Origin of the sequence: Bacillus cereus group sp. BfR-BA-01381 (genome assembly GCF_022663555.1) — a bacterium.
Taxonomy (GTDB): domain Bacteria; phylum Bacillota; class Bacilli; order Bacillales; family Bacillaceae_G; genus Bacillus_A; species Bacillus_A pacificus.
The window spans coordinates 1-57,671 of record NZ_JAKUFR010000015.1; the positions used below are offsets into that span (position 1 = coordinate 1).

A 57,671-nucleotide genomic window follows, 5' to 3' on the forward strand; every position below is an offset into this window, starting at 1 on the left:
CAGCAGGGCGTCCTAGAAAACCCGATGAGAATGTAAAGCGTGCTATTATTATGTATCAAAGTGGTAAGTACAGTCTGGCTCAAATAAAAGATGAAACGGGAATTAGTAAATCTACCTTATACAGATATCTAGAGAATTAAATAGTAAGTATACTTACTACAGAACTTAACTAAATTCACAAGAAGTTTGCAGGAATATAAATACTTATTCATAAAAAAACGATTCTTTAGATGAAAAATCGTTTTTTTATGTTATATAAATTCTTTTAAGAATTTCATTGTATATCTATAAAATAATATACGATAGTATTGAAGGGATTAAATGTATTATTTCACTTTTTTACACGTATTTTAGAGTGAAATTAGAACAAGAGTATATCCTTAACGTACAAAAAAATTTGATATTCTGAAAAATATCTTAACGTAGGTTTTATTTCATTTGGTTGGCGGGATCTAAAAAAAAGAATGTACATATATAATGTACATTCCATATTAATAGATAAATAGTGCTAATATACGTTTTTTATTTATGTACAAAGTAATTTTTTGTAGTCTCATAGCTACCTTACTCAATAATAAATTTGGACCAATACCAATCGTACTTTCAATCCGTGTACGTTCATATATTTCTCTTTTAAACTTTAATGCAAACTCACGCGGATTACTCGCAAACAAATGAATACTCGCGGTCATATCCATGAAAAACTCATCGATACTATATTGATGAAAATCTTCCGGCGCAACATACTGTAAAGCTAAACTGGTTATGTAAGTCGAACATTTCATATACGTATGCATAATTGGATTCACAATAATAATATCTGGCCGCTTCGGTATTTCGTACAACCTTGCCATTTTCTTAACTCCTAACACTTTAAGTGGCGGTGTTGCCGCTAATACAATGGACCCACTCCTGTTTACATCTCCTACAACAGCCAATTTTGTATATCGTGGATCAAGTCCTTTTTTAATACATGACACGCTTGCATAAAAGCTACGAAGATCTACACAAAGAATAATACGATTCGGTAAAAGAGAATAATCATACAAGGTTATCACTCCTAACAAAGAACGTTTGTTCTTATTATATACGAACCTACGTTCTTTTTAAAGGTATTTCTATGAAAATTTTGGTTAAAATAACCGTTATTACATTCAAGAAAAATTATAAAAATCTTCCCTCTATTCTTGAGAACTTTTTCAGTACTTAAAAATGTAAATAGATAAAAGGAGAAACAACTTCATTCTTCGTGAATAAGCACGGTATTTTAGGGACCATTCTTTGGTATTCAAAAAGGCTTGTATGTAAATAGATATTTTCATAGTAGCAAGATACCTATATAAGAAAGACTTATTTCGAAAAATAGTACTATTTAGCAGTGCTTTTTTATAACAATATCTCGAACAGACTATCATGAATCATAAATTGAATACATCGGATACATTAAAATTATAGCCTTTTTTTGAATTTTAAAAAAAGACAACAATTTTCTCTAATCGAATCTCTAATTACATAATTTTGTACGAGAAAGGAATTGAATTTATGCACAACTTTAATTTCATTTGCGAACAATTTGCTACAATACTTAAAGGGAAAAGTAAAATAAGTCAAGGTGGTTGTTCGGTGTCTTTTCACCGCGATTTTAGAGTACTTGTACAAGGAAAACAAAGTACCTATGTAGTACCCGTCGGAGTAAGTTTTGAATCGTTGGATCAAAATGGTAATGCATTAAATTTAGGCGAAATTGCTATTCTACAAGAAGAGATTCCTGCATTTATGAAATCAATTGTACAACAAGGAATTATTGTAAGTGCTTTACATAATCACTGGCTGTACATGAATCCCTTAATTATGTATATTCATATCCAGTCGATAGAGCCCCCATTACATTTTGCACAAAAGTTAGCCAATTCTTTTTTGTCCTTAAGCAGCTATCCTATCGCTAATAATGAGGGGCAATGATTGGTGTTTAGGGTAATTACATTTTCTATATGTGTGAACATAATAAAATGATTTCACTTTGTGCCCAAAAGTAAAAAAACTACCTATCAAATTTTTAGATAGGTAGTTTTTGAATCTATTAAAGTAAAGTACTCTACTATTTTATAAAATACTATTCTCTAAACAAAAATACAGATTCTCAATTCACTGTGGCTTGCTTATCCCATATATTCCTCTAAAGTTAGTTTTTCCTTATATATTTTTTCAGCAACCTCTCCTATATAGCGTGAATATGCCAAGGCTCATACACATAACCAGTTATATTTCCCTTTGAATAACGAATGATGTACCCTGCCCAATGCGCATTTTCTTTCATCCATTGTTAAGCCTGTTTTATGTTTGCTATGTCCCGTTTTTTCAAACAAAGACTCCCTGTACGTTCAGGATATCAACTTTTGTTTACTTCACTTTTTTTCTACACTCTGCATCTAGACGGTATATCCATTGACCACGGTAAGATTTATTTCAAACCCACAAAAAATAGATTACCTGCACACGAAAAAGTATAGCGTACAGGTAATCTATTTGTTTTTGAGATTAATAAAAAACTAATTTATTTTTTGAATTCTTCCATCAATAACAGACTGAATTGGTTCTTTTGATTTTTTTATATAATCTACTAATGCTTCAAAATCAGTTGGTCCTGTTTCAGCATCTTTCCCGTTTTTAAAGGATACAAATCCATCTCCACCTGAAGCTAGAAATGCGTTCGCAACGACGCTGTAAGTTTTAGAAGGAATAATTTCTTCTCCATTTGTTAGGCGCACACTTGTTACTTTTTCTCCATTAGGTTTGTTTGCATCCCAAGTGTATTGGATCCCTGAAATTTGAAGCATTCTTGTTATGTCTTTTTGCCATTGTTGATTTAAAATATCACGAATATCTTGACCCGTTAAATTTACTTTTATTAATTGATTTCCGAATGGTTGAATACCATATATCTCTCCCCATGTAATATCACCAGCATCTAAGTCATTACGAATACCACCAGGATTCATAAGTGCAATTTGAGATTGCATTGTTGCACGCTGGGCATCAGCAACTAAATTTCCAAGAGTAGATTCACCAGCCGTATTTAGTTTGCGATCTAGCGGAGCAATAGACTTACCTACAACTTCATTAACAAGAGGTGCGATTTTTGCTTGATATTTCTCCATCTTCTTCTTTATTTTTTTATCAGGCTCTATGCCTTCATGGTAAGTTGTAACAATTTCTGCTTTTTTCTCAACAATATCTTGTGTTTTACGATCAATCTTTACATCAACATCAGCAAAAGCCATACCGTAAGAATTTGCTTGTACGACAAGTTTATTATTAACAGTTCCATTTACATACGTGTGGCTATGCCCACCAAAAATAACATCGACTTCTGGATCAGTCTGATTTGCTAATCGGACGATATCACCATTTGTTACGCCGTTCCCATCTGTTGTACCTCCGTTATGCGCAAGAACAACGATAGATTTAACGCCTAGTTTTTTTAATTGCTTTACGGATTTGTTAATAGCTTCAACTTCATCTGTAATTTCTACATTCTTTAGCATAGTAGGCATAACAAGGTTAGGCACATCCGTTGTTACGACTCCGATAAATCCAACAGGAACTCCTTGTACCTTTTTTATAGTGAATGGTGGTAAAAATAAACGACCAGTGGATTTATTATAGAAATTTGCGGCAACATATGGGAATTTTGCACCTTTAAATTTTCCTGTTTTCTCATGGTATCCACCATAAATAAGGCGGTTCATTTCCTCAACACCTTCATCAAATTCATGATTTCCTATCGTTCCAACATCGAATTTCAAATCATTTAGAAATTCAATGGTAGGTTCGTCTTGTAATAATGCTGAAACAGGAGTACTTGCTCCAACAACATCGCCAGCATGTACTTTTAATGTATTCGGATTTTGTTTTTCACGATCACGTAAATAAGCCCCTAAGTACTCGATTCCCCCTGCATCTTTATTGTTAATTTTTTTTACTGTGTCTAGTTGCCCATGAAAATCGTTAATACCGAGCATTTGTACATCTATGTAGCGGTTTGGTTCTGTACTTGCTTGGGCTGAAGGCACAGCGAATACACTAGTAAAAGTAACTGTACTTATTGCTAAAGCAACTGGAATGATTTTTTTCAACATAAAATTTCTCTCCCCTAATTAAAATCTTACATAATACAATGTTATTTTAATATATTAAGAGGATTATTTCTATAAAAATTCTACTAATTATAAAAATTAATAAGATTTTATCATTTTCCAACAAAACACTTCTTCTTCAAAAATTTGAAGATGTAAAACAACAATTTTAAGAGGAGATGATTATTCGTAGGTGGTAGTCTACACTTTTGGATTAGGATATAAAGGCCCCACTCAACTTAAGAAAATTCACTACCCAAAATAAGAAAATGTGCATTTCTTTGTTTTGAGAATTATTCAAAATATTATCTTGATAGTAATATAACAATACTTCTAAGAGACTAAAAAACTCTAATCCATACATGTTAGCTGTTAAGAAGCATATTCAATCCAAAACTAATGGATATTTATAAACCTAACTCAATATCACCATTTAAAAATGAATCAAAATTTCGTTATGGAAGATTTCAATTCTTTAAATTGGTTACAGTGGTGCACTACGCCGCATTCAAAAAGATGCTCCTGGATTTATCCAAGAGCATCTTTTATAAAGCTTTATTTTTACTTGTTTATAATTTATCAATTAACAATTATATAGTTGTAATCAGTCCTTTAAAAATAATAGGAGTGCTTCATTAAATTCTTTAGCATGCGTTGCATTTAGCCCATGTGGACCACCCTTTATTAACGATACTTTAGAATTAGGAATTGCTTCATGTGTTAATTTCCCACTATATTCAAATGGTACAGTTGCATCAGAGTCTCCGTGAATAATAAGAGTAGGTATATTAAACTTCTCCAAGTCTTTTCTAAAATCTGTCTTACTAAAGGCGGTAATACAATCAAGCGTTCCTTTAGGTGATGCACCGGCTGCAATATCCCAATTATATAAACGGAATGGCTCACTAACTAAATCTGTTCGATTACCAGCCGCGAAAAATCCCTTAGTAAATTCATCAAGAAATGCAAGGCGGTCATTTATCACACCACTTTTGAATGCTTCAATTGTTGCATCATCTAACGCCCCTTCAGGATGATCCTCTGATTTGTATAAATATGGAGGAACTGCCCCAGCAAAAACAGCCTTTTCAATACGATCTGTTCCATACGTACTAATATACCGGGCTACTTCGCCTCCACCCATAGAAAAACCAACAAGTGTGACATTTTGAAGCTCTAAATGTTCTAATAATTGATGTAAATCAGAAGTAAAGGTATCATATTCATACCCTTCCCACGGCTGAGATGATTGTCCAAAACCTCGACGATCATATGTTATCACTCTGTATCCAGCCTCAACAAGAGCGGGAACTTGGTATTCCCAAGATCGACCACTTAACGGCCAACCATGAATAAGTACAACTGGTTTTCCTATACCATAATCCTCATAATATATCTCAATTGGTGCTTGGTTTTCGGTTCCTACAGTAATTTTTGCCATTGTCCTACCTCCTTTAATATGTACCCTTCTCTTCAATAATCCGGATAAATCTCATAACCTATTTATGCTTATTTATAGTGTGAACTCTATTGTTCCGATGAATTCATTTTCTGTTTATGGACGATTCCCCATCTCCTACCTTTTTCATCACGAAGTATTTGCTGAACACTCCTCCTGTTCAATTCTAATAACAAAAATAGGTGACTATCAATATCATTCTATCTATAGAATGTATAGATAAAATCAATCTATTTTACAGTAAAAACAACTATAGTTACGACCTATACAAATTATAGATAATTCGGAATTGATTAATGAATCAGTTTTCAAATACTATAAATTTGTATAGTGCTTCATGTTCCGTGAATGCTGCTATAACCAATATTATTGGTGAGCTTAGTTATAAACGAAGAAATTTATGATAGTATTCGACTATTTAAACTTTCTTCGATTACTTAATTTTTAGGAGGAATACATAATGACTGATCTCTATTCTCGTATTAACAAAGATGATGCTATCGTGCTTTTAGTAGATCATCAAACTGGTCTTATGTCCGGACTAGTACGTGACTATGGTGTTGATGAATTCAAGAACAATGTTTTAGCTCTTGCTCATACTGCTAAGTTTTTTGATTTACCAGTTATTTTAACAACAAGTTTTGAAAACGGGCCTAATGGACCTTTAATGCAAGAATTGGTTGATCTCTTTCCTCATGCACCAAAAATAGCTCGACCTGGACAAATTAACGCATGGGATAATGATGATTTTGTAAAAGCAATCGAAGAAACTGGAAAAAAACAACTTATCATCGCAGGCGTAGTTACGGACGTTTGTGTTGCTTTCCCGGCACTTTCCGCTATAAAAGCTGGATATGAAGTATTTGCGGTTACTGATGCTTCAGGAACTTTCAGTAAACAAGTTGCAGATGCTGCCAATACACGTATGGCACATAGTGGTGTGCAACTTATGAACTGGTTTAGCGTAGCTTGCGAATTACAACGCGATTGGCGCAACGATGTCGAAGGTTTTGGCAATTTGCTTGCTAGCAATCTTCCAGGCTATCAAAATATAATTGGAAGCTATAGAGGAGCTCAGCGAGATCTTAGTAAACAAAATGCATAAATGTATCTCAAGGAAATAGCTTTAAATCACCTTTTTTAAAGTAGATAGTATAAATTTAGTGCTGATTAAATCAGCACTAAATTTAAATTAAAAAGTATAGTAGAGCTTCAATTGACAGAAGATACATTACTTTCAATAAACAATTGAAAAAGGAGCGTTTTATTATGAGTAATTTAGAATTGTTAAATCCGGAGAACAGTGCCTTAATTTTGATTGATTTTCAACCTCAAATGACTTTTGGAGTTGCAAGTATTGATAGACAAACATTGATTAATAACGTTATGCTACTTGCTAAATCAGCAAAAACTTTTAACGTACCTACTATTCTTACTACAGTTGAAACACGTAGCTTTTCTGGTTATTTTTGGCCACAAATTCTTGATATATTCCCAAACCATGAAATTATAGAACGTAGTTCAATGAACTCTTGGGAAGATCCGAAATTTGTTGAGGCAGTTAAAGCAACCGGTAGAAAGAAATTAATATTTGCAGCACTTTGGACTGAAGTTTGCCTTGCATTCCCTGTGCTTGAAGCAATTAAAGCTGGCTATGAGGTATATGCAGTTGATGATGCTTCAGGTGGTACTAGTTTGACAGCACATAACGCTGCTATGCGTCGTGTAGAACAAGCTGGTGCAATTCCAGTGACAGCCATTCAAGTTTTACTTGAATACCAACGTGACTGGGCACACAAAGACACTTATGATGCTGTAATGGAGATTGTAAAGGAACACACTGGTGCTTATGGTCAAGGTGTAGAATACGCATATACTATGGTGCATGGCGCGCTTCCAAGCAGAAAAATATGAAACAAGAAGGCGTAACTGTCGAAGAGACTCATACAGAGAACACAATGGATGCTACTGATCCAGTAACAACGATTGTTACATGGGAAATTCAACAAGGGAAAGAAAAACAGTTTGAAACATGGAGACATGAAATCGAAGCTGCCGCTACTAAATTCCCAGGGCATTTAGGCGTAAACCTAATAGTCCCAAGTAACGAATCCAGAGAGTATACTGTTATTTTTCGCTTTGATACGTATGAGCATCTACGTGCTTGGCAACAATCAGATGTTCGCCGAGATTTGTTAAAAACGGCAGAACAATTTCAAGTTACTAATCCAACTTACAAAACTGAAAGCAGTTTGGCTTATTGGTTTGTTACTCCGAAAACACCAGTTCCACCGCCAAAATGGAAAATGTCTATCGTTACCCTTCTGGGTGTATGGCCTCTTAGCATGTTAGTTCCTAAATTGATAGGACCTATTATAAAACATATGAATCCTATTATGTCGGCTTTTTTTGTTTCTGTATGTATAGTGTCCTTGCTATCATGGGTAGTTATGCCGATTTTCGGTAAATTATTTCATCCATGGTTACAAAATAATAGGAAGTAGACGAGGTGTGAATATGAATGTACCGGATATGATCTTATATAACGGAAAAATTACTACCCTTGATCCCTCTCAACCTGAGGTATCTGCTATCGCCATAACTGATGGTTTAATAAATGCAGTAGGTGGAGATGAGCTTCTTAATAGTGCCACGGAAAAAACAAAAAAAATAGACCTTAAAAGAAAGAGAGCTATTCCAGGCCTGAATGACTCTCATATACACGTTATTCGTGGCGGTCTTCATTATAATATGGAATTACGGTGGGAAGGTGTGCCTTCAATTGCCATTGCTCTTGAAATGCTCAAAGAACAGGCAAGGCGTACACCTGCTCCTCAGTGGGTAAGAGTAGTTGGAGGTTGGTCTGAATTTCAATTTAAAGAGAGACGGATGCCAACTTTGGAAGAGATTAATGCTGTTTCTGAAGACACACCTGTCTTTGTGCTACATCTTTACGATAGAGCACTTGTAAATCGTGCAGGGCTACGTGCACTGGGATACACGAAAGATACCCCAGACCCTCCAGGTTGTTTAATTGAGCGAGATAAACGAGGTAATCCAACGGGCCTTTTAATTGCGAATCCTAACGCTTCTATTCTTTATTCAAGTTTGGGTAAAGCTCCCATACTTAATTTTGACGATCAGATTAACTCAACTCGCCATTTTATGCGCGAATTAAATAGATTAGGTATTACAAGTGCCATTGACGCAGGTGGCGGTTTCCAAAATTACCCTGACGACTACAGAGTTGTTGAACATTTAGCCGAGAAGGAACAATTAACTTTACGTATTGCTTATAATCTATTTACACAAAATCCTAATCATGAATATGAAGACTTTGCTTCATGGGCAAAAATTGTTTCTCCAGGTCAAGGAAATGATAAGTATAAAATGAATGGTGCCGGAGAAATGTTAGTATTCTCTGCAGCTGATTTTGAAAAATTTCAAATGCCACGGCCCGAACTAGCTACGATGATGGAAGCTGACTTAAAGAAAGTAATTTCTCTATTGGTGGAAAACCGTTGGCCATTCCGTTTACATGCAACTTATGACGAATCAATAACACGTTTCTTAAATGTATTTGAGGAAGTCAACAAAGAAATTCCTTTTAATGGTCTACGATGGTGGTTTGACCATGCAGAAACAATCTCAGATCGTAGTATGGAACGTGTTAAGGCTTTAAATGGCGGTATTGCCATCCAAGACCGCATGGCTTTTCAAGGTGAATACTTTGTTGATTTATACGGAAAGGAAGCTGCAAAGCGTACTCCTCCGATTTATCGGATGTTAGACCTAGGTATACCTGTTGGCGCCGGTAGTGATGCAACTAGGGTTTCCAGCTATAACCCTTGGGTTGCTCTTTACTGGATGGTTGCCGGAAAAACCATTGGTGGGCTTTCCATATACGATGAAAAAAATAAACTTGATAGAAAAGTAGCCCTGGAATTATATTCAAAAGGAAGTGCGTGGTTCTCTGGTGATGAAGGTAAAAAGGGTACCCTTGCAGTAGGTCAGTTTGCTGATATCGCTGTATTGTCTGCTGACTACTTTACTGTGCCAGAAGAAGAAATTAAAAACCTTGAATCATTACTCACAATTATGGGCGGGCAGGTTGTTTATGGAAATGATGAATTTAAAAATTTATCACCTGAATTGCCGCCAGCATCACCTGATTGGTCACCGACGGGAGTTTATGGTTATGGTGGCGCTAACCTAGCCCACACTATACTTTCTCACAATTCTCATGATAACAAGTTACATAGTTGCAGTAACCCTCTCCATCAACACACTCATACCGTAATAGGAAAAGATGGAACTAAATGGGGTATTGGTTGTACTTGCTTTGCTTTCTAAGTCAAAACCACCGGTATAATGCCGGTGGTTTTCTTTCTACAATAAGGATATGTAGATTCAAAATAGCAATGTATATCCATAATGGGACTATACGATAAGAGCGAAGAGTTGATTGATTAACTTGACTTGTTTTTGACAGCCTTCTCTTCTTGTAAAGTCCGTCCTTTTTTCCTTAATTAAAAGTCAGTGGTATCCCCTTTTGATCGACTACACCATACATATAAATCCACTACCCTTTGACTTTAATATAGGTCTCATCTCAAGACGTATAGATTTTTTCAATTGTTACACTAAAATCATTATTATACTAATACCTTTTGAGGGTTATTTAACTTCTGCATAAAGATACGTGCTGCAAAACTTAAAAATTTATCGTCAAAGTGAATAAGATTAATATCTTGCCTTGGTGTTGGATCAATAATACGAACTATGCTCAAAGTATCATTATTAACAAAATCAACCAGTGAAAGAGGTATTATGGCAACCCCATGACCATTGTATACAAGGCTCAATAGAGAAATAGAAGATTTTGTTACTATATTTGCTTCAGATAAAGATAACCCTAAACTCTCACAATATATTTTAATAGATTCACGACAACTACATGAAACCATTATTCCACTCAGTCCTACTAATTCTCTAAAAGAAACAAATGATGTTTCATTCAAAGGATGATTTTTTGGAATGACAAGGACAAGCTCTTCGCTATACAAAAGGGTACTTGTTAATGTGTCTGGAATTTGAGCACTACGCGTGATGCCTATATCAATATTTTTATCAACGATTTGATTTACAGCAACTTCGGATTCTATAATTTTTACAACGATGTTGGGATAATGTTGTTGAAACTTCATAATATAAGGTGTTAAATAAGTAAGGTCCTCTAATAAACCTCCTATAGTAATTACACCTCTTTTTACACCCTTTAATTCAAAAATTTCATTATAAACGTCATCAAATTGTTGCATGATAAATTTTCCTTTATCAAATAGCAGCTTACCCGCTTCTGTCATTTTGATACCTCTTCCAACTCGATGAAACAAAGGTGTATCAAGTTCACCTTCTAACACACGGATTTGTTGACTTAAAGTCGGCTGTGAAATACCTAGAACTTCCGCAGCTTTAGTAAAACTATTATTATTACAAACTTGAATAAAGTACTCTAAATGACGTAATTCCATTCTTGATACCCACTCCCACTCTCCGCTTTATGAAAGATTTATAATGAAAAGGACAATATGTATGCGTTATGCATAACAACTATCTTTCCTACTATATCAATTGCAATTACATAATTTCTTTATTTTGTACTACAATACATTTACTACTATTTATTAATTTTCCCTCCTATTTATTTAATTTATATTTAATTAGGATATTACTAAACAGAAATAACATCTAAAAACTTACACTTTCTGTGCGTAATATCCTAACTTTTTCAACTGTTTACTTATCATTTTTTCTCAATATAGTCCAAACTACCAAATATTTGCCGAATCCCCTCTTTATGCTGAGGAAAAATTAGTGTCACCAATTCAATACTTTCTGAAATAATTGATGCATACGTGATACAAAAACTTGCAAGTAATATTTTGTCCCCAATTTTTTTATAGGCTGATCAGCTTTACTGTATAGTAGCTCAAGCACTGCAAATTCAGTTACATTAAGTCCATAAATTTTTAGATCCTTTTCAATACATTTAGTGATTGGCTGTAATTCCCTTGATAATATAACAAATAACTTTAAAGATAAGCTCTCATCGTTAATCACGCTCGCAATTACCAATCCTTTACAAATTATCTTGAATCCGAGATTTATTATATTATCGTCAAAATATTATGTCAATCATTCATTTTAGCTTGATCAAGCCACTTATAATTTATTTCTCAACATAAGACATATGGAATTAGAAGAAAACAATTGCTAATATATAAGTATCTCAATTACGTTATTTCTTTTAAAGAGAGCTTGTTTTTAATCGCAAGTTCTCTTTTTCCATATTCTAAATTGGATTCGAACAAATTTCAGATGATGAGTCTGTCCCCATGTATATGCTATAGTTTTTAAACAAAGATTACTAACCATATATCTATCATATTTTTTATAAACAGGATTAATTAGATTTAAAAAAAGACTTCTTTTTCTTTACTCGTAATAAATCACCTGTCCATCCTTTGACTCGCATATACAAATACATACCCCCTGTTGTAAAAATAATAAATAAGAGAGCGATTAAATAGCTATATTTCCATTCCAGTTCAGGCATATATTTAAAATTCATCCCCCACAATGCTCCTAAAGCCGTCAAAGGCGTACTTACAGCAGTTAATACAGTAAGAGCTTTCATAATTTCATTCCCACGATGAGAAGAAACAACTTCTTGTAAATGAATCATCGTGTCTAATTCTTCTTGGTATTCTTTAACGAGTTGTAATCCACGCTCTAATTTTACGTGTGTTTGTTTATAGCAAAGGGTGTTTGTTAAGTTTTCTAACCAAGCTTCCTCCAAGCCTTGTAATACTTCTTGTATTAAGCGAAACACATGTGTGTTCATAAATAATTCATGACGAATATGGTAAATTCTTTCTAAAACTGCTATGTTATTATGATGATAAAAATCCCATAACACATTTCTGAAATTGTTTTCAAAGTAGTCAACCTTTCGTAAATAGTGAGATATAAATATTGATAAGATCGCACATACTCCTTCAGCGGAACTATTACAATTTTTTATACTCATAGGGAAATTATGTATTAATTTTTGGAAATCCTCTTCCTCTTTTTCCTGGACCGTTATCAGTATTCCATGAGCTACGAAATAATGAAGAAAGTTTTGGATTTTGGCGTCCTTTTTATCTTGATCATATAAAAACGAACCATATACACAAGTTTGACTTGGTGATAACGTATAAACATATAATCCATTTTCACAAGGAGAACTTATTTTTTTTACAAATTGAGAGAAATAAGATGTTACATCACGAGGGATTATAGAAGAAAGTTTTTCAAGTTCACTAGTTTTCACATGATACCAATCCCATTTCGGCATTTTTATGCATTCCATATTATTCTTCCTTTCTGAATAGTTTTATGTTTGATCAAATAATATCCGTAATATGAAATTTATATGTAGGTATTCATGTCTTGGAGGAAAAGTTTTTAGATCCTCTAAATTACAAACTAATATATAGGAGGTCTTCTTCTGTTACAAGGAAGACCCCCTATATATTAGTTATTTGTATTCTCAATTTTAAACATTTCCTCTATACAAGTACTTTTTATCTTTTCTTATTGATATGTGGAAAAGAAGCCACATACTTTGGCGCGTCTATTCAACGAACTACATTCCGGTCGTTATTATAATTTAGATTCATATGCAGATTGATTGGTGATGTCGTCAAATACTTGACTTCCAATCATGTAGTATCCATGAAGTGCAGCCTCTTTCGAAGCGTCTACTATACGGAAAGAAGAAATTTCATCTTGCATTTTTTCAATTCGTTTTTTGTGGAGATCTACTATTCCTCCTGTCCAAATAATAGTGTCATACTGGTCTAACTTAAATTGTTCTTGTAATACACGTATTACGTCTTGGAAGTGTGTATCCAACTCTTTTTGAATCAAAGTATGAACCTGACTTGTCTGAGGATTTTCTTCTCGATCCCCATATCCTTTTTCTAATATGTTTGGCATGTCGTTAATATGCAAGTGATCACTTTCCCCTGCATGATTCTGCACGATATTCTTAATATTTTTCAAAGGCTTGCTACATCCTAGTTCCGTCTCATAATGATTTAAAATGACATTCTGTTTCATATCTGTCATTTCTAATGTACGAAATCCACCATCAATAATTAAGATACGATCTCGTTCCCGAATAATTCCCTCTTTTAAGAAATAGGCATGTAAAGCGACTGGTTGCTGAAGAATCAAAGCATTTTCAACCGTAATATTTATAAATTTCCCATCAATTTGTACGGAAGTTTCTTTTTTTAGTGCACGTTGTAATTGCTCATGTTGACTACCAAAATAAGTAACGGGAAGCCCGGTAACAACTAAAGGTAACACGACATTTTCTTTATAATCCTTTGCAATGCAACCAAATATTTGTTGTTTAAACTGTTCGCTTTCATAATAATTTTCTATTTCTTCGTCAAATGGAGGAAGAAATGAAGCGTCAGATTGATGCGCTTCATTTCCCATGTAGTATGCAAAGTCTAAGTCTATAAAACTTACCTTTGTTAAATCTTCACTTTCAGCATGATTAGGTACAGGGGCTAGTGTGGAAGCTTCACTCTTAATCGTCACCTCAGAATCTACATCCTGTCGATATGCCCGCTTAGTAAAGCCAATTCCTACATCAATTGCATACAGAGATTTCATACTTTTTTCCTCACTTTCTCTTTTTAGAATTAAATCTAAGCACTCTCTTCTTTCCCTTCTTTCATATATTTCTTTTCATTTTTCGTTTTCTCCCCGTCTAAGTCCTTACTATTTTCATTTATTTCGTAATCCTTTTCATCTTTTTTCTTTTTGTTATTTTCGTTTTCTGTTAAATCTTTAATGGTAGAAATGACAACTGGTGTGGCTGTAAGCAGTTGTGGTAATGTTTGTTTTGCAACATTAGCTGCCGTTACAGAGAATTGTTTACTTGTCTCAGTTACCTTCTCTAATGTTTCCTTTATGTTCCCTTCTTGTAGTTTTTCTTTTACGTTTTTTCCTTTCGTTTGTATAGCTTTCCGATTTTCTTTTTTTAATAAGGAGACCATGATTCCGGTCGTAATCCCAATCACAGCATATTTAAATATTGTATGTTTCATTTTTCTCACCCTTCTCTACTTTTATTTTCTTCCATGCTACGACCTAAAATAATTACCTGAACTATTTATCAGATGTTGCAATCTATTAGAGAGAATGATAGTTTTGTGGCTGCCTATCACTCGCCGTTGGTGTTTCAGCTGTTACTAGAAGTAAAATTCTCCCTTGATCTAATTTTTCTTCATATAAATTAGCTTCCTCCTTCGACAACCCCATTTCCTCCATTTGATTTCGGAGTTCGTCCCCTTTTTTGGAGAAAAAGTTGATAATACTTGTGCCCAATCCTTGTTCTTTTACTCCGATCGTATTTGTGTTTGTATCATCCGCAATCTTTTTTGTTAGATGTTTTTCATGTGTTAAGACATAAATGTCATCTTGGTGAATCCCTTGCAATTCTAGCTCTTTTACTTTCATAACTACTTCCTGTTCATTTTGATATTCATGAACAACCGGTTTTCTTTCATTCTTATGCATGGTATTTTTCCTCCTTTAGATTTTTTATTTTTTTATTTAGTTGTTATGTAATATGTAATACACCTATTTTAAAGATATTAAACCTAAATTTTCAAAAAATTAACGCGATAGGTTATTACTGTTTTTCAATATTAACGAGATGTCACGAGCACTTTCCTTTGATAGCAGTGTTACAAATAACGATTTGTTTGGAAAGCAAGCCCATTGTTTTATAGAAAATTTCTATTAAAAAAAGTTATAAAAGGAGTACAAGATATTTTTTTCGTTAATTAAATCAAAGGAAATTAAAAAAAAGCACTCTTTTTAAAAGAGTGCTAAAAAACATATAACCTAATAAAAATGAAAATATACAAACTTTGCATAAAAAAATGATTTTATAGCCTCGTTTTAATATCCATGCCCGCTTTGCCAACCACCGTGTCCACCTTGCCAACCACTATGTCCGCCCGGCCAACCACCGTGTCCACCTTGCCAACCACCGTGTCCCCCTTGCCTACCACCGTGTCCGCCTTGCCAACCACCGTGTCCGCCCTGCCAACCACCGTGTCCACCCGGCCAACCACCGTGTCCGCCTTGCCACCAGCCTGCATAGCCTTGTCTCTGTGAGTTCATTCCTTCGCATCCCTTCTTATTAAAAATTCAAATACTGTAACTGGGTATTCTCTAAATATAATTATGTATCCCAAAAATAAATGTATCCGCAAACATCTCGATTATCGGTAAAGTAATTATCTAATAAAAAAACATTTATTATTGCAAATCTAAGCTCTTTTTTTACTTTTTTAAAAAATTTTTACTATTTTATTAGCATACTTTTTAGATTCAATTTCATCATAGTTACTTAGTATTACAACAGACAAATCATTACTTGGGATCATTTTTCAACATTACATCAGATTCCATAGCTGTGCTTTAGTTATACAAGAAAAAACGATACTTCACTATTGAAGTATCGCAAAAAAACATTTACTTACATTATTGTAACTATAACCCTATCCGATATTAGTTACTCACCTAAAATTGCAACGGGGCTAAACGATTCATAATGAATCAATTCCTTTTCTATACTGTGTTCTTTTAATACTGGAGCCGTTGACTGCACAATTTGTATTGTTTTCTCGTCAATCATAAATGGTACATCCCTTCGTATACAATGTTTTTATAAAACATTGGCATTATTTGAAATTCACCTTTCGCAATTTCATTTTTTACTTTCCACTCCAGGATATCTTTTTTTAATTCTTATGGATCTAAACTGATCCAATAGTGATTCTGGTGCAATTGCTCTGAAGTTTTTACACTAGAACCTTCTTATTTACGCATTAAAAAATGTTACTTTTCCTATACTTAAAAATAAGTAATTTAACAAGAGGAGAAACGATTATGAAAAAATTTGTAATTTACATAATAGGAATAGCTCTTCCTATATACTTACTACCTTTCATATTACGCGGGGATTTGGACAGATTTAATCCAATTGCTGAAGAAAAAAATGTATACGCCGTTGCGAAGGGATATGGCATTCCAGATTATCATCATAAAGGCAGAGCTATGTACTCACTAAAAGGTGTTGATAAATTAAGCAATGAAACAGAATATAAAGTTGGAACGAACACACCTAATGATTTTATAAGAAAAACTTACTTAAAAATTCATGTAAAAGGAAAGTATGTGTATTCTTACGATATTATCGCTGAAGAGGATATTCCGGACAAAATAAAGGGGCAATTGTAATATAATATATAGAACTTCAATCTTTCACAAAAAAGTTTGATTATTTCCTAGCTATGCTATTCCAAAATCGCACCGTTTTCCCACATAATGATTTACATTAATTGGCACCATTTTAAATCCTGAAAATCCACTGTTTATTGAGTGCTCAAAATCTCTTATTGCGTTATATATTCTTCTTTAAAGATAGTGTCCTTGTTTTTTCGTGATTATTCTCATTTATAGTGATAATAAAATCTGTACTTATAAGTATAAATGGTATTACTTCTACTATCTGTTGAACATTTAATCTTCTTTTCGCAATATCCATTGCTACTTCTAAATCAAGTAGTAGCTAGTGCTCTCGAATATCGATAACCTGCTTAATTTCTCTACTAAATCTATTTGATTTACTGAATTTTTCAGGTATTTGGTTGTACCTAAAGACATTTTCAATATAAATTCCCTCCTTTTCCCTATACTTTCAAAGCCGAGTTGGCCTTGTGAATATAGAACAGATAAACGGCAGTAATTAAAAAAGCAAGACATTGAATCGCCATGCTTTTTTCAAATTAAGAAATCAATTCTTGTTCAACCATTGTCTGAGAGAAATCAAAAATCTAATTCTTATTATTTTTTTCTCTGCCTAAAACAATTTCTGCTATTTCATAAGCATAATTATCAGGCTCAAAATCCTCATAGTTACTTAATACTACAATAGATAATCCATCTTGTGGGAAACGTATAAATTGTGAACTATAACCAGCCCATCTCCCTGAATGTTCCAAGTATCGGCAATTATAGCCAGCTGCAATCTCCAGTCCAAAAGCATAATCCTCATTATCAATGATTGTCTCTCCAGTTGAGGAAACTTTCGGACCAATTTCACTCATCCTTTTCATTAAATCTTTTCCACCAACAGTACCCGAGGTTAAATTCTTCCCCCATATTACTAAATCTTCAACAGTTGTATGGCCTGCCCCATCCCCTGTATGTTCCCAAGGGCTTTCATATATTTCATATGCGCCTTGTTCATTCTTCAAGTATCCCCTAGCGATTGATATAGAAGTTGGATAGTGATCCACAATTGTTGTATCTTTCATATTTAAAGGATTAAAAATACGCTCCTTCATAAATTCACGTAGAGACTTACCACTCACCTTTTCTATTACTTGCGATAATAGAAAATATCCTGTATTGCTATACTCAAATTTAGTTCCTACTGAAAACCTTGCACTCTGGTGCTTATTAAGGTGTTCTAGTGATTCTTCTGGGGTCAATTTATCAGTATCTTTAATATTCGCGACTTCAGCTAATTCCTGATAATCAACTAGTCCACCAGTGTGGTGAATTAGATGTCGCAACGTTACAGGTTCAGCATATGTCCCTATGGAAGGAACAAACTTTATAATTGAATCATCTAAACTCAATTTCCCCTCTTGTTCTAAGAGTAAAATAGAAAATGCTGTGAATTGTTTCGTAATTGAAGCAATATTAAAAATTGTTTTTGTCGTTATAGCTAGACTTTCTTCTATCGAAGCTAAGCCAACTGATCCTTTATACGTTACTCCATTATCAAAACTCGCAATATATGCACATCCAGGCTCTTCGGCTGAAACTTTGTTAAACAATTGTTCAATCGTTGTGTGTGTCTTCTCGTTATAAATTTTATTCATCTCATTCGCCTTCCTAAACTTTCTTAGTCATTTAATTACAATAAACCCTTACTCATTTATAAAAATAACAATGGACAATCATGAAACTTTATAGCTTTTTCACTATTGTTATAAATGTTAAATATTTTTATTAGGGTAGAATCATTAAAAAATTAAATAAAATTTATTATAATTAAATATACATTAACACCTAATTAAATTTAAGTAAATAAAATTTAATTAGATTTAATTAACTTAAATTACTTATTTAAAGAAATTACGTATATAAACAATATAAATATTGGCTAAAAGATTATGGAATACAGGTAATCGTGTTAAAATTTCACCTTATACAAAACATAAACAGGAAAATATATCTTTAAATAAGGTCATTGTTGCATTAGGAGTAACTTCACCATTTTTAAATTTACCCCCACTGGATTTTGGAACAGGAAACGAGCACTAGAAGCATTGAGGTGGACTATTGAAGAAAAAGAAAAGCTAACAGAACAACAGTTATTATATATGTATACGCAAAGATGGTTGGTAAAACATAAATTATGGACACCTTTGAGAAAATATTGGAATGGGAGTCCATATGAAACGTTAAACGCTTTATATCCAAATCGATATTCAAAGAATATGCTAAAAGGTTATAGTAAGAATTAAAAATCAGGTTTGTTAAAATATCTAAAATACCACATATATACCTCCCTCTTTATTCCTTTGTTTATGCAATAACAATCAGTAAACAAAAAAGGCGCAAAGCCTTAGATTAGACTTTGCACCTTTACTGTTTACTACAACCGTTTTATATTACTGTTTTCCATCCCACTTTTCTAAACGGAAGTAGAATAATACACCGTCTTCAGTGTTGGTCACACCGTATTTCGCATCATGTAAATCAAATATATTTTTTACAATGGACAGCCCAAGACCCGTTCCACCACATACTCGTTTTCTTGATTTATCGCCCCTATAGAACTGATCCCATATTTTATCTATATTTTCTTCTGCTATATGTGAACCTTTATTTTCAAACCCTATATATACGTCGTGTTGTTTCTCTTTTACATCAATCACAATGATTTGTTTTGCATCTGTATAACGAATCGCATTTGTAAACAAGTTTGTTATAACCTGTTCCAATAAATTCGTTTTCCCCTTGACACACACATCATCTATATTTAATTTGATTTGTAGGGATTTTTCATCAATTTGAACTTGTAAATCTTGTTCTGCCTTTTGAATTAAGTCAACTATATTAACTTGCTCCATCTGTATTTGATATGTTCCTGATTCATATTTAGCTAAGTTTAACATTTCATCAATTAGTACATTCATTTTCTCTATTTCTTTTTCTAATGCGTCCCAATAGTATTGATTCATTTCAGGTGCAATACCATCTTGCAGCATGGAAGCAGATATTTGCATCACACTGAGGGGGGTTTTTAATTCATGTGAAACACCTGCAATGAAATCTTTTCTTGTCTGTTCTAGTTTCTTTTCTTTCTCTAAGTCCTTTTTTAACTGATTGATATACCCTTCCATTCTTTCTGAGAGCTGATTAATGTTAGAGGAAAGCTCTCCAATTTCATTTTTCGACTTGATAGAAAGCTTGTCTTGAAACTGGAATTCCATTATTTTTTTCGTTGCTTCATTAACCTTTAATAATGGCTTAGTGATAATTCTCGAGTAATAAAAACATACAATAAGCGATAGAACCAGCACAAATACTATAATATATATGTAATAATCACTCATTACATCTGTTGCTTTTGTAATTGGTTGTAACGAAGATAGCGTATAAATAAATTCCTTTACTTGACCATCTTTCATGAGTGGTTTTATCGTTTCTAGATACTTGATTCCATCTATACTAATTTCATTCTGCACCCATTCTTCTCCGCGTAATTTTACTTTATCGCTAATCCAATCCGACTGAAATTGCAAAATACGATTTGCAAATACTTCATTACTGTACAACGTGTTATCAATTTCTGGGTTGCTATAATTCGGGAAGCTAATTTCTGTTACAAGTCCTTCTAAGTAATAATATTTATCACTTTCTTCTTTTGAAAAAATTTTAATTCCATTTTTAGCGCCTGACATCATGTATTTCATTGTCTGATGATATGTAGGAGCTACAAAGTTTCCATCGTATCCTTTTATCCTTAGTGTTGTAGGAACAACAATATCCTTATTTGGTCCTTTACTCACTGTATCCATGATAGCTGTTTGGGTCGTCTTATCGATTAAACTCGTAATTAAAATGCTAAAATTAGAATCCATATCTCTCTTTGCGTTAATTAAATTATTAAATACGACTTTAGATGTTCGACTTGGATTATTTTTATCAGTCGCTTTTATATAGTAATCTCCTGATGGTAATTTCTTAATGTTTGCTACTTCATCAAGCCTAGCAATCATAATACCTTGCTGATTCGCATATGATAGTTCTTTACTCTGGAGTTTATTTTCATCCTGTTTATGTTCTTCGTAAAATGTATAATATTGTTTTAATTGTTTCTGAACATTTTCTTTTTCCTTATCTACATACATATACTTCATCACATACATTTGTCCAAAAAAGATAGTTGCGATGATCATGCAGCATAGTAAAAAGGTAAGAGAAAATAACTGAAATACAATTTTCTTTCTCATCATTTCTCTACCTCAAACTTATATCCCGTACGAACAACTGTAGTAATGTGCTTGGCTTTCTCACCTAGTTTCAAACGTACATTACGCATATGTGCAGTTAGAGTTTTATCATCTCCGTCATAATCATATCCCCAAATATTTGTGATTAATTGCTCTCGCGTTAATACTTGTTCCTTATGCTCCATTAAAGATTGTAAAATTTCATACTCTGTATGTGTAAAATCTATCTTTTGTCCATCTATTGAAACAGAACGTGCTGATTTATCTAAGCGAATACCACATAAATGAATGCAGTCCTGAAATTGTAAATTTTGATTTGTATCTTTGAACAAACGCTTTGCTCTCGCCAATAAAATTGCAGGTTTAAATGGTTTCGTTACATAATCATCTGCCCCTAGTTCAAATCCAAGTAATGTATCATCCTCATCACTTCGAGCTGTTAATAAAATAATGGGAACGTTAGAACTCTTGCGAATACGTCTACAAATTGACCACCCATCCATTACTGGAAGCATAATATCTAGTATGATTAAACTGACCTCATGATCATGTGCAGCAAATAACTCTAATCCAATTTGGCCATCTTCTGCTGTTATCACATCATATCCATCATGTGAGAAATAATGCGCTACCGTCTCTCTTATAATTTTTTCATCTTCTATAATTAAAACTTTTTTCATTTCTATTCTCATCCAATCTACGTTCTCTTTAAATCGAAATGGTCATCGCTTGTCTTCCCATCTGAATCCAAGACTGTTCAAAATTATTTCGATTAATCGCTCTATGTTTGTCCGTCTTTAGTGGATCGTTAATATATACATATTGGTCATCATAATCTGTCACAACGACACTATGTTGATGATATGTCACTTTCATTTCCCCTGTATCTGTTCTCCATGTATAAAATTGATTATCAGGTAATCGTTTAAAACGAGCATTTGTTAATACCCATACAGGAAGGCCTCGATCTATCGCTTCATAAATGTGTTCAGGTTCTTTGTAACTTAGATTCATCACTTTTTCATCCGGAACATACAACTTTGCCAATTCTAAAATCGGTTCAACAAAAACACCTAATCCAGGTTTATCAAAGGTAGCCATATCCCCGATAAACCCTTTGTGCATATTTCCCTTCAAACCATTACTTTGAAATGGTACATAGTGTATCTTTGAAGCCAATTCCATTTTATCTACTTTCACTCCTGAAAATTGTAATACCATAGCGAGACTTGTTACTTCACAACCGCGCATCAATTCTGGTTTTTGTAAGATAAGCGGAACATCTAATGGCTTTATTACCTCTTTTTCTTGTTCTATTAATATATTCTCTTTTTCAACTACTTCTGGTTTTTGTTCTACTTCTTGCACAATGACAGGTGGTTTCTTTTCACTTATAGGACTTTCACTATTTGACATACCTATACATATACCTAGTCCTGCGATAGTTAATAAACAAAATGTTTTTTTTCTACTATATTCCATAAATCCCTCTCCTCACTTCTTTCTAAGGAGAGTGTAGCTTGTTCATATTTAGATAATCTCATGTTCATAGAAAGATAAAGAGAAATCTATATCAAGATTATATAAAGATACATACTATCCTAAACAATCGTATGGGTAATAAAGTGTGCTTTCAAGAAGTAATATTTAACTATTTTAAATTGATTGCCCAGTAACACTCCAAATGCTATATGGATGAAAATTTTCTAATGCATTATATCGTAGAGCTAAATCCGTTCGTTATGTAAAAAAGAATCATCATACAAAGTTACGACTCTAGCGATGTGAGCATTCGCTCCTTTTACCATAATAAAATAACTCTTAAGAAAAACTTAAAAAATTTCCCTCTATATTCATAAGAACTTTTATCTATACTGAAAAATGTAAATAGATAAAAGGAGAAACGATCATGAAGAAATTTATAATTTGTATAATAGGAATAGGCCTTCCTATATACTTACTACCTTTCATATTACGCGGGGATTTAGACAGATTTAATCCAATTGCTGAAGAAAAAAATGTATACGCCGTTGCGAAGGGATATGGCATTCCAGATTATCATCATAAAGGAAGAGCTGTGTACTCACTAAAAGGTGTTGATGAATTAAGCAATGAAACAGAATATAAAGTTGGAACGAACACACCTAATGATTTTATAAGAAAAACTTACTTGAAAATTCATGTAAAAGGAAAGTATGTGTATTCTTACGATATTATCGCTGAAGAGGATATTCCGGAGAAAATAAGAGGGAAATTGAAGATAGAAGTTAAATAAAAGAGCCGACTCGTATGAGTTGGCTCTCCCGTCTATCATTGTTTCAACAACCATTCTTCAATTACTTTCACTGTTTCATCTCGTTGTGCTTTTGGCGTAATTAAGCTAGCATTATCACCTTTTTGCTCACCATACATGCCAAAATGAGCATGGTTTCCACCTTTTATCATGTGCATAGTTGTATTCTTTGACATAAACTTTTTATTGTCCTCTATTTTTTCTACAGTTGCTAAAGCATCTACTTCCCCATAAATTGATAACATCGGAATCGCTTTCGTAGAGAAGTCATCTGCAGGATAAGAACCTAAGAAAATGATCCCATCTACCTTGTCCTCATGTTGAAAGGCATACTTAGAAATCATAGCTCCCCCCATTGAATGGCCCGCAACATACCATTTTTGAACTTCAGGATACTGTTCCATTACACTGTCTACTGCATTGATTCCAAGTATCGCTAAGTTTAATGGTAACTTAGGCATTACTACAAAGTGTCCATCTTTTGCAAGAGCTTCTCCCAAGTAACTATAAGCCTCCGCTTCTACTTTAGCACCTTGATAAAAAATAACCCCTATTTTAGCATCTTTCTCTCCAAAAACGATATGATCTTCACCTTTTTTATCATCTACTAACAACAAAGCCTCTTTCGTTGGTTTATAAGTAAACTGAGACCAAGTCAAAAACGTAATACTTCCTATAAGTAAAATACCGAGTAAAGAGTACAGCGTAATTTTTATCCATTTCTTCACAAAGATGACCTCCCTAAGATGTATATATTCTATATTTCAGATTTTCATTAGCACACATAAAAACTCGAGCATTTTTATTATGCTCAAGTTTTTATTTACGCCTTTAATTTATACTATAAATGCTCCAAGATAAATATGTAGCAAATGTAGCCCATAAAAAATATGGAATGAGCAACCATGTCGATACTTTAGACAAACTGGAAGAAACCGCTATGAGAAGTAACGTAGTAACAGCGACTAGTAAACAATCTATTGTTGCTAAAAATAAATCTTTTTGACTGAATTGAAAGTAGCTGAACGCTTGATTGCACATATAATTTAAAAGGAATATAAACCAAAATGTTTTTGGCTTACATCCATATTTGTTGTAAATAATTGCAACTGATAATGCAATAAGTCCATATAATACCGTCCAAACTATTCCGATTGTCATGCCAGAAGGCGTCCAAGACGGCTTTTCCAGCGCATCGTACCACATACGATCAATTGGAAATAAAATACTAGAAACATAAAATAAACCATATGTTAGTAAAAATACTAGAATACTAGATTTTTTCATAAACATTCTCCTTTTTACTCGAAGGTTATAAAAACTTTATATGATTAGTATGTCCTTGTAATGGATGAAATTCTAATATTCAAGTTCCAAATACATATTGTTTAACCTATTTCATACGAATTCTTTCATACTTTTATATGCACAAAGTGCTCTCTCCCGCGCTGCCTTATGATCAACAACTGGCAAAGGGTATGTATCTCCTAGCTTTATATTAGCCTTTTGTAAAATATGCTCAGGTGCTTCCCACGGTTTATGTATATATTTATTAGGCATATCTTTTAATTCTGGTACCCATTTTCTTATATATTCTCCATCTTTATCAAACTTTTCTCCTTGTGTAATCGGGTTAAAAATACGAAAGTACGGTGATGCATCCGCTCCACTTCCAGCAACCCATTGCCACCCCATGGTATTATTTGCAATATCAGCATCTAGTAGTGTATCCATAAACCATTTTGCTCCTTCTTGCCACGGAATTAATAAATGCTTTACAAGAAAAGAGGCTACAGCCATTCTTGCTCGATTATGCATAAAACCTGTTTGCCATAGTTCCCGCATTCCCGCATCAATAAACGGATAACCAGTTTCACCCTTCTGCCATACTGTTAATAACTCCTCTTCATTATTCCACGGAAAATGTTCAAAATTCTTATTAAGAGGTTTATATACTGTAAATGGGTAATGATATAGTAAATAATAAGAAAACTCTCGCCAAATTAATTGACGGATAAAGCTATTCACTTGTTTTTCAAAAAGACTACATTGTCTTTCGGTACTTTTATTGATTAAGTAATGATACATCCACCTCACTGATATTTGACCAAATGAAAGATAAGGTGCCAACATCGAATGAGCATTTTGATTTGGAAAATCTCTTCCTTCACTATAAGAGGCTAATTTGCTAGAGAAAAATTTCTTACATGTTTTGTATGCCCCTTCTTCTGTAGGATCCCATATTGATTCTATATGAGATGTCCACGGTATAGTCGGCAGCAAGTGTAATTCTGTAACAGATAAGCTTTCTGGTAAAGAACTTCCCCATTTTATACTCTGCACTTTACTAATAGGTTTAGATATTACCTGCTTTTGAAATGCATTATAAAAAGGCGTAAACACCTTATATTCAGTGTTATCTTTCTTTTTAATCATCCACGGTTCTAATAATAAATGTGAATTAAATTCCTTACATGTAATACCTTTATCTTCTAACATCATTTTCATGTTTTGATTAAATTGTAATCTGTCCGGATCATAACAAATATTCCAATATACAGCCGTTATACCTAACTGTTCTATGAGAGAAAGTATTTCTTCCTCCGTACTTCCTTTACGAATGATTAAAGTAGAGCCCAATGCCTCAAGTTGCTTCTTTACATCTATTATTGCATGGTGTAACCACCACTTTGACGCACTTCCCATTGAAAAAGTTTCATCATGTACATATACCGGAACAACCTCACCGGACTGAGTAGCTTCAAATAGAGCTGGGTTATCATATAAGCGAAAATCTTTTTGAAACATAACAATAATTTTATTTTGCATGGCTATCCCTTCTGATTCTTAAAGCACAATTCATTTTTTATTAGAACAAGTACTTCTGTTATTTTTAAATGATTATAACAATCGTTCTTTTTATTTTATAATCTTCTTCATTATAAACATTGATTTTCTATCTCTCTAAGTACATCATTTCCTATATTATCTATCTTTTCATTTTTTACGTTATTATATAAACTCTGTAAAATCTTTAACTCTGTTCTTAAATGTAAAATGACACTAGATAATATATATAGCTTAGCTAAACTCTCTTTTCCACACTTCTCTTCATATACTTTTTGAAGAGTAGTAAGATATAACGTCAGTTGAGAGATTTTAATTTTTAGCTGTTCTAGAATTAATTGTTCCTCCCCATATTGTGCAAAAAGTAACGCTTCATATATAGGACGATGCATATCCTCTTTCTTTATCATTTGCTCTAATAATAAATGCTCAAATTCTTGTTTACCACTTTGAGTAATACCGTAAATAGTCCGTTCAGGGCGTTGTTCATTACGAATAATATCAACAACTTCTATAAAGCCCTTCTTTTCAAGTTGCTCAAATGTATAATATAAAGAGCCTTTTGTAATTTTTATATAATATTTCATTTCACTATTTTTTAAAAGTTGCTGGACTTCATACGGATGTCTATTCTTCTCCATAAGAAGACCCAGCATAAAAAGCTTTGTATTCATAATTCTCCACTCCTTAATAACCTATACCAATAGTATAAGCTAAAAATAAGCAAAGAATCTTTTTGTTTTATAAAATTTATGAATTCGAATTCACTTTATTATCCTTTGTACCAGCTTTGACATTCCCCATAAATAATATTGCCATAAATGAAACGATAATTGGAATTAAAGCTAATAGAAATACAGTAGTAATTGAAGATGACATAGCGGCTATAATTTTTTCAAGAATAAAAGTAGGGATACTGGCCCTTATATCTGAGCGAAATATTGCACTTGGATCACCTAAATTATTTAACATGCTGGAACCGTGTTCTATTCCCTTAAAAGCATCCTTTAAATTAGCTGTAAAGGTACTATTTTGAATGGAGCCAAAAATCGTTACCCCAATTGTCATACCTAGTGAACGAAAGAATGAATTTGTTGAAGTAGCTGAGCCACGGAATCTCGGTTCCATATTATGAATAGAAACTGTAGGAAGTAAAGAAAACGAAAATCCAACCCCAAATCCCGTTATAATCATGTATATCGTTAAAAGTGCACGGCTTGTTTGCGGATCCATCGTTCCTAATAAATACATACCTATCCCAAAGGATATTACAGATAATAACATTAAGTTGCGGTAACTAATTTTCGTTTGAAATATTCCGCCAATGGCACTACCTACGACAGAACCTAACATCATTGGTGTTAAAATTAATCCAGCATTAGTTGCTGTTCCACCATATACAGCCTGAACAAAAATAGGAATGAATACTGTTAAAATAACAAATGTTGCTCCATAGAAAAATGTAATAATTTGAGATATTGCAAACTCCTTACGCTTAAACATCCAAAATGATATGATCGGATCTTTCACTTTTCTTTCTACCAATAGGAAGCCAATAAAAAATACAATAAACGATGTAAATAACCCAATGATTTGTATCGAATCCCACTTAAACTCTTTTCCTCCTAATTCTAAAGCGAACATTAAGCTAATTACTGCTATTACGAGCGTTATCGCCCCCCACCAATCAATATTTTGCTTAGTAGGTGGATTATTTTCTTTATAAGCTTTTAAAATAAAAATTAATGACATTAAACCAATTGGAATATTGACGTAAAAAATCCAATGCCAACTAATATTTTCTGTTATATACGCGCCTAATAAAGGTCCTAATACACTTGAAGAACCAAATACGGCCCCTAATAATCCAGTCATTTTTCCTCTTTTTTCAATAGGAAAAATATCAAATACAATGGTAAAGGCGATTGGCATAAGTGCACCCCCACCTATACCTTGAATTGCACGATAAATACTTAGCTGAACAATGCTTTGCGCAGTACCACATAATGCAGAACCAATTAAGAAGATTAATAAACCAAAAATATAGAACCTCTTTCTACCATACATATCAGATAATTTCCCAAAAATAGGCATACCAGCCATAACTGCAACCATATAAGCAGAAGTAACCCAGACGAATTTATCCAATCCACCCAAATCTGAGACAATTGTACCAATTGAAGTAGCAACAATTGTATTATCCATTGCAGCCATTAAAATGCCTAGCATTAAACCAGCTATTACTAAGCGTAAGTTGGTCTCTTTTGCAACCATACCTCTTTCCTCCTTTTTTCACACCCAACAGAATAAATAGTCTAATTAAACTATATACTCATTATAGTTTAATTAGACTATTTTTCAATAAAAAAATAAATCCCCCCAAAATATATTGGAGAGATTACAAATGTAGAATTGCTTCTTATATAAAATAATTAAAACCGTTAAAACGATCACTTCTTTATACTACTGTGATTTTGCGTACATATAGCTTATTCATTTAGTTTTGGTCTAGTTTGTAAATATAAATTCAAATCTGGACTTGAACCGCTAATAATTACATCTCGAACCATTTTAGAAAGTGCCATACTATATACTAATCCATTATCTCCATACGCATAGATAAAGTGACAATTTGGAAACTCTTCATACATTCCAATTATAGGTAAACCATCATGAGTACCACCATAAAAAGCGCTTAAATAAAATTCAGGTTCAACCGTAATATTTGGAAAGAGCTTATTAAATTCATTCACTAATTTCTCTTTTTTATGGATTAATTTTGAATCTCTTTCTTGAGCAATGTTTGTATCTTCATCTAACCCACCTATAATAATCCTGTTATCTGCAGTAGTTCTCATATAAATATATGGTCTCGCAGTTTCCCAAATGAGAGTACGTTTATACCAAGAAGATAAATCTTCTACAGGATTAGTAACAATTGCATACGAGCTAATTAGTGTAGCGTTCTTTTCCTTTTTAAATTCCAAACCTTCATATCCTGCAGCCACAATTACTTTATTGGCAGTAATAGAATTGCCCCCTTTTGTATAAAAAACAGCACGTTCTTTCTCTAACTTTTTGCCAACAATCTCCGTATCTTCATAAATGTGGACTCCTTTATTAGAAGCTTGTTTTAATAAACTATGTGTAAATTTATACGGATTTATTTCACCATCGTTATACGTATAAATAGCTGCACGTTTTTTAAATGGATATCTCTGTCCAATTTGTTCCTCTGATAGCCAAGTCGCTTTAAAATCATGCTTATGTAAATAATACAGTTCTTTCTCTAATTTCTTTATATCCTCTTCATAACTTGCATAATATAAACTGTCACGTCGTTTAAAGTCAGAGCAATAAGGTGAATTTTGATCAGCATATTCAATATCATTAATAGCTTGTTCACATAATTTCATATGCTTAACTGCATACTCTTCTCCAAATGTATTTACAAGTTCAAAAAACATCTTGTCACCTAAATATTGAATAAGTGCTGTATTTGTAAGGTTACTTCCGTGTCCTACCTTTCTTTTATCAACGACAACAATCTTTAAATCTGATTCACTTAAATAGTATGCGGATTGAGCACCGGAACTCCCTGCTCCTATTATTAGTACGTCACATTTTATATCTTCTTCCAATTGAGGATAAGAAGGTGTATTAGAAAAAGTTGTGTTCCAATATAATTTCCCTGTCTGTAAATCCATTTAAAGTGCACCGTCCTAAATAAAATAGTTATATCCCCATCTGTATCTCCAAATCATTCTTACTATATACTTCTTATCAAAATTATTCTTGCTATCATTAAATTATTAGTACAATATGTTTGTCCACTCATATTTGGTATTAAACTAAGCTTATAAAAAGTTAATAGTATATATTATTTATTTTCATTTAGAAATTTAAGAACTTGGTTAAAAGCTTCTTGACCTGCTGGAGTGTTCATTTTAAATTGAAATTCATGCGCTAACTTCCCAGAGATATTTTTATCGAAGAAAAGTGTATCTACAGGTACTCCTTTATTTTGTAAAGTAGAAGCTAATGCTTTAGCTTGCTCTTCAAATGATGCAGTATTTCCATCTGTAATGAACGTTGGTGGATAATCTTTTGTAACGTGTTGATAAATAGAGGCGATTTCCATTTCAGGTAATGTTTCAAACTTCTTTTTCCCAAAGTAAGCCCAGCCAGTAGTACGCATAAAGTCTTGCACTTCTTTGGATGTTTCCATTTTAGCTAATGCAGGCATATTATACGGACCGCAAAATAGCAGTATACCTTTAATTGTAGAAGGAGCAACAATAGCGTCGATTCCAGTTAATTTCGCATAATCTGGAGATGTTTGAATAGTAACGAATTGTCCAGATATTTGCGCTCCAGCAGAATCTCCGGCAAAATACAGGTCATCTAGTTTCACATTATATTTCTTTGCATTTTCTTTTATATATTCGTAAGCCTCACCAAGTTGTAGTACTGGTGTAGGATACTTTCTTTTAGGAGCAAGAGCATAATTTATATTTATTACTGTATAACCACGAGCAGCTAATTCTACTGCATAACCAGTAATGTCTGATTTATCTCCACCTACAAACCCACCCCCGTGCACCCAAAAAATAACAGATTTTTTTCCCGTAAGGTTTTTGGGATAAATAATATCTAATGTACCATCAGGAAATTTAGAATTATAATTGATATCTTTAACAATTCGTGTCTCTTTTAGAGCATTTTTATAATTGTTAGATTGAACAAACATTCCACCTTCAAATGCTTTTTTTATGAGAAACGCTTTTGGAATAGGTGAAACATTCCAAAAAACAACTCCCGCAATAATCAATCCGAAAACAATACAAATAGTTAGCAACATTCTTTTTTTCCATATTATTTTAGGTTTTAACTGTTTTATTGTCATAATTAAAGAATCTCCATTATTTTTAATAATAATCTTAAAATAAATCACAACATAAACTTTTATTTCCCACCTGCTAATCCGTCCTTAAAATTTCATCCAAAAGGTTATATATTTTTATTATGTACATATTAGATATCTCCTATAAAACACATTAAAAATTCAAACAAAAAGAGCAAAAGATCCCCATTTATAGAAGATTTCTTTTGCTCTTTGTAAAAGACATAAGTCCAAATAAAAGTTGCTTATCTATCGATAATTTACACATAAGAATGCATTTGTTTTACTACTTGATTAGCAGAAACTTCAACAACTGTTTCTTTTCCACCTGTTCTATCAATCTTGAAACCATGAACTTTAACATTAGAAGGCACTAACGGATGATGACGAATCATATCTATACTCTTCTCAATATTTTCACTAACATTTTCTTTTCCACTTAGCCATTCCTCAAGACTACCACTTGAAAATTCAGGCATGCAATTTTTAAAGAGATAGTCTAGTTCCTTGTTATTTTTTATGGAATCACGTTGAATTTGTAGATTAACTACATTAGTTTCTTTATCCTCTATTCCGACAACAAAAATTTCTTCCACATTTTCTTCATAAATAGCAATAATAATAGATCTCATTATATCTCCATAAGGATGTACAATTACAGAATCGTAGCTGTGTATAGTCAACATGTTTTCTCGTTGAACGTTAGTTACTTGTTGGATAATAGGCTCTATCCCGTGTTCAATGTCTGTTAACAATAAAACCTTTTTATTCTTTGCATTCATATATAGCACTCCTTCTTCATGATTGTATTTATGAAACTTTTAAACTAGTAACGATAGTTGATTATTCATGACATGATTGTTACCAATTTTTCCATTGTCCTTCTGGATCAACACTCGCCAGTCTAACCCACCCATTTTGAACTTTTTCTCGAAATGTGAAATCATTCTTTAGCAAACGTTCTATATATTTAGTAGGCGCTTGAATTACAATGAGTAAACGAAGTGGTGAGTGATACGTCTCATTATCTGACTGCATTACGGATTGCCAAGGTAAGCCTGATAACAAATCACTTGCATTTCCTTGCATAACACCGAGACCTGCCGTTACAGTTTGTGTTGTTTTATTCCCACTACCATAATAATGAGGGGCTACAGTTGAAGCGTAATATTGTAGATTGATCCACTGCGCTACTGTTCCTGGTCCCGCTATGATGCTAGCTAATATATCGCCACTTTCATCCTGTTTCCAATCATAATTATGAAGGAAAGCCCTACCTTCTAAGTCACAATCCTGCGTTAATTCTCGCTGTCCGATGATAAAAGATGCATTACGGGCTAATCCCCATTCTGGACGTATTTCACTCCAATCTTCTGCAAATCGATGTGCCTCTTTACTCGGATTTTTTATTTTCGTTTTAAAATTAGGTAATTGTGTTAAACGCTCTCTGTTTGCATGTTGGCTCACATTTGGCATAACCGACTCAATACGATCAAATGCTTCTTGCGCAGCTTCCGAAAGTTTTGGGACGTAAATCCATTCCAATTCGTCCACTGTTGTTTTATGTTCAGCTGCTACAAAAATGGTATCCTCAGGAATTTTAATACCTTCAGCAGACAATGCCTCTCTTACTTCTGGAAGATTACATAAAGTAGCAAAAACTCTTGCATTGAATCCTCCTGCTGCTCCGCCACAAGCACCACACTCAAGCGCTGCAGCATAAGGATTGTTCGTACTTTGACTACTATGTCCGCACATTACAACTAAAGGCGCGAATTTTTCTGTCAATCCCACCATTTTTAAAGCTTGACGCACATAGTTCACTTTTTCTTCTTTCGTAAAACCGATCGGTATCTCACATTTTGTATCATGAACATGATTAAGTGAGAATGTTGTATCAGGTTTTTGTAACATCGTTTTACGAAGGTTACGAATGAAACTGCCTACTCTTCTTGGCACAAAACTTCTTGTCACCATTTGTAAGCCAAGTAAAGGGCCACTTACCTCAGGTAACAACATACTTGTCAATACATTTTGTTTCATCGTCTTAAACGTATAACTTACTGAGCTGTCTATCTTCTTGCGTTGTTTATAATTTTTAAATTCCTTTTCATCCGTGAGTTCTTTTATTTGATGTTTCGGTTTTAATATAACTGGCAAAGAAGGATGACTTTCATTACTACCTAGTTCACTAGTCGCAATTGGTAACCCGAAGAAACCGGCTATTCCAAACGTTTCGAACGGACCTAATTTTTCTAGGTGGCGACGAAACGGTTCTGAACGTACATCAATACAGAATGCTAATTGAGCTAATACATGTTTTTTATCATTCGTTGCACGTTGTTTAGAAGCGATCTTCTCCCTTAATTGCTCAGCATGCGTCTGTTCCCAAGCTTCCAGCCAAAGTTTCTTGCGAATATTTTCATCAAAACGATAGGCAAATGCTAATAATTCACTTTGTTCAGTGGCAGACATTTGTAACCATTCCTCTATTGAAATATCCCCCCAATAGATCCAAGAAGCTATAAGTGGGACAACCTCAACTTTTTTCTCAACCTTTTGAATTTTTATAGGTAAATAAGGTTTTACAATGGCTAGCTCCATAGAAATTCGAACTGCTAAATATTCTATAACGAGTTCCTGTTCCTGAATTGATTGTTGGGAACGCCATCGTATCATTCCTGCCCATCCAGGCAAAGCAAGCAAGTGACCTTCAAGGTAAGCTTGCTTGTTAGATTCAGAAATTCCTAGTTCAGATAATGCTTTTGTTAAAGCTCCCTGGGCATCTTGTGGCCACTCTTTTAAAACTTTACGCTCATTTTTACTGAGCGCTGGATCAAATGTAATAAGGTGGTGCCATGCACGATACAAGCCTTTCTCTCGGTTTGGCATCGTCCAGCTTGCCCCGGAGTCATCCAAATATAATTTACACCATTTAATGATGTGATAATTAAGAATATCAGATAGGTTTTCACCCTTTTGATTCTCTATAAGTGTACTTACAGGTTGCATAGAAGAGTCTTTCATACTTCTTGTATTTATATAGCTCATTTCTTCTGCCAGTTTATTTACTTCTGGCGATGATAACAAACTAGAAGGTAATCTTTCTAACTTTAAAGCTTCTTGGCAAAAACGCTCCGCTTTCTCTCGCGGAATATGAAAAGATTGTGAATCAAGCCAACGAGACAAGCCACTTTGTAAAAATAATTCCTCAATCTCCCCTTTTGCCTTTGCCGAATGAATCATAGAAGCACTCGGATATATATCCACATTACGAATTTCTTTTAACCAATCTGCAACTTGTTCAAATGATTGTTTTTCAAGCCCCATCCAAGGGTGATGAGCTGCAAATGTAGCAATCGGCCAAAGTGGTGCAATCACTCGGCTAGCAGATTTAACTAAATCATTCATATTATTTTCTTGTACTTCAATGTTTGTCTCTTTCTTTTTTAAAGTTTCTTTCGTTACGATTGACGATATGCCCATCACTGATTACCTCCTTTTGATACATAATGTTTCAGATAGCTTGGATGACTTTCTACTGACTTTCTTCTCGCCTCACCTACTCGAACGAACCAAAGGTACATTACAGCAAATATAGTAGAGGATTGGTTACGAGTAACGAGAGTACTAATAGCACTACCAAATAATAAGAGACATATAACAAAAATAACGGCTGGAGCTGAAGGTTGAACGCTTTGATACATGTCAGTATGCAACCATTTATAAAGAGAATTATGAACTGTAAAGTAAATGAGAGAAAATCCAGCTAAAATAAATAGACCAACAATTCTTCCCATTCTTCCCTCTCCAAAAACAACAAGCTGTTTCCATGAAAAGTATAATGACCACCCTAAGACGAACGCACTAACGAATTGATACCCTTCTCCAGAAGTCGTAAACCAAAATGCAATCACTATAAATAATCCGAAAACACGCCCGACTATCATCCATAAATTGGACATCTTTTCATTAGACTGCTTCACTTCCCCAAAACGTTGTACGGAAGAACCAGCTTGTAAAAACAGTGTAGCTTTAAACAAACCATGTAAAATTAAATGAATAACAGCCGCTAAATAAGCTCCTAATGCGCATTGAATCAGCATAAACCCCATTTGTGCAATAGTTGATCCCACTAGCTGACGTTTATAATCAACCTGAACTAGGCTAATTCCTGTTCCGATTAAAACAGAAATACTAGAGAAAATTAGTAAAATGATTTGTGCAATATCATCATGAAACAGTGGCGAAAATCTAGTTAACATGATACCGCCAGCATTTACTAACCCCGCATGCATAATAGCAGAAACAGGAGTTGGAGCAACAGCCGACTCAATTAACCATCTTTGGAAAGGCCATTGTGCTGCTGGAATCATCACAGCTACTATAATAAATAAGTTAATTCCTGTTTTCTCCAACGTTCCAAATTGAGCTACATTTTCATTCGTTACAACTGATGTTAACTGCCACTGTCCAGTGATTTGAAAAAGCCAAATGATAGCTGCTAGCAAGGCGATCCAGCTTATTGTAAATAAATAGCCAGAGATTTTTGTTGCTTCACTAACTACTTTCCATCCTTTATTTAGACCTATGAGTAAAACCAATCCTATAAGAGTTGCTCCCCAACAAATAATCATGAAACGAAGATCATTACTTAACCATGCAACCGAAGATACACCTGTAGTAAATGTAAAAAGTGCAAAGTATTTTCGATATGAGCGATCCCCCAGTAAGTAACGTATAGAAAAACGTTGAATGATTAAGCCAATTGTAAGAACAAAGAAAGCCATGAACCAAGCTAAAGTATCTAAATGCCAAGGCCCTACAACCCTATCTCCATTGTGATTAACAAGTGCGAGTAAAGAAACCAATGAAGGCAATGCAGCGATACCAATATGGATATAAACAAAACGTAAAGGCATCCTTGCATGTAAAAACAATAATCCACTTAGACAAGAAGCACTAAGCGCGATAAAAAATAATATTAACAATGTTGATGAACTTAGCGAAATTAACATGTACAATACTCCCTTCTAAACGAAAATAACCTATAAAAATTCCTTTTCATTACGATAGTTTTTTTAATTTCAATTTTCATTCACTCTTTTTAGTACATCGTTTTTTCCATAAAAAAAACCGACAACTTCCATAATTCAATGATTTTATATCATCATTGAATTATGGAGATTGTCGGTTTCCCTTCAACTAACTTCAATAAAGTTTTTTGAAGAGCTCCCATTTTATAAAAGAATGTATGTATTACTCCTATTAAAAAGAAAAGTATATTTCTGATCTCCTAGATTATACAACCAATATATCAATTTATGTTATGCGCCATCTTTTCATTAAGAAACTTTTTCATTTAGTCAATATTACATATTAAAAAAATGCTAAAGCCTTAATTATAGCAAACAGTTAAAATAAGCATCTATTAATTTTTAAAACAATTATAAGATAAACCATATTAAGCAGTTTGTCAATTTTTTATCTGTTTTTAAGATTTATTATACGTAAATAACTTCAAATTTTTAATTATTATCATGTTAATAAATGTAAATAAAGTGCGAAATTTTTAGGTTTCTTAATTATCTCCCTCTAACTCTACGGTGGTTTTAATTTTTAAAACTTTTCCTCAAGATTATGAAACAATTTAAAAATCATTACTCGTTCACCTGTACGCGAACTTATATCCGTATGGAAACTTTTCACTTTTTCTCCACTCAATTCGAGTATAATCCCTTTCAAATCGTCAATTCCAGATTCAACTAGCTCCGAACGATTTTTCTTTATCGTTAGCATACCGTCTTTTGTTTCGCAAACAGTATATTCAGCCGGTGTTAAAATACCTTGTAAATTTACGATAATCATATCTCGTAATATATCTGTCTTAACGGATATAGACCCGCGTCCTAAGTAGTCCTTCTCCCAGTGCGTAATTGCTTTGCTTATCTCTGATTCAATAGAGCCTTTTGAGCTTTTCATCTATGTATCCTCCTTCAATAAAATAAATTTACAATAACAATATAATAATCTGGATTGATTTTATTTTCAATTATTGAGAAGAATTTATAGGGGTAGCAAAAAAGAACTCTTATAAAATTAAGAGTCCTTTTTATATTATTTCGATAAAAAGAAAAACAAGTACCTCAATATTAGATCACTTACTTTTCTTTCATCATACACTTTCTAAACAACCCTATAAACCATTCTAATTACTTGCTTCTTTTTCAAGTTTTTGAGTCGCCACCTTTTTAGGCATGAAACATGCAAAGATTAATGCTACAAAAGATAAGAATAACATAAATAGATAGGCATCACCTGAGCCGAAAATAGAAGATAATTTCGCTAGTTGAATAGCGGCAATGCTTCCATTTTCTAAAGATAACTCTGAAGCGTGTGAAGTTGCTTGAGTCGTATATATAGTAATAACAACTGCTGTTCCAATAGCACCTGCTAATTGACGAATCGTATTATTTACCGCTGAACCATGTGAACCTAATTCTCTAGGTAAAGCATTTAGTCCTGCTGTATTTAAAGGCATTGAAATGAAACTTAACCCAATTCGCAAAATAATAGTGCGCACCATTACATACATATACGTTGTAGATTCAGTTAAATCAATTACACCCCACATCGAAATAATAATAAATACTAACCCTGTAATAAAGAGTGGTTTTGCTCCGTATTTATCATACATTTTACCTGTAATAGGTGATAAGAATGCATTAATAACAGCTCCAGGTAATAGAAGCAAACCTGTTTCAAATGCGGTAAAGCCTCTTCCATTTTGTAAGTAAATCGGTAAAAGAATTAAATCAGCATACATAATCATCGTGACGAGTACGTTTATCACTGATGTAAGAGTAAAAATTTTATACTTAAATACGGATAAATTTAATAATGGATCGTTAGACTTTATTTGACGTAAGCAAAATAACGCTGTAACAATTATCCCGGTAATGATTGTTGTAATAACAATTGGATGACCCCATCCCTTACTTCCTGCACTACTGAATCCAAATAAAACACAACCAAAGCCAATCGTTGATAAAATGACGCTTACAATATCCAACCTTGCTTTTGTCGTATCTGCAACGTTCATTAAATATTTCAGTGCAAGAATAATGACGATGAATACAAATGGAGCTAATCCAATAAATAACCATCTCCATGATACATATTCAATGATAAAACCAGATAACGTTGGAGCGATTGCTGGCGCAAAAATCATGGCAAAGCCGATAGTTCCCATAACACTCCCGCGCTTTTTACTAGGGCATAAATATAAAATAACTGTCATCATGAGCGGCATAATAATTCCCGCCCCAATTGCTTGAATCATTCTTCCTGTTAATAACATGCCAAAATTGATGGCACCGGCACATAGTAATGTTCCGATGAATAAAAAAAGCATTGAGCTAGTAAATAATTGCCTTGTTGTAAAACGTTTCATTAAAAATGCCGTAATTGGCACTAACACACCGTTTACGAGCATAAAACCTGTTGATAACCATTGTACAGTTGCAGCTGTAACATCAAATACCTCCATTAAGTTACTCATTGCCACATTAAGTAACGTCTGGTTTAATGTCGATAAAAAACATCCAGCAATTAGTACAATTAATAAAACTTTCTTATTTCTTTCTGTTATTCCCTTCTCCATTTGTAAACTCCCTTTTTCCATAGTTGCATTATCGACACAGTGTCGATAAAATTCATAGTAACAAAGATACATATTCCTGACCATGAACAATTTTGTTGAAAATGTTCATTAATCGACATTGAAAATATGCTTTGTCGAGAAAGTCAAAGAAAAATCTATAAAGGAGTTTAAAAATGTCTACATCTAAAAAAGAGGATCCTCGTACACTTCGTTCAAGAGAAATGTTTAAAAATGCCGTCTATTCCCTTTTACAAGAGGAATCTACTATTTCAAATTTAACAGTTCAGAAAATAGCAAACAAAGCTGGGTTAAATCGGACAACATTTTACTTACACTATCAAGATATTCAGGATTTACTCATGCAGCTCACTGATGAAATTTTAAATGAACTTTCTAATAAAATTACTGCTTTAATACACGTAAGTGATTTATCCGAAAAACAACAGCTAACACAATTGCTTGATTATTTATATACTCATCGAAATTATTTATCCATTTTATTTAATATGAATCATTTTGAAGAACAATTATTTCTATTAATAAAGCGATTAGTAGAAACGAGAAGGAATAATAGTGAGACAGAGCTACCAGCAAATTATGTCGCTATTGAGATTAAAACTGCCTCATTGGTAGGAATCATCATGTGGTGGATAAGAAATGGACTTCATTTTAGTTCAGATTATATTACAAATCAAATTTATTTCATGTACAGAGGATAATGATTGCAGGCTATTTACTAATAGAATGAGGTTAGAGCATATGAGCCCTGTTTCGCTACGGAGAAAAACGCGAATTTCGTACGCTAAGAGAATTTGAATATAAAAAATCCCCCGATTGTTAGAATCTGCTTAACAATCGGGGGACACTTCATGGAAATCGACTTTGTATTAGTTATTGTTTTAGTAATAAAAACATCTTTTTAAAATAACTATATTTATACTATAGACGTTGATCTTTCTGGAAGTTTAGACAAAAATGATCCTCATCATTATATACCCCAAATTCATACCCTTGCTCTTTATAAAATGTAATAATTTCAGGGAGAGCTTGTAATGTTTGCGCCTTTTCATGCATTAAAACAACTTCTACCTCTTCTGTTGTTTGTTTCTTTACATTTTCAATAATTTGAGTTGAATTATCTTTTAATTTCCAATCATTTGAGTCTATAGTCCAATCCCAAACTTTCATTCCTGCTTCTACAATTTGATTACGAATTTCATCACCCTTTAATCCTGGTGCAGATCCATATGGCGGACGAACCAGTTTAGGAGTTGTGCCTGTGATATTATGAATTAGAGCTAACGTTTCTTTCATCTCCGGTACAAATTGTCCTTTTTTGTATAGCTTATCACTATTATGTGTCATACTATGAGCACCAATATAATGTCCTTCTTTTACCGCTCTTTTTACGTTTTCCTGAAAACCTGTATTTTGTAAATTACTACCTTGCATAAAAAATGTCGAAGCAACATTTTGCTCTTTTAATACATCTAAAAATTTCCCAGTTAATTCACTAGGGCCGTCATCGAATGTTAAATAAACAACCTTTCCTAACGGTTTTCCATCAGGTCTTTTCTGTTTTTCCGGTAATGTTCCCTTATTCCTTTCTTGTTGCTGCGTATTAACTTGATTCATACTTTCATTTGCTACTCCCTTCGCCGGGATAGCATTCCATTTCCCAATTAAAAAGAATGTGAAAAATGTCGCTGCTAAAACAACTCCTAGAGATATTATTGCCTTCGTTACTACACTTGTTTTTTTCTTACTTTGCGATTCTTTCATGATGTTTCGATCCTTTCCCTATTAATTATTTATAAGGCTGAATCGTTAGTTTCAGCCGGTATTTACAATAAATAGATTAATAGAGACGGATAAAGATAAAATGCAGATAATGTCGAAACCAGTTAAAGAATAGCCTATTACATTCACTCTTCTGCAAAATATTTGTTTCTCTAATACAGTTAAATTTGAACACCGAATATACACCCAAAATAAAAAACACTAATCTTTCTAAATATCATTTTTATATTAAGATACAAGAATACCGGTATTAAGATAAAATACAGAGATAACCTTACTATTGAAATTCTATTATAATTTTGTAATTGGAATGAAATTGGATTACATAAAGAACCAGAAGAAATAATATGATTTGGAGGTATCACGATGAGCCTTTTAATTAGGGAGTTAGAAACAAATGATTTAGATAATTTCCCGGAGATTGATGACAGTTTTATAGTGAATGCTCGGTTAATGCTTTCTCTTTCAAAAGTAAATAGACGCATAGAATATACAGTAGAAGACGTTCCGAGTTATGAAAAAAGTTATTTACAAAATGATAATGAAGAACTGGCGTACAATGAATATATAAATAAGCCAAATCAAATAATTTACATAGCACTGTTACATAACCAAATCATTGGATTCATAGTATTGAAAAAGAATTGGAATCACTATGCTTACATAGAAGATATAACGGTGGATAAAAAATATCGTACACTCGGGGTTGGTAAAAGATTAGTTGTTCAAGCAAAACAGTGGGCAAAAGAAGGCAACATGCCAGGTATCATGCTTGAAACGCAAAATAATAATGTCGCAGCATGTAAGTTCTATGAAAAATGTGGATTTGTAATTGGTGGGTTTGATTTTCTTGTTTATAAAGGCTTAAATATGACAAGTGATGAAGTTGCAATTTATTGGTATTTGCATTTCGACTCTTAACGTTAAACATAGTCAAAATAAAAACCCCAATCTCTCCATATTAAAATTGAGAAATTGGGGTTAAGTTACTTAACAATATTTTTATTTAAAACCAGTAACTTATTAATAATCCTGCTGATAATAAAAAGCCAAAAATCGTATTTGTCATCGCTGTTGATTTCATTGCGATGCGCATATACCCTGGATCCTTTGCTCCTTTTTGGAAACTTTGAATGGCGGAGATTGGCTTTCTCAAACCTAGGAACATCACTAATGCCCAAGGGCTTATATAACCCATTAATACAATTACAGCGATCCATAAATAAGCAATGAAAAAGGCTACAGCTAGTGTTACTACTGCTTTTTCTCTCCCAAGGAGGATGACTAATGTCTTCCTTCCACCTTTAATATCTTCTTCGATATCTCGGATGTTATTTGACATGTTGATTGCACCGACTAAAATTCCAATTGGAATGGAAATTAATACACTTTCAGTCGTTATCGTATTCGTTTGAATAAAGAAAGCAATAAGTACAAAGCATGTCCCCATCAACAATCCAGAAACTAATTCCCCAAACGGAGTGTACGCAATTGGTAATGGACCACCTGTATATAAATAGCCAACCGCCATTCCAATTAAACCGATGACAACTAACCACCAGCTACTATTCATACAAATATAAACTCCAATAAATGCTGCTACTACATACAATAAAAGTGCAACTGTTAAAACATTTTTTGGTTTCAATCCATGACGGACAATTCCGCCACCAATTCCAACAGAATCAGCTGTATCTAATCCACGTTTGAAATCATAGTACTCATTAAATAAATTCGTTGCTATTTGCAATGCTAAACATGCAACCATCATCGCAATAAATAAAAGCCAATCAATTTTGGCAACATAAAGTGATGCCACTGTCCCTAAAATTACAGGAGAAAACGTCGCCGTTAACGTATGCGGGCGCGTCATCTTCCATATTAATTTAGCGGAACTAATTTCTTTTTCTGTCCCCATAACTCTGTTCAAACTCCCTACTTTAAGTATAAATTACTAGCAGTATCTTTCTATCTATGTCCTGCCACGCATCTATTATAGCAAAAAATGAATTGGTAATAGAACTGTAATGCTCTTGCTTGCACCATAACTTTGCATCAAAATATCATTTTTTCTAATATGGGGTACAGTTGCATGCCCATCAACTTAAGAATTTCATAATACCCCCAAAACGAAGAAAATTTTCGTTTTGAGGACACTTCAAAATATTAGCTTGAGGGTATGGGACTGAACCCCTAATGCTTTATTTTAATAATAATTCTTTTCATAAAATAAAACCCAGTTATCAGTCTAAACCATTTTTTAGATCTAACAATAACAAGTGTACATTTTTACCTTTCAGATAGTCTCTCTTATTCTAATTTCTTCATTTCTTTCAGCCGTTCTATATCCTTTTCTGAAGCCTTTTCTATTTTATACAATTCATAGCTACCCTTTGTCTCATTTATCACTACAAATTCAATTTCATTCCGAATATAGCTTTTAGTTTTCCCTTTTTTATAACCAATAACATTATCTAATATAGTTTCCCCACTATCTTTTTTATATAAATTATAGCTAACAGGCGGACGACCAATTACATACTTATTATCAGAAAATCCGACTATATCATCTCTCCCTAATCCTGTCGAAACACTCCAGACAAAAATAATCTGAAATATAGAAAAAACAACAATACCGCATATGGAAAAAAATAGGATTGATTTAAAAAATAACTTTAAAGATATCCTACCCAAAAATATTCCCTCCCATTTCACCTCGGGATAGCAAGAACAAAACGTGAATTTTGTACGCTAAAAAACCGAATTTTTTAGATTTTTGAAATCAGTCCCCCGCCAGTGCCATAAGAAAAAGAGTTACCGCAGTAACCCATTTGCTTATAATACACGTCACTAGGAAAAGCTATGGATGAATAAAATCAATCTATGAAATTTCCCACAATCTTTTAACCTCCACCAATTTCTGTCCATTGAATTCCATTCTATATATATATCTGGCTTTGATGTCTGTAGTAAAAAATTCAAATCATACTTACTGTCATAATACCCATCATCAACGTCATAATAGCTCCATGAGTGCCTACTACTACTTTCTGTCCTTGATAGGTGTTTAATAATTCTTTATCCGACATTCGTTCCTCGATAATCCCTCCAAAGTTGTATAAACCCTCTTTACACACTTATCCTACGATTCTATAAAAAGAATAGTGTATATTTCATTTTAGGCATTATATTATATTGAAATGTTATTCAATCTTTCCTGTGATTGACTACTAGTTCTAGCAAACAGACCTTTATATAGGAAAAATGCCCCCATTATTACAATCATACCAATATAAACAGACATCATCGTAGGAATTAAGAACGCACCGACGATAATAGTCATTCTTGCAATTAGGTCCGCCCCAATATCTGATAGACCCGCAAAGGCTGAATATGACCCTCTCTTGTCAGCCGGAATCATATTAGCTTGTTCTGCATTTCTGATTGGTGAGTAGACAAGTTCACCAACAGTAGCAATAAAGTTAAAAATAATTAGTACGTACCAAGTGTTTGAAGATGTTACTGCCACATAGCCTATCCCATAGAGCACAAGACCTAAAAGTAACGCTTTTTTCCCACTTAGATAATCAGTAAATTTATTTATAATAAACGTTAAACATACTACTAAAAGCATATTTTGTATGTTAAGAATACTTAGCATCCTCACTCCTACTATTTCAAAGTCCCCAATGCTTATTGGATTGAATGTTTCTGAAAGTCGTACACCAATATAACTGTTTAAAGAAAACTCTGCCGCAAATATGCAGGTAGACCCTATTACAACTCTTAAAAATGCTCTATCTTGAATAGCAATTTTATAATTTTGAATTAGATCAAGTACTATATTTTCCTGCCTTTTTTCTAAGCATTCTTTAACTTCTGTAACTAGCCAAATTTTATATGCAATTGGTACTGTAGCAGAAACACAAGTCAGTAGTATAAACAGCTCTTGTTGATGATTAATGTATAAAAAACCACCTAATGCTGCACCAATTGCCATAGAAAGATTCATAAGCCAATAGTCAATTGTATAGACAGCCTTTCGATTCTCCGGTGTAGTTGAGTCTATGATGATAGCCTGCATGGATGGACGCCCAAGACTGCTAGTTATTATAAAACCTACATAAGCGATTGCAAATAACCAAATCATCTTATCTGTCGGATATAAGCTTACAGTCATGAATAAAAACATTAAAGTACTAGAAAAAGAAGTTAACAATAAGATTTTCTTTCGTTGAAATCGATCTGAAATGTAACCTCCAATTAAATTTGAAAAAAAACTTAACATAACCGTTAAGATTAAAAATAAACCAGCCCATACTTTATTTATTTCTTGAGCAAAAAACAATGCCATAAAAGGCATTACTGCTGATGTAACAGCACGATTAAAAAATGATGTAATTAAGCGTACTTTTATATTTTGTTCAAATTCTTTCCAATTCATCGTATCTCCTCCCCTTGTCTAATGTTATATTAAACTAGACTTATCAAATTAAAAATGGACACCTTCAGAAAAACATGTCCACTTATAAAAGGAGATAGGAAAATGGATAAAACTTTACTAAACCTATGGCAATCATTTTCTTCTGGAAATATAAAAATACAAGACCTAGCAGATTTTTTAAATTTAAGTACAAAGCAAACAGTACGTTACTTACATAAATGGATGGATGAAGGTTGGCTAACTTTCATTTCTGGAAAAGGTAGGGGAAACCCCTCCTCTCTCCAATGGTTGAAAAATGTAGAACAAATCTATGAGTCACAAGTAATGGAAATTATGGACCAACAGCCTGTTGAAAAAAGTAGTAAATATTTACTATATAATTGGTCTCCAAACAGTAAACTCCGCTTAATGACTAAGTTTCATTCAAAATTTGGCTATATACATAATTCAGATGACAAATTAATTATTCCTAGAAGGAGGCCCTTTTTAACAATCCATCCGCTCGAGGCTGCCGATGTACATAGTGCACATATTGTTGCGAATGTTTTTAATCGACTTGTTTATATGGATGAAAAGGGGAACATATTCCCTGAAATAGCTCACAGTTGGGATTTAACTCAATCTACGCTTAGACTATATTTAAAAAAGTCTATAAAATTTCATGATGGATCCATTTTAACAGCGGCTGATGTGAAATTATGTCTCTCAAAATTACGCAGTCATACATACTATAAAGACTTATGGGCACCCATAGAAAAAATAGAAGTTGTATCACCATTAATTATTGATATACATTACCCAAAAGGGTGTAGTTATTGTTTACAAATGTTATGTATGATAAATACAAGTATTTATAAAGAAAATAACGGTCAAATCATAGGAAGCGGTGGTTTTTATATAGGAGAGAATAGCCTGGAGAAAACATCATTGATAGCATTTCATGATTATTTTCAAGAAAGACCTTTACTAGATACAGTAGAATTCATTCAGGTCCCTCTGGAATTTGATACTATTTATCAATCTTCCAAACACCATAAATGTAATTCTACTTTTCAAGTAGAAAGGAATTCCGGTTTTGGCGTTATAATTATGAATGCTTGGCGCGATTCTTCCATTCAGCACATAGATGTTCGTAATTACTTACATTCTATTATCGCTAACAATATAAATCATATTCATGAATATGATTCTCAAAAAATCCCAAATATTAAAAGCTGTTTAAAAGACATAGATCATCAAATCAATATCCCAAAAAGAAAACGTCCTGAATTTAAAGAACCACTTATTATAAAAGCTACTCAGTATACAGAAGCAACCACACAATGGTTAATGAATATCTTAGAAAAAGAAAATATACCTTTTCAAGTTAAATGGGTTCCATTTGAAAACTATCTTAGGGATGAAAAACTTAATGAACAAGTCGACCTTTTTATTCATGGTGAAGTATTCGAGATGAATCAAGAGATATCATTTTATTATTTTTTAACAGCTAGATATTCACCATTGGCTAAAGTTTTAAAAACAAATAAATCACTAAGAAACCAACTATCTAAATACAAACATACACATTTTGAAGAGTGGTCTTTACTAAATAAGAATCTTGAAAAAGAACTGATAGAATCCTCTATTATGATTCCCTTATACTATGATACACGTCAAATTCCTTTTTCATCAGATTTAACGAATATTAAGATGAAATATTTTGGTTATGTGGATTTTTCTCAACTTTGGATAAGACCTTTAATTTAAAATTCGCAAGAAACCTAATCCAGTAGAAGCAGACGATTTGTGTTTATGTGATCTTGGTTACTTCATTTTAGGAGACTTACAAACTTTTCATGATAACGGAGCTACTACATCTCGCGGTTGAAGCTGAATACACACATTTATATCAAGAACCCTGATTCAGTTTTGAGCATTAAGCTTACTGGTTATGACAACTACATTCAATTTTTCAAAAGAAAATCCGTTGCTCAAATGCGAACAACGGACCTTCTTTATTTGAACCAATGTAAAACATCCTCAGCAATCTCTTCCGGTCTATCCCAATGCATTAAATGCCCTGTATCTTTGTAAAGCTTAGTCGTAATATTAATACGCTTCTTAAATTCTGCTATCTGCAATTCTCTTATTTCTAAATAATTATCGGGAAGATCACAATACAACAATAAAATATCGCTTTTAATTTTATGCGGTTTCAATGTTTTATACACCGTATATTGAAACTTAATTACACCTCTAGCGGTATCGCCAGTAGCATGCCATTTTATTTTACTATCGTCTTCTCTCATTAAATCATAAACCGCACGTTCTAGTAATGGTGACCACCTGCTGTAAGCCAGTTTTTCTGATTGGATGAATGCTTTTTTACTATCAAAAATATATTCATCAAAATCTTTTTCGTAATGGGTAATTTCTTCTTCTAATGATCGCGGTGGACACTCTCCTTCTTTCGCATCTTTATATAGATTCGCAAAATAATCCGCATTCATTTTGCCATGATGATAACCACCATCTAACAATACCATTTTATTCACTTTTTCTGGACATTCTGCTGCATAGTGAAGCGCAACGCTTGCGCCCCATGAATGTGCTACTATATAAAAGGTTTCTTTTCCTATGTGCTCAAGTAATGCTACTACCCAATTTGTTAAATGGAATGCACCATAATCTTCATCCTTCTCAAAATTTGGTGTTTTCCCATGTCCAGGTAGATCAAACGATACAATATGATATTTATCCTTTAAAAGTTCCGCGATTTCAATAAAACTTAATTTTGTACTTCCTAAACCATGAAAACAAATGATTTGAGGATTACTTTTATCTCCCCATTCACAAACACTTGCTTCATATTCACCAAATTTTACAAAAAAGTGATTCATTTTTAATCTCCTCTAATTATCAAATATAAATTAGTTCCAATGCAAAATTGTTTTTTCAGAATAAATAAATTCCACAAAATTATTCAAATCCCTTTTTCATAAATGGTCTTTATAGACTACGAAAGTTAGAAAGTACTAAGCGCTTATCATTTCAATTAATGGTTAGACTACATCTGCACACCTATGAAATGAATATAGTTTAATAATTGTACTATACGTTTATCATATGTGTGATGTTTCAAAGTTCTATCCAGTCCATTTTTTGCTATTTGTTTTCTTTCTTGTACATGTTCCAAATAATACTCCGCTTTTTGTATAAACTCCCGTGCACTATTAAACGTTTCTATTTCAACACCAGGTATGTAATGCTTCGCTACATCTGGTCGTATATCAGTTAATTGAAAAGAACCTACAGCATTAATTTCAAACGTCCTATTATTTACTGAATATGCTTGGATATTTGCAGCATTACAATTCAATTCCTGATCACTTGGTGAACGATGTAAATTTATATTGATTTTAGTCGATACGTAAAATTGCAATGCATCCTCATACTTCGCAAGTGGCAATAGTTGTATTTTATCCTTTAACCTTTCATAATTCTTTAACTTCTCCCAACCAAATCCTACAATTTTTATGTTTTTTTCTGCTAAATACTCTGAAATAGAATCAACAAAGGTAAGTCTATTTTCAAATGCTGTACCTATAAAACTAAGATCATACTTATATGTATCTTCTTTCTGAGAAGGTTTAAACACATCTTGATTTGCTGCTAACGGAAGATGAAACACATTCTTACATCCTAACCCTCTATAAAATTTGATACAATTTAAATCTTGCGTAAATATGTAATCATAATACGGCACAAGATGTTGTGTTACATCCGTATAATACGGATCATCTGTCAGCCAAAGTCCAGTAGTAAAACCCGCACTCTTTAGGACTGGCATGACACTAATAATTCCCTCGTTTAAACCACCGAGTACCAAAATAAAATCAGGTTTCACTTTCAATGCGGTTTTTATAGCTTTTTCCGGATTCACCATAATGGTATTGCTATTTACCTTTTGTAAACTATTCAAAATTGCGGCTTCGATCATTGGATAATAAAAAGGAATTCCCGATTGAATAAATAAAATTTTCTTAGGCGTATTGTCTTTCATGTCATCTCCCCTATTTCTACATAATCAAAGTGCACAAAAATTAGCAGTCTTTATTCATTTTCATGCCCTCTTACTTTACATGTATAAGCACCGTTTATGTCCATTATGTTGAACTCCCCTCATTTTAGAAGCTGTCACAAAGGGAATAAAGTTAGGTTATATTCAGCCCAATTATTAAACATAGAGAATGAATACATAAAAAAAGAGCCTGCTCGTATAAGTTGGCTCTTTCTCTTTTACAATATCTAATACGCTATAGAGTATAAAAACATGGTTAAGATCAAATTATTTCCAAACAACTCCCCGCCGCTCGTATTCCATTCTATATTCAACAGCAGCTGCAATTTTAGGACTTGCGAACTTTTCCGTAATCCAAAGAGCTAAATCAAGTCCTGAAGTAACTCCTCTTGCAGTAATAACATTCCCTTGATCTACAATTCTATAAGGAAGAAGTTCTGCTCCATATTCACTCATTTCACCCTGCGCCAAATGATGCATTGTTGCCTTTTGACCGTTCAATATACCGGATGCAGCTAGTAGCATACCCCCTGTACAAACTCCAGCAACAATCGTTCCTTCATTGTTCATCTCTCTAATCATTTTGGTTAAAGTACCAAGCTCTGCTTGCTTTCGTACCCCATGTTCAGCTTTATGATTCCAGCCACCACCAGGTACAATTAACAAATCTGGACGATTATCCATGCGTAAAAAATCATGTAGTTTCACCGTCACTCCAAACGAAGTAGTAACTTCTTGTTTTGGTTCACTTGAAACGAATTCAACTGTAAACGGAGCCCCTTCTTCTATCGCTCTTTTCAGTACTTCAAAAGGCGCAAAGGAGACGAGCTCTCCAAATCCATCAAACAATACAATTTGTATTTTCATTTTTAGAACACCTCATATCGCTTCTTATGCGAATCGCAAATTAGGAGAATGCATGTTATGTACAAATTAACAATGAAGATAGCCTTTCTCCTCTTACTCTATAAACTTCCAAATGTTCTTCTAATTCCCTCTCATCACTTAATACACTTAGCGCTTTCTTCACAAAATTCCAATTCAAACTACCGGATAGCCATAGTAACGAAGAAATTCTTTTGTAATCATTTGATGTTACAATATTATGAGCCTTATACCCTTCTAAAAATGCACTAGCAACTTCCGAACATACTACATGTGACTCTATTCCTTCTGTCCGGGAATACCACTTTATTAAAAAAGCTAGCCCTTCCATACGATCAATATATCCAATCGATTCAAAATCTACAATTCCTTTTACAGACTGATTTGAATCCCATAAGACATTTAAAGGATTTAAATCAGTTTGTACAATAAACTCTAAATTACTCTTATGCGCGCATTCTATATGGTACTTAGCGAAATCTATATAACCTCTCAATTCCTTACTTGTACAACCCTTATTTTCTAATAACTTGATAAACTCACCATATCCATCTAAATGAGATTTCTTTTGAAAAGTCGAGCTTTGAAACGTACTAGAAATATCATGTATCTTTCTTGCTTCCTTTCCAAAGACTTCTGCCATCGTTTCTGTACAATGAGTAACATGTTCCCCTTCTATCCAAATAGACAATACAAACCGGTACTGTTCCTCATTCCAAGTGACACATGTAAAGGAATCCCCCGCCTTATTCTCCTTAACCTGCATAAATGGAATTCCATGCTCTCGTAAATAATACGTAAACCGCACTTGCTCATTCAATTGTTCATTTGATAACGGCCCAAAAGCTGGATTGATTGTTCGATCGCTATTTATAAACCGTGCGGAATACCGATCTCCATTTACGATAATTTTATAGTGTAGATCGGTATGCCAACTGTTCTTATGTAGTTCTTCTTCAACTACTAATGTACGGATTTCTTTAAAATAATTTATTAATATGTCTTTTATTATTTGTTTCATCTTATTCTCCTTCCATGTAAAAACCCTCGATGATAGGTTTGTAACATACACTTCATTTACTCAAAAGGAAAATAATATCCTACGTAATTAAACACATTTGTAAAGCCTACATTTTCTACGACAGCCACAGAAGGTTTATTTAATTCCATACAGTCCCAATATGGAATGATATCATTCTCCAAACACTCTTTTACGAAACTATGAGCTGTCTTTTGAGCTAATTTTCTTCCTTGGTAACCCTCTATTGTTTCAATATCTATGCAGTGTATATTTTCAAATATAAATCCTGAAAAACAAACACTCACAATTAAATCGTCATAAACAATGCAATAACCGATCCCCTCATTGAAAAAACAATCCGGTGAAGACCAAAACTCTAAAATTTTTGATTGTAAAAAATCAATATTCTTAAATATATTATTATTATTTTCATAGAGAGCTTTACTCATTTTCAGCACAGTATATCCCTGTTCAAATTTAGGCTCATGATGATTTTCATAATCCTCTTTTCTTAGCATATACACTCTTTGATTCCAACTCTTTAAGTTACGGTGCTGAAATATTCTTTCGATTGTTTTATTCCACTTCGAATGATTCCCGATTCCTTCAAAGCAATCTAGTCCTACTTTCCTCGCCTCAGGTACTATTACATGATTAATAAAACGATTCATTTCTTTATTAAACTCTTCATTTCCAGCATCTCCAATAAAGAAGAAGCCATCATTATTACCTAACCAAATAAGCCCCGAATTAGGAGAAGTCACGTTATCTACAAATATACGACCAGGATTCACCCCTGTAATTACAGCTTTGACTTCTAATTGACCTTGTGCATTTACTAAACCATTACATTTATAAAAATCAGCCTTGTTTAATTCAGAAATTATATGTTCCCCCCCCCTGAAACTGCTCTATTTTAACTTTACCACCTTGACAGAATATTCTCTATTTATTTTAATAGTTGTTTTAAATCAATAAAAAAGAGCCAATCCCCTATAAAATAGAAGATTGACTCTTTCCTTTATTTACTCCCCTGTTTCAGAAAATCGCTTTATACGTTTACCAATTTCATCACGAACCCGCTGAAACTCAGACCACTCTTTTCCTGCTGGATCATCAAATCCCCAGTGAACACGATTCACGTGCGGAGGTGTTGAAGGACAAACAGAATCCGCATGACTACAAAGCGTAATGACTAAATCAGCACGATTTAAAATGTTTGCATCAATTATATCTGATGTTTGATTTGTTATGTCGATATTTACTTCGTTCATTGCTTTAATAGCATTTGGATTCACTCCATGATACGCAAGCAGTCATGTATAAAAATTTGCATATTTTAGGATATTTAATTGTATTCCTTATTTTGTTAAAGTTACCCGTTAGTTCAATTCAAAATGCCTCAGCCGACGATTAAATCAAGTACCGGTTTCGGATGACCCCCATGTGATGAATTTCGTGTCCTGCAATGCCGTACGCGAGGGCGCGCGCCGTAATGCTTAGGTTGTTGGCTGTGCCCTTACGGGTCCACGCCTCCTCTGGTAGCCCGCGCAGCAATGTAATCGTTGATTGTCGTACGGCCCGGTAGTCTTCGGCCAATTGCGCGGTTGTCCAGCTTCCGAAAGGAGGCAGGAACAATTCCTGATCGAAACCGGTCAGAGGCGTCTGGTCCCCTCTTGCGAACCGGAGCAAGCGGTAGGTCATGACGCGTTCCGCGTCTGCAATGTGGCCCACGACTTCTTTCAGAGTCCATTTTCCTTCCGCATACCGATATGCGGCCTGGCTTTCGGTCAACGATGCCAGGAGCTCGATCATTTGCTTTTCCTGGGCAAGCAGAATGTCGATGATGTTACCGTCCGGCACCAAACGGATATATTCGCCGGAGCTCCCAGCGTATTCTTCTTCTGACGGTCTTTGATTCATGCGTAGTCACCTCTTTATGTAGATATAGAAAATTATAGCACTCGTCTATATCTAATCAATTCGCGAAATGATAACACTTCCCTTCTAATAATTGAGGATAAGCAACTATTTAGTCGGTCGCCACACTATCCTGATTCGTTAGCACAATAAGTAAAGCTAATCAATAATGCATAAAAATTAGAAGTAATACAATGTTTCAAAGTTGTTAATGTATATTAGATTATTCCGAAACATACATAAATACATTTTGTCGAAACTATTAAAAAAGGAGAATTTCTCTAGCTAGAGAATTAATAATTGTGTTACCAATATGTAAAAATCTCAATTTAAAACTAAAGGAGAACAAAATGAGAAAAATAATTGTATCGATGTACCTCTCACTAGATGGTGTCATGGAGGAACCAGCTTGGACTGCTCCATACTTCAATGAAGAAGTAGCAAAATTTCAATCCGATTTACTGTTTGAAAGTGAAGCGCTTCTACTAGGGCGAGTAACCTATCAAGGTTTTGCAGCTGCCTGGCCTTCTATGACTGATGAAGAAGGTTTTGCTGATAAGATGAACAGCATGCCTAAATTTGTTGCCTCAACAACTTTGGAAAAAGCGGAATGGAATGCAAATCTCATCAAGGGTAATATTGTAGAAGAAATATCGAAACTGAAGGAACAACCCGGTCAGAACCTTTTAATCTATGGCAGCAGTGATCTTACACAAACATTAATGCAACATGACCTCATTGATGAATATCACTTTATAGTCAATCCCGTTATCGTAGGAAGCGGAAAGCGTCTCTTTAAAGACCAGAGCAATACAAAAGCATTAAAACTTATAGAAACAAGAACAACCAATTCAGGTGTCGTTATTCTTTCCTATCAGCCGGAGAAAAAAGAATAATTATTGATAAATTATAAAAAAACTCATCAGAATAAATTGAAGTGCCCCCCGAAAACGGGACACCTATCAAAACACCTAAACCATCTATTCCCTAAATTCTTTAGGGAATAGATGGTTTAGGTTTGCTTGAATTCGCACACAATTGTAGTAATAAATGTATTCTAGCACAATCTTTCGCACAGTTGTGTTGGGTACTTTTGTTATCTCTTGCGAGTAGAAAACTTCACTTTTTAAATGACCAAAGAAGCTTTCCATGACGGCATATATTTGAAACTCCTTCGCTGTATAAAACTACTTCAAATCCAGCAGTTTCGGGTCAAGTCTGCTTACTTTCACTAGATTTTCGTATGTTCCATCTGAAAGAATGCATTTGAGACCCCACACCGAATATGCCTTTAGATAAATGATATAGTAAAAAGAGCCAATCCCTATACACTAGAAGATTGACTCTTTCCTTTATTTATTCACCTGTTTCAGAAAATCGCTTTATACGTTCACCAATTTCAGCACGAACACGTTGAAATTCAGACCATTCTTTTCCTGCTGGATCATCAAATCCCCAATGAACACGATTCACATCCGGCGGAGTAGATGGACAAACAGAATCCGCATGACTACAAAGCGTAACGACTAAATCAGCACGATTTAAAATGTTTGCATCAATTATATCTGATGTTTGATTTGTTATGTCGATATTTACTTCATTCATTGCTTTAATGGCATTTGGATTCACTCCATGTGCTTCGATTCCCGCAGAATACACATTCCACTTATCCCCTAAATATTGTTTCCCCCATGCTTCTGCCATTTGGCTTCTGCATGAATTTCCTGTACATAAGAAATAGATTGTCTTTTTATTTTCCATGTTGTTTTCCGCCTTTGTTTTTAAATTATACTGGTTGATCATTAAAATATTTACGCTTAAACCAAAAAGCGACGTTTACAAGTGCAATCATGACAGGGACTTCAACTAACGGTCCGATCACAGCTGCGAACGCTGCGCCTGAATGAATACCAAACACACCAACTGCTACAGCAATCGCTAACTCAAAGTTATTACTACCTGCTGTAAATGCTAACGTTGTAGTCACCGGATAGTTTGCACCAATTTTTTTTCCCATAAAGAAAGAAACGAAAAACATTACAATAAAATAGATTAATAACGGAACCGCTATTCTTACTACATCTAGTGGCACGCTAACAATCATCTCTCCTTTTAAAGAGAACATAACGATGATTGTAAATAGCAATGCAAGTAGTGTAAGTGGACTAATCTTCGGTATAAACACCTTTTCATACCACTCTCTTCCTTTTAACTTAACGAGTACAAAGCGTGTCAACATACCTGCTATAAAAGGAATTCCTAAATAGATACATACTGATTTCGCTACTTCTATCATTGTAATATCGACAATAGCCCCTTCAATCCCTAACCATTCTGGAATGACTGTTACAAATACGTATGCATAAACCGAGAAAAAGAGCATTTGGAATACCGAATTAAAAGCGACTAAACCTGCCGCATACTCTTTATCTCCATCGGCAAGATCGTTCCAAACAATTACCATTGCAATGCAACGTGCTAATCCAATCATAATGAGACCGACCATGTATTCTGGTTTATCAGGAAGAAAAATAATTGCTAACACAAACATAAGTACCGGACCAATAATCCAGTTTTGTACTAAAGATAAAACTAACACTTTAACATCTTTAAATACTCGGCCCATTTCCTCATAGCGAACTTTCGCTAATGGTGGATACATCATGACAATTAAACCAACAGCAAGTGGAATAGACGTCGTTCCAACTTGTAATGTATTCAGTCCGTCTACTACACTAGGGAATACAAACCCTAAACCAATCCCAACAGCCATCGCTAGAAAAATCCATAGTGTTAAATATCGGTCTAGAAAAGATAAGCGTTTCATTTTATTTTCCATCTCCTATTAACAACAAGAATTTTTAGCTACCTCATTTGCAGTCGTGCAACATGATGACTCTTCAATTTTGTGAACATCACTATGTGCTTTCGTATAAAAGAATTCCCACTCATTCCCATCAGGGTCTGTTACCCAAAACTTATCTTGTACTGCATAGCAACAAGTCGTATCCATTTCATCACGCGCAAAGAAACCTTCTTTTTCTAATCTTTCTTTATGTAATGTGATTTCTTCAGCTGTATCCACTTGGAAACCGAAATGATTTACCTGATTTCCATTCACCTCATCTCGTACGTTCAGCGTAAAATTAAGTCCTGGCGTCTCTAATAAAAATTTTGCATAATCCGTTTTCACCTTAACTGGCGATACACCAAATACCTTTTCGTAAAACTCAATAGACTTCTCTAAATTCGTAACGTTTATACCAACGTGAACATATCTCATACCTTATTCCTCCTCTTTATATGTCGTTAATCAAGTTTTTTTGATTAATAGCGTAAAATTTTAACAGCAGCTACCTTTTCCTGTTTTTCTAAAGATACAGCACAATTCTTCTGATAATAAATTATTCACTTCCGCATCATTTAAATCATAATAACTCCACGTACCTTTTGTTTCTTTTACAATCAAACCTGCATCTAATAAAATCTTTAAATGATAGGACAACTTAGATTGTGTCATTTCAAAAATCTCTGTTAAATCACATACACACGTTTGGCCTCTCTGACAAAGTTCATACATGATTTCTAAACGCTTTTGATCCGCTAATGCTTTGAATTTTTTCTCATAGAGCTGGAAATTTTGTGCCACTGTAGTTCACTCTCCCTTCATCAATTTTTTTTGATATTTATAGTATATAGGCTGGTGAGTTCTTTATGCAACTAATATATCAATTTTTTTCGATTAATATAACCTCCTCTTCTTTCACATCTTATAGAGAATACATCTGTAGTCTCTTCCAAATACATCATTATATTTCAATATAATTACATAACAGAAAAAATAGTACCTTATCCTTACTATGGTTCTCGTAAATAGGATAACGTACTATTTTTATACGAAATAAGAAGTATCAACTCTAACCGAAGACTCTTTGAAACACCTTCTCATTTCTCTATTGCTTTAACATAAGACACTGTTATGGAACTACATTTAGATTTTCAAACAACCATAATACTACTTCTTCATCTGGTGAAGTAGTATTTATCATCAATCTTAATATCATACTTTCCAATTGTAAGGCTTTCCTCTCAAACATTATCCTTCCTTCATATCTGTAAGGAGGTCATTTTTCCATGCAATTGTATGCACATAAGAATCTTTAACTCTAAACATACCTAGTGTGTAAAAAATATTGTATTTATCTTTGCTTATGAACTCTATGTCCAATTTATTAAAGTGACTACCGATATGAAAAGCAAGAAAGTACTCATGCCAATCTGAATAGGAGCTTTGAGCAAGTTTTGCCGCTTGTATCATATAATGTTCCGCTTCTTTTTTAGATAAATAACCTAATCTTTTACCAATTCGACTTAAACAAATACACCATGCATAATCAAATGCAGCAATCCCAGCATCAGGTAACATGTGCAATGAGTAATTCACAACGTACATTTTTTCATCATTTGATTGTCTTGGAAGTAATAGTTTTCGCTGTGCTTCTGAAAGAGGGGTTAATTGATTGTACATCGTTTGAAATTCTTGGCGTGATCCTTCTGTTAATA

Annotated in this window: 52 protein-coding genes and 8 pseudogenes (1 of these 60 running past the window's edge); 14 read left to right on the forward strand and 46 right to left on the reverse strand. The window is 33.6% G+C overall.

The genetic code is table 11. The features are described from left to right. Nucleotides 1–140: helix-turn-helix domain-containing protein (locus MR079_RS07520; protein ID WP_242293815.1), on the forward strand; the 140-nt coding region annotated here is incomplete at its 5' end. A 405-nt stretch (nucleotides 141–545) separates the two neighbouring features. Here the strand turns inward: MR079_RS07520 and MR079_RS07525 are convergent. Beyond that, nucleotides 546–1,049 (reverse strand): annotated as a pseudogene (locus tag MR079_RS07525) (Y-family DNA polymerase); the annotation flags it as partial. A gap of 493 nt (nucleotides 1,050–1,542) precedes the next feature. On the opposite strand from MR079_RS07525, the gene MR079_RS07530 reads away from it, so the two are divergent. Continuing rightward, the gene (locus tag MR079_RS07530) at nucleotides 1,543–1,962 is read left to right on the forward strand and encodes a DUF1259 domain-containing protein (protein ID WP_000551409.1); all 420 of its coding nucleotides are present in this window, start codon (nucleotides 1,543–1,545) and stop codon (nucleotides 1,960–1,962) included. 197 nt (nucleotides 1,963–2,159) lie between these two features. Here the strand turns inward: MR079_RS07530 and MR079_RS07535 are convergent. From MR079_RS07535 to MR079_RS07545, 3 genes and pseudogenes are all read right to left on the reverse strand, one after another. Next, nucleotides 2,160–2,323, reverse strand: a pseudogene (locus tag MR079_RS07535) (D-alanyl-D-alanine carboxypeptidase family protein); the annotation flags it as partial. 226 nt (nucleotides 2,324–2,549) lie between these two features. Beyond that, nucleotides 2,550–4,139, reverse strand: a complete 1,590-nt coding sequence (locus tag MR079_RS07540; RefSeq protein ID WP_000913757.1) for a bifunctional metallophosphatase/5'-nucleotidase — start codon at nucleotides 4,137–4,139, stop codon at nucleotides 2,550–2,552. Between the two features lie 601 nt (nucleotides 4,140–4,740). Beyond that, the gene (locus MR079_RS07545) at nucleotides 4,741–5,577 is read right to left on the reverse strand and encodes a bromoperoxidase (protein WP_242293787.1); all 837 of its coding nucleotides are present in this window, start codon (nucleotides 5,575–5,577) and stop codon (nucleotides 4,741–4,743) included. Between the two features lie 478 nt (nucleotides 5,578–6,055). Between MR079_RS07545 and ycaC the strand changes: the two genes are divergently transcribed. The 4 genes from ycaC (at nucleotide 6,056) to MR079_RS07565 (ending at nucleotide 9,948) form a co-directional block, all read left to right on the forward strand. Then, nucleotides 6,056–6,700, forward strand: a complete 645-nt coding sequence (gene ycaC / locus MR079_RS07550; RefSeq protein ID WP_242293788.1) for an isochorismate family cysteine hydrolase YcaC — start codon at nucleotides 6,056–6,058, stop codon at nucleotides 6,698–6,700. Between the two features lie 164 nt (nucleotides 6,701–6,864). Continuing rightward, on the forward strand, nucleotides 6,865–7,509 hold the full coding sequence (locus MR079_RS07555) for a hydrolase (RefSeq protein ID WP_000067162.1): 645 nt from the start codon (nucleotides 6,865–6,867) through the stop codon (nucleotides 7,507–7,509). Next, nucleotides 7,506–8,099 (forward strand): antibiotic biosynthesis monooxygenase, encoded by a 594-nt coding sequence (locus tag MR079_RS07560; protein WP_000806865.1) that lies wholly within the window; start codon nucleotides 7,506–7,508, stop codon nucleotides 8,097–8,099. The genes MR079_RS07555 and MR079_RS07560 overlap by 4 nt, the downstream gene beginning before the upstream one ends. 13 nt (nucleotides 8,100–8,112) lie before the next feature. Continuing rightward, a complete protein-coding gene (locus MR079_RS07565; RefSeq protein ID WP_242293789.1) occupies nucleotides 8,113–9,948 on the forward strand; it encodes an amidohydrolase in 1,836 nt (611 codons plus the stop codon). A gap of 302 nt (nucleotides 9,949–10,250) precedes the next feature. On the opposite strand, the gene MR079_RS07570 is transcribed toward MR079_RS07565, so the two are convergent. The 6 genes and pseudogenes from MR079_RS07570 to MR079_RS07595 form a co-directional block, all read right to left on the reverse strand. Beyond that, nucleotides 10,251–11,129 (reverse strand): LysR family transcriptional regulator, encoded by an 879-nt coding sequence (locus tag MR079_RS07570; protein ID WP_242293790.1) that lies wholly within the window; start codon nucleotides 11,127–11,129, stop codon nucleotides 10,251–10,253. A 225-nt stretch (nucleotides 11,130–11,354) separates the two neighbouring features. After that, nucleotides 11,355–11,718 (reverse strand): annotated as a pseudogene (locus MR079_RS29215) (MarR family transcriptional regulator). A gap of 343 nt (nucleotides 11,719–12,061) precedes the next feature. Next, complete coding sequence (locus MR079_RS07580; RefSeq protein ID WP_000388884.1) at nucleotides 12,062–13,012, reverse strand: magnesium transporter CorA family protein; 951 nt, start codon at nucleotides 13,010–13,012, stop codon at nucleotides 12,062–12,064. A 293-nt stretch (nucleotides 13,013–13,305) separates the two neighbouring features. After that, nucleotides 13,306–14,331, reverse strand: coding sequence for a ParM/StbA family protein (locus MR079_RS07585; RefSeq protein WP_242293791.1), 1,026 nt, complete (start codon nucleotides 14,329–14,331; stop codon nucleotides 13,306–13,308). Nucleotides 14,332–14,366: 35 nt separating this feature from the next. After that, nucleotides 14,367–14,768 carry a hypothetical protein gene (locus MR079_RS07590; protein WP_000683206.1) on the reverse strand — a complete coding sequence of 134 codons (402 nt, stop codon included), beginning with the start codon at nucleotides 14,766–14,768 and terminating at the stop codon, nucleotides 14,367–14,369. An 85-nt stretch (nucleotides 14,769–14,853) separates the two neighbouring features. Further along, entirely contained in the window at nucleotides 14,854–15,240 is a 387-nt protein-coding gene (locus MR079_RS07595) for a YflT domain-containing protein (RefSeq protein WP_098225008.1), read from the reverse strand. A gap of 118 nt (nucleotides 15,241–15,358) precedes the next feature. Between MR079_RS07595 and MR079_RS07600 the strand changes: the two are divergent. Continuing rightward, nucleotides 15,359–15,513 (forward strand): annotated as a pseudogene (locus tag MR079_RS07600) (acyl dehydratase). Between the two features lie 114 nt (nucleotides 15,514–15,627). On the opposite strand, the gene MR079_RS07605 reads toward MR079_RS07600, so the two are convergent. Both MR079_RS07605 and MR079_RS07610 read right to left on the reverse strand, forming a co-directional pair. Beyond that, nucleotides 15,628–15,852, reverse strand: a complete 225-nt coding sequence (locus MR079_RS07605) for a hypothetical protein (protein WP_242293792.1) — start codon at nucleotides 15,850–15,852, stop codon at nucleotides 15,628–15,630. Between the two features lie 394 nt (nucleotides 15,853–16,246). Then, nucleotides 16,247–16,369 (reverse strand): flavoprotein, encoded by a 123-nt coding sequence (locus MR079_RS07610; protein ID WP_000564623.1) that lies wholly within the window; start codon nucleotides 16,367–16,369, stop codon nucleotides 16,247–16,249. Between the two features lie 254 nt (nucleotides 16,370–16,623). Between MR079_RS07610 and MR079_RS07615 the strand changes: the two genes are divergently transcribed. Then, entirely contained in the window at nucleotides 16,624–16,974 is a 351-nt protein-coding gene (locus MR079_RS07615) for a YxeA family protein (RefSeq protein ID WP_000714897.1), read from the forward strand. 596 nt (nucleotides 16,975–17,570) lie between these two features. Here the strand turns inward: MR079_RS07615 and MR079_RS07620 are convergent. Beyond that, nucleotides 17,571–18,626, reverse strand: a complete 1,056-nt coding sequence (locus tag MR079_RS07620) for a serine hydrolase domain-containing protein (RefSeq protein ID WP_001034047.1) — start codon at nucleotides 18,624–18,626, stop codon at nucleotides 17,571–17,573. A gap of 399 nt (nucleotides 18,627–19,025) precedes the next feature. Here MR079_RS07620 and MR079_RS07625 point away from each other — a divergent pair. Beyond that, a pseudogene (locus MR079_RS07625) lies at nucleotides 19,026–19,274 on the forward strand (DUF4046 domain-containing protein); the annotation flags it as partial. A 147-nt stretch (nucleotides 19,275–19,421) separates the two neighbouring features. Here the strand turns inward: MR079_RS07625 and MR079_RS07630 are convergent. Genes MR079_RS07630 through MR079_RS07640 form a run of 3 tightly spaced genes read right to left on the reverse strand, consistent with a single transcriptional unit; the run spans nucleotide 19,422 to nucleotide 22,751 of the window. Beyond that, nucleotides 19,422–21,269 carry a HAMP domain-containing sensor histidine kinase gene (locus MR079_RS07630; protein ID WP_001227604.1) on the reverse strand — a complete coding sequence of 616 codons (1,848 nt, stop codon included), beginning with the start codon at nucleotides 21,267–21,269 and terminating at the stop codon, nucleotides 19,422–19,424. Further along, a complete protein-coding gene (locus tag MR079_RS07635) occupies nucleotides 21,269–21,949 on the reverse strand; it encodes a response regulator transcription factor (RefSeq protein ID WP_011040476.1) in 681 nt (226 codons plus the stop codon). Before MR079_RS07635 ends, MR079_RS07630 begins: the two co-directional genes overlap by 1 nt. Nucleotides 21,950–21,977: 28 nt before the next feature. Continuing rightward, a complete protein-coding gene (locus tag MR079_RS07640; RefSeq protein WP_000456803.1) occupies nucleotides 21,978–22,751 on the reverse strand; it encodes a C39 family peptidase in 774 nt (257 codons plus the stop codon). Nucleotides 22,752–23,178: 427 nt separating this feature from the next. Between MR079_RS07640 and MR079_RS07645 the strand changes: the two genes are divergently transcribed. Then, a complete protein-coding gene (locus MR079_RS07645) occupies nucleotides 23,179–23,544 on the forward strand; it encodes a YxeA family protein (protein WP_000713453.1) in 366 nt (121 codons plus the stop codon). A gap of 35 nt (nucleotides 23,545–23,579) precedes the next feature. On the opposite strand, the gene MR079_RS07650 is transcribed toward MR079_RS07645, so the two are convergent. The 12 genes from MR079_RS07650 to MR079_RS07705 all read right to left on the reverse strand — a co-directional run bounded on the left by MR079_RS07650 (nucleotide 23,580) and on the right by MR079_RS07705 (nucleotide 38,975). Beyond that, nucleotides 23,580–24,290 carry an alpha/beta hydrolase gene (locus tag MR079_RS07650; protein WP_242293793.1) on the reverse strand — a complete coding sequence of 237 codons (711 nt, stop codon included), beginning with the start codon at nucleotides 24,288–24,290 and terminating at the stop codon, nucleotides 23,580–23,582. Between the two features lie 103 nt (nucleotides 24,291–24,393). Then, complete coding sequence (locus MR079_RS07655) at nucleotides 24,394–24,849, reverse strand: TspO/MBR family protein (protein WP_000749772.1); 456 nt, start codon at nucleotides 24,847–24,849, stop codon at nucleotides 24,394–24,396. 111 nt (nucleotides 24,850–24,960) lie between these two features. Beyond that, a complete protein-coding gene (locus MR079_RS07660) occupies nucleotides 24,961–26,391 on the reverse strand; it encodes a cryptochrome/photolyase family protein (protein WP_242293794.1) in 1,431 nt (476 codons plus the stop codon). A gap of 110 nt (nucleotides 26,392–26,501) precedes the next feature. Beyond that, nucleotides 26,502–27,083 carry a PadR family transcriptional regulator gene (locus MR079_RS07665; protein WP_001093178.1) on the reverse strand — a complete coding sequence of 194 codons (582 nt, stop codon included), beginning with the start codon at nucleotides 27,081–27,083 and terminating at the stop codon, nucleotides 26,502–26,504. Nucleotides 27,084–27,159: 76 nt separating this feature from the next. Beyond that, a complete protein-coding gene (locus tag MR079_RS07670; protein ID WP_098298574.1) occupies nucleotides 27,160–28,683 on the reverse strand; it encodes an MDR family MFS transporter in 1,524 nt (507 codons plus the stop codon). A gap of 215 nt (nucleotides 28,684–28,898) precedes the next feature. Next, the gene (locus tag MR079_RS07675) at nucleotides 28,899–30,116 is read right to left on the reverse strand and encodes an NAD(P)/FAD-dependent oxidoreductase (protein WP_242293795.1); all 1,218 of its coding nucleotides are present in this window, start codon (nucleotides 30,114–30,116) and stop codon (nucleotides 28,899–28,901) included. A 173-nt stretch (nucleotides 30,117–30,289) separates the two neighbouring features. Continuing rightward, the gene (locus MR079_RS07680; protein ID WP_011040477.1) at nucleotides 30,290–31,315 is read right to left on the reverse strand and encodes an alpha/beta hydrolase; all 1,026 of its coding nucleotides are present in this window, start codon (nucleotides 31,313–31,315) and stop codon (nucleotides 30,290–30,292) included. A gap of 257 nt (nucleotides 31,316–31,572) precedes the next feature. After that, the gene (locus MR079_RS07685) at nucleotides 31,573–32,094 is read right to left on the reverse strand and encodes a carbonic anhydrase (protein ID WP_000992255.1); all 522 of its coding nucleotides are present in this window, start codon (nucleotides 32,092–32,094) and stop codon (nucleotides 31,573–31,575) included. A 79-nt stretch (nucleotides 32,095–32,173) separates the two neighbouring features. After that, a complete protein-coding gene (locus MR079_RS07690; RefSeq protein WP_242293796.1) occupies nucleotides 32,174–34,798 on the reverse strand; it encodes a DUF2309 domain-containing protein in 2,625 nt (874 codons plus the stop codon). Further along, nucleotides 34,798–36,330, reverse strand: a complete 1,533-nt coding sequence (locus MR079_RS07695) for an NADH dehydrogenase subunit 5 (RefSeq protein ID WP_242293797.1) — start codon at nucleotides 36,328–36,330, stop codon at nucleotides 34,798–34,800. The genes MR079_RS07690 and MR079_RS07695 overlap by 1 nt, the downstream gene beginning before the upstream one ends. A 601-nt stretch (nucleotides 36,331–36,931) precedes the next feature. Further along, the gene (locus MR079_RS07700) at nucleotides 36,932–37,294 is read right to left on the reverse strand and encodes a Na-translocating system protein MpsC family protein (RefSeq protein WP_242293798.1); all 363 of its coding nucleotides are present in this window, start codon (nucleotides 37,292–37,294) and stop codon (nucleotides 36,932–36,934) included. Between the two features lie 226 nt (nucleotides 37,295–37,520). Next, entirely contained in the window at nucleotides 37,521–38,975 is a 1,455-nt protein-coding gene (locus MR079_RS07705; RefSeq protein WP_242293799.1) for a DHA2 family efflux MFS transporter permease subunit, read from the reverse strand. A gap of 173 nt (nucleotides 38,976–39,148) precedes the next feature. Here MR079_RS07705 and MR079_RS07710 point away from each other — a divergent pair, with 173 nt between their 5' ends. Then, nucleotides 39,149–39,694: a TetR/AcrR family transcriptional regulator gene (locus MR079_RS07710; RefSeq protein ID WP_242293800.1), complete on the forward strand. Its 546-nt coding sequence runs from the start codon at nucleotides 39,149–39,151 to the stop codon at nucleotides 39,692–39,694. Between the two features lie 220 nt (nucleotides 39,695–39,914). Here the strand turns inward: MR079_RS07710 and MR079_RS07715 are convergent, their stop codons facing one another. Further along, nucleotides 39,915–40,757, reverse strand: coding sequence for a polysaccharide deacetylase family protein (locus MR079_RS07715; RefSeq protein ID WP_242293801.1), 843 nt, complete (start codon nucleotides 40,755–40,757; stop codon nucleotides 39,915–39,917). 384 nt (nucleotides 40,758–41,141) lie between these two features. Between MR079_RS07715 and satA the strand changes: the two genes are divergently transcribed. Further along, a complete protein-coding gene (gene satA / locus MR079_RS07720; RefSeq protein WP_061182543.1) occupies nucleotides 41,142–41,696 on the forward strand; it encodes a streptothricin N-acetyltransferase SatA in 555 nt (184 codons plus the stop codon). An 85-nt stretch (nucleotides 41,697–41,781) separates the two neighbouring features. Here the strand turns inward: satA and menA are convergent, their stop codons facing one another. The 4 genes and pseudogenes from menA to MR079_RS07740 form a co-directional block, all read right to left on the reverse strand. Further along, nucleotides 41,782–42,693 carry a 1,4-dihydroxy-2-naphthoate polyprenyltransferase gene (gene menA, locus MR079_RS07725; RefSeq protein WP_000536373.1) on the reverse strand — a complete coding sequence of 304 codons (912 nt, stop codon included), beginning with the start codon at nucleotides 42,691–42,693 and terminating at the stop codon, nucleotides 41,782–41,784. A gap of 392 nt (nucleotides 42,694–43,085) precedes the next feature. Then, entirely contained in the window at nucleotides 43,086–43,469 is a 384-nt protein-coding gene (locus MR079_RS07730) for a hypothetical protein (RefSeq protein WP_139866037.1), read from the reverse strand. Nucleotides 43,470–43,656: 187 nt separating this feature from the next. Continuing rightward, nucleotides 43,657–43,855: pseudogene (locus tag MR079_RS07735) on the reverse strand (histidine phosphatase family protein); the annotation flags it as partial. A 110-nt stretch (nucleotides 43,856–43,965) separates the two neighbouring features. Continuing rightward, nucleotides 43,966–45,219 (reverse strand): MDR family MFS transporter, encoded by a 1,254-nt coding sequence (locus MR079_RS07740; RefSeq protein ID WP_139866038.1) that lies wholly within the window; start codon nucleotides 45,217–45,219, stop codon nucleotides 43,966–43,968. 102 nt (nucleotides 45,220–45,321) lie between these two features. On the opposite strand from MR079_RS07740, the gene MR079_RS07745 reads away from it, so the two are divergent. Next, nucleotides 45,322–46,968 carry an ABC transporter substrate-binding protein gene (locus MR079_RS07745; RefSeq protein ID WP_097853025.1) on the forward strand — a complete coding sequence of 549 codons (1,647 nt, stop codon included), beginning with the start codon at nucleotides 45,322–45,324 and terminating at the stop codon, nucleotides 46,966–46,968. Between the two features lie 248 nt (nucleotides 46,969–47,216). On the opposite strand, the gene MR079_RS07755 is transcribed toward MR079_RS07745, so the two are convergent. The 7 genes and pseudogenes from MR079_RS07755 to MR079_RS07785 form a co-directional block, all read right to left on the reverse strand. Further along, a complete protein-coding gene (locus MR079_RS07755) occupies nucleotides 47,217–48,101 on the reverse strand; it encodes an alpha/beta fold hydrolase (RefSeq protein WP_139866039.1) in 885 nt (294 codons plus the stop codon). A gap of 167 nt (nucleotides 48,102–48,268) precedes the next feature. After that, complete coding sequence (locus tag MR079_RS07760; RefSeq protein WP_242293802.1) at nucleotides 48,269–49,264, reverse strand: CgeB family protein; 996 nt, start codon at nucleotides 49,262–49,264, stop codon at nucleotides 48,269–48,271. Nucleotides 49,265–49,549: 285 nt separating this feature from the next. Beyond that, complete coding sequence (locus MR079_RS07765; RefSeq protein WP_070806460.1) at nucleotides 49,550–50,149, reverse strand: DJ-1/PfpI family protein; 600 nt, start codon at nucleotides 50,147–50,149, stop codon at nucleotides 49,550–49,552. Between the two features lie 55 nt (nucleotides 50,150–50,204). Further along, a complete protein-coding gene (locus tag MR079_RS07770; protein WP_242293803.1) occupies nucleotides 50,205–51,188 on the reverse strand; it encodes a phosphotransferase enzyme family protein in 984 nt (327 codons plus the stop codon). A gap of 56 nt (nucleotides 51,189–51,244) precedes the next feature. Then, nucleotides 51,245–52,075 (reverse strand): GNAT family N-acetyltransferase, encoded by an 831-nt coding sequence (locus tag MR079_RS07775; RefSeq protein WP_242293816.1) that lies wholly within the window; start codon nucleotides 52,073–52,075, stop codon nucleotides 51,245–51,247. Between the two features lie 138 nt (nucleotides 52,076–52,213). Then, a pseudogene (locus tag MR079_RS07780) lies at nucleotides 52,214–52,492 on the reverse strand (arsenate reductase/protein-tyrosine-phosphatase family protein); the annotation flags it as partial. Nucleotides 52,493–52,601: 109 nt separating this feature from the next. Beyond that, the gene (locus tag MR079_RS07785) at nucleotides 52,602–53,111 is read right to left on the reverse strand and encodes a DinB family protein (protein ID WP_242293804.1); all 510 of its coding nucleotides are present in this window, start codon (nucleotides 53,109–53,111) and stop codon (nucleotides 52,602–52,604) included. A 347-nt stretch (nucleotides 53,112–53,458) separates the two neighbouring features. Between MR079_RS07785 and MR079_RS07790 the strand changes: the two genes are divergently transcribed. Beyond that, the gene (locus tag MR079_RS07790; protein ID WP_242293805.1) at nucleotides 53,459–54,004 is read left to right on the forward strand and encodes a dihydrofolate reductase family protein; all 546 of its coding nucleotides are present in this window, start codon (nucleotides 53,459–53,461) and stop codon (nucleotides 54,002–54,004) included. An 84-nt stretch (nucleotides 54,005–54,088) separates the two neighbouring features. Here MR079_RS07790 and MR079_RS07795 read toward each other — a convergent pair. From MR079_RS07795 to MR079_RS07820, 6 genes and pseudogenes are all read right to left on the reverse strand, one after another. Then, nucleotides 54,089–54,292: pseudogene (locus tag MR079_RS07795) on the reverse strand (IS3 family transposase); the annotation flags it as partial. Nucleotides 54,293–54,464: 172 nt separating this feature from the next. After that, on the reverse strand, nucleotides 54,465–54,869 hold the full coding sequence (gene arsC, locus MR079_RS07800; protein WP_242293806.1) for an arsenate reductase (thioredoxin): 405 nt from the start codon (nucleotides 54,867–54,869) through the stop codon (nucleotides 54,465–54,467). Between the two features lie 25 nt (nucleotides 54,870–54,894). Continuing rightward, the gene (gene arsB, locus MR079_RS07805; protein WP_139866053.1) at nucleotides 54,895–55,935 is read right to left on the reverse strand and encodes an ACR3 family arsenite efflux transporter; all 1,041 of its coding nucleotides are present in this window, start codon (nucleotides 55,933–55,935) and stop codon (nucleotides 54,895–54,897) included. A gap of 18 nt (nucleotides 55,936–55,953) precedes the next feature. Beyond that, nucleotides 55,954–56,391, reverse strand: coding sequence for an ArsI/CadI family heavy metal resistance metalloenzyme (locus MR079_RS07810; protein WP_001271024.1), 438 nt, complete (start codon nucleotides 56,389–56,391; stop codon nucleotides 55,954–55,956). Between the two features lie 60 nt (nucleotides 56,392–56,451). Beyond that, nucleotides 56,452–56,757, reverse strand: coding sequence for an arsenical resistance operon transcriptional regulator ArsR (arsR, locus tag MR079_RS07815; RefSeq protein ID WP_000068188.1), 306 nt, complete (start codon nucleotides 56,755–56,757; stop codon nucleotides 56,452–56,454). A gap of 447 nt (nucleotides 56,758–57,204) precedes the next feature. Beyond that, nucleotides 57,205–57,671: the 3' portion of a DUF1266 domain-containing protein gene (locus MR079_RS07820; protein WP_139866056.1), read on the reverse strand. The gene runs 211 nt beyond the window's last position; 467 of the gene's 678 nt are visible here — the last part of the coding sequence; the start codon falls outside the window, past its right edge; it ends in the stop codon at nucleotides 57,205–57,207.

Excerpts from the sequence above, each read along its gene's own strand:
- MR079_RS07530 (WP_000551409.1), top strand. The coding sequence starts at position 1,543 with ATGCACAACTTTAATTTCATTTGCGAACAATTTGCTACAATACTTAAA.
- MR079_RS07540 (WP_000913757.1), bottom strand. The coding sequence starts at position 4,139 with ATGTTGAAAAAAATCATTCCAGTTGCTTTAGCAATAAGTACAGTTACT.
- MR079_RS07545 (WP_242293787.1), bottom strand. The coding sequence starts at position 5,577 with ATGGCAAAAATTACTGTAGGAACCGAAAACCAAGCACCAATTGAGATA.
- ycaC (WP_242293788.1), top strand. The coding sequence starts at position 6,056 with ATGACTGATCTCTATTCTCGTATTAACAAAGATGATGCTATCGTGCTT.
- MR079_RS07555 (WP_000067162.1), top strand. The coding sequence starts at position 6,865 with ATGAGTAATTTAGAATTGTTAAATCCGGAGAACAGTGCCTTAATTTTG.
- MR079_RS07560 (WP_000806865.1), top strand. The coding sequence starts at position 7,506 with ATGAAACAAGAAGGCGTAACTGTCGAAGAGACTCATACAGAGAACACA.
- MR079_RS07565 (WP_242293789.1), top strand. The coding sequence starts at position 8,113 with ATGAATGTACCGGATATGATCTTATATAACGGAAAAATTACTACCCTT.
- MR079_RS07570 (WP_242293790.1), bottom strand. The coding sequence starts at position 11,129 with ATGGAATTACGTCATTTAGAGTACTTTATTCAAGTTTGTAATAATAAT.
- MR079_RS07580 (WP_000388884.1), bottom strand. The coding sequence starts at position 13,012 with ATGGAATGCATAAAAATGCCGAAATGGGATTGGTATCATGTGAAAACT.
- MR079_RS07585 (WP_242293791.1), bottom strand. The coding sequence starts at position 14,331 with ATGAAATCTCTGTATGCAATTGATGTAGGAATTGGCTTTACTAAGCGG.
- MR079_RS07590 (WP_000683206.1), bottom strand. The coding sequence starts at position 14,768 with ATGAAACATACAATATTTAAATATGCTGTGATTGGGATTACGACCGGA.
- MR079_RS07595 (WP_098225008.1), bottom strand. The coding sequence starts at position 15,240 with ATGCATAAGAATGAAAGAAAACCGGTTGTTCATGAATATCAAAATGAA.
- MR079_RS07605 (WP_242293792.1), bottom strand. The coding sequence starts at position 15,852 with ATGAACTCACAGAGACAAGGCTATGCAGGCTGGTGGCAAGGCGGACAC.
- MR079_RS07610 (WP_000564623.1), bottom strand. The coding sequence starts at position 16,369 with ATGATTGACGAGAAAACAATACAAATTGTGCAGTCAACGGCTCCAGTA.
- MR079_RS07615 (WP_000714897.1), top strand. The coding sequence starts at position 16,624 with ATGAAAAAATTTGTAATTTACATAATAGGAATAGCTCTTCCTATATAC.
- MR079_RS07620 (WP_001034047.1), bottom strand. The coding sequence starts at position 18,626 with ATGAATAAAATTTATAACGAGAAGACACACACAACGATTGAACAATTG.
- MR079_RS07630 (WP_001227604.1), bottom strand. The coding sequence starts at position 21,269 with ATGAGAAAGAAAATTGTATTTCAGTTATTTTCTCTTACCTTTTTACTA.
- MR079_RS07635 (WP_011040476.1), bottom strand. The coding sequence starts at position 21,949 with ATGAAAAAAGTTTTAATTATAGAAGATGAAAAAATTATAAGAGAGACG.
- MR079_RS07640 (WP_000456803.1), bottom strand. The coding sequence starts at position 22,751 with ATGGAATATAGTAGAAAAAAAACATTTTGTTTATTAACTATCGCAGGA.
- MR079_RS07645 (WP_000713453.1), top strand. The coding sequence starts at position 23,179 with ATGAAGAAATTTATAATTTGTATAATAGGAATAGGCCTTCCTATATAC.
- MR079_RS07655 (WP_000749772.1), bottom strand. The coding sequence starts at position 24,849 with ATGAAAAAATCTAGTATTCTAGTATTTTTACTAACATATGGTTTATTT.
- MR079_RS07660 (WP_242293794.1), bottom strand. The coding sequence starts at position 26,391 with ATGCAAAATAAAATTATTGTTATGTTTCAAAAAGATTTTCGCTTATAT.
- MR079_RS07665 (WP_001093178.1), bottom strand. The coding sequence starts at position 27,083 with ATGAATACAAAGCTTTTTATGCTGGGTCTTCTTATGGAGAAGAATAGA.
- MR079_RS07670 (WP_098298574.1), bottom strand. The coding sequence starts at position 28,683 with ATGGTTGCAAAAGAGACCAACTTACGCTTAGTAATAGCTGGTTTAATG.
- MR079_RS07675 (WP_242293795.1), bottom strand. The coding sequence starts at position 30,116 with ATGGATTTACAGACAGGGAAATTATATTGGAACACAACTTTTTCTAAT.
- MR079_RS07680 (WP_011040477.1), bottom strand. The coding sequence starts at position 31,315 with ATGACAATAAAACAGTTAAAACCTAAAATAATATGGAAAAAAAGAATG.
- MR079_RS07685 (WP_000992255.1), bottom strand. The coding sequence starts at position 32,094 with ATGAATGCAAAGAATAAAAAGGTTTTATTGTTAACAGACATTGAACAC.
- MR079_RS07690 (WP_242293796.1), bottom strand. The coding sequence starts at position 34,798 with ATGGGCATATCGTCAATCGTAACGAAAGAAACTTTAAAAAAGAAAGAG.
- MR079_RS07695 (WP_242293797.1), bottom strand. The coding sequence starts at position 36,330 with ATGTTAATTTCGCTAAGTTCATCAACATTGTTAATATTATTTTTTATC.
- MR079_RS07700 (WP_242293798.1), bottom strand. The coding sequence starts at position 37,294 with ATGAAAAGCTCAAAAGGCTCTATTGAATCAGAGATAAGCAAAGCAATT.
- MR079_RS07705 (WP_242293799.1), bottom strand. The coding sequence starts at position 38,975 with ATGGAGAAGGGAATAACAGAAAGAAATAAGAAAGTTTTATTAATTGTA.
- MR079_RS07710 (WP_242293800.1), top strand. The coding sequence starts at position 39,149 with ATGTCTACATCTAAAAAAGAGGATCCTCGTACACTTCGTTCAAGAGAA.
- MR079_RS07715 (WP_242293801.1), bottom strand. The coding sequence starts at position 40,757 with ATGAAAGAATCGCAAAGTAAGAAAAAAACAAGTGTAGTAACGAAGGCA.
- satA (WP_061182543.1), top strand. The coding sequence starts at position 41,142 with ATGAGCCTTTTAATTAGGGAGTTAGAAACAAATGATTTAGATAATTTC.
- menA (WP_000536373.1), bottom strand. The coding sequence starts at position 42,693 with ATGGGGACAGAAAAAGAAATTAGTTCCGCTAAATTAATATGGAAGATG.
- MR079_RS07740 (WP_139866038.1), bottom strand. The coding sequence starts at position 45,219 with ATGAATTGGAAAGAATTTGAACAAAATATAAAAGTACGCTTAATTACA.
- MR079_RS07745 (WP_097853025.1), top strand. The coding sequence starts at position 45,322 with ATGGATAAAACTTTACTAAACCTATGGCAATCATTTTCTTCTGGAAAT.
- MR079_RS07755 (WP_139866039.1), bottom strand. The coding sequence starts at position 48,101 with ATGAATCACTTTTTTGTAAAATTTGGTGAATATGAAGCAAGTGTTTGT.
- MR079_RS07760 (WP_242293802.1), bottom strand. The coding sequence starts at position 49,264 with ATGAAAGACAATACGCCTAAGAAAATTTTATTTATTCAATCGGGAATT.
- MR079_RS07765 (WP_070806460.1), bottom strand. The coding sequence starts at position 50,149 with ATGAAAATACAAATTGTATTGTTTGATGGATTTGGAGAGCTCGTCTCC.
- MR079_RS07770 (WP_242293803.1), bottom strand. The coding sequence starts at position 51,188 with ATGAAACAAATAATAAAAGACATATTAATAAATTATTTTAAAGAAATC.
- MR079_RS07785 (WP_242293804.1), bottom strand. The coding sequence starts at position 53,111 with ATGAATCAAAGACCGTCAGAAGAAGAATACGCTGGGAGCTCCGGCGAA.
- MR079_RS07790 (WP_242293805.1), top strand. The coding sequence starts at position 53,459 with ATGAGAAAAATAATTGTATCGATGTACCTCTCACTAGATGGTGTCATG.
- arsC (WP_242293806.1), bottom strand. The coding sequence starts at position 54,869 with ATGGAAAATAAAAAGACAATCTATTTCTTATGTACAGGAAATTCATGC.
- arsB (WP_139866053.1), bottom strand. The coding sequence starts at position 55,935 with ATGAAACGCTTATCTTTTCTAGACCGATATTTAACACTATGGATTTTT.
- MR079_RS07810 (WP_001271024.1), bottom strand. The coding sequence starts at position 56,391 with ATGAGATATGTTCACGTTGGTATAAACGTTACGAATTTAGAGAAGTCT.